At 65.7% G+C, this 55437-nt stretch carries 54 protein-coding genes, 2 tRNA genes and 1 riboswitch (1 of these 57 only partly in view); of the genes, 26 read left to right on the top strand and 30 right to left on the bottom strand.

Features of this window, described 5'->3' with window-relative positions:
• Nucleotides 1-144: the 5' end (the start) of a response regulator gene (locus BDOA9_RS06565; protein WP_025033145.1), read on the bottom strand. The gene continues 240 nt to the left of window position 1, outside the view; only the first 144 of its 384 coding nucleotides appear in the window; it begins with the start codon at nt 142-144; its stop codon lies off the left edge, out of view.
• 178 nt (nt 145-322) lie between these two features.
• On the opposite strand from BDOA9_RS06565, the gene BDOA9_RS06560 reads away from it, so the two are divergent.
• The 7 genes from BDOA9_RS06560 to BDOA9_RS06535 all read left to right on the top strand — a co-directional run bounded on the left by BDOA9_RS06560 (nt 323) and on the right by BDOA9_RS06535 (nt 7230).
• Nucleotides 323-1087, top strand: coding sequence for a Crp/Fnr family transcriptional regulator (locus tag BDOA9_RS06560; protein WP_025033144.1), 765 nt, complete (start codon nt 323-325; stop codon nt 1085-1087).
• Between the two features lie 75 nt (nt 1088-1162).
• Nucleotides 1163-1879, top strand: coding sequence for a prolipoprotein diacylglyceryl transferase (locus BDOA9_RS06555; protein ID WP_025033143.1), 717 nt, complete (start codon nt 1163-1165; stop codon nt 1877-1879).
• Complete coding sequence (locus BDOA9_RS06550; protein WP_025033142.1) at nt 1876-3321, top strand: radical SAM protein; 1446 nt, start codon at nt 1876-1878, stop codon at nt 3319-3321. Before BDOA9_RS06555 ends, BDOA9_RS06550 begins: the two co-directional genes overlap by 4 nt.
• A gap of 65 nt (nt 3322-3386) precedes the next feature.
• Nucleotides 3387-3539: a hypothetical protein gene (locus tag BDOA9_RS36500; protein ID WP_244521454.1), complete on the top strand. Its 153-nt coding sequence runs from the start codon at nt 3387-3389 to the stop codon at nt 3537-3539.
• Entirely contained in the window at nt 3536-3820 is a 285-nt protein-coding gene (locus BDOA9_RS06545) for a hypothetical protein (protein ID WP_025033141.1), read from the top strand. The genes BDOA9_RS36500 and BDOA9_RS06545 overlap by 4 nt, the downstream gene beginning before the upstream one ends.
• 237 nt (nt 3821-4057) lie before the next feature.
• Nucleotides 4058-5884: a translational GTPase TypA gene (gene typA, locus BDOA9_RS06540; protein ID WP_025033140.1), complete on the top strand. Its 1827-nt coding sequence runs from the start codon at nt 4058-4060 to the stop codon at nt 5882-5884.
• Between the two features lie 101 nt (nt 5885-5985).
• Entirely contained in the window at nt 5986-7230 is a 1245-nt protein-coding gene (locus BDOA9_RS06535) for a flavin monoamine oxidase family protein (RefSeq protein ID WP_025033139.1), read from the top strand.
• A 91-nt stretch (nt 7231-7321) separates the two neighbouring features.
• On the opposite strand, the gene BDOA9_RS06530 is transcribed toward BDOA9_RS06535, so the two are convergent.
• Genes BDOA9_RS06530 through BDOA9_RS06515 form a run of 4 tightly spaced genes read right to left on the bottom strand, consistent with a single transcriptional unit; the run spans nt 7322 to nt 10481 of the window.
• Nucleotides 7322-7729, bottom strand: coding sequence for a thiol-disulfide oxidoreductase DCC family protein (locus tag BDOA9_RS06530; protein ID WP_025033138.1), 408 nt, complete (start codon nt 7727-7729; stop codon nt 7322-7324).
• A 60-nt stretch (nt 7730-7789) separates the two neighbouring features.
• A complete protein-coding gene (locus BDOA9_RS06525; protein WP_025033137.1) occupies nt 7790-9109 on the bottom strand; it encodes an SDR family oxidoreductase in 1320 nt (439 codons plus the stop codon).
• Between the two features lie 8 nt (nt 9110-9117).
• Nucleotides 9118-9585, bottom strand: coding sequence for a DUF2269 family protein (locus BDOA9_RS06520; RefSeq protein ID WP_025033136.1), 468 nt, complete (start codon nt 9583-9585; stop codon nt 9118-9120).
• On the bottom strand, nt 9582-10481 hold the full coding sequence (locus BDOA9_RS06515; protein WP_025033135.1) for an alpha/beta hydrolase family protein: 900 nt from the start codon (nt 10479-10481) through the stop codon (nt 9582-9584). Before BDOA9_RS06515 ends, BDOA9_RS06520 begins: the two co-directional genes overlap by 4 nt.
• Before the next feature lie 267 nt (nt 10482-10748).
• Here BDOA9_RS06515 and BDOA9_RS06510 point away from each other — a divergent pair, with 267 nt between their 5' ends.
• Complete coding sequence (locus BDOA9_RS06510; protein ID WP_024338772.1) at nt 10749-11258, top strand: GNAT family N-acetyltransferase; 510 nt, start codon at nt 10749-10751, stop codon at nt 11256-11258.
• A gap of 179 nt (nt 11259-11437) precedes the next feature.
• Nucleotides 11438-11974, top strand: coding sequence for an inorganic diphosphatase (ppa, locus tag BDOA9_RS06505; protein ID WP_025033134.1), 537 nt, complete (start codon nt 11438-11440; stop codon nt 11972-11974).
• A 161-nt stretch (nt 11975-12135) separates the two neighbouring features.
• Here the strand turns inward: ppa and folD are convergent, their stop codons facing one another.
• The 3 genes from folD to BDOA9_RS06490 are packed head-to-tail and all read right to left on the bottom strand — an operon-like array spanning nt 12136 to nt 13672.
• Entirely contained in the window at nt 12136-13020 is an 885-nt protein-coding gene (gene folD, locus BDOA9_RS06500) for a bifunctional methylenetetrahydrofolate dehydrogenase/methenyltetrahydrofolate cyclohydrolase FolD (protein ID WP_025033133.1), read from the bottom strand.
• Between the two features lies 1 nt (nt 13021).
• Nucleotides 13022-13366 (bottom strand): DUF167 domain-containing protein, encoded by a 345-nt coding sequence (locus BDOA9_RS06495; RefSeq protein WP_025033132.1) that lies wholly within the window; start codon nt 13364-13366, stop codon nt 13022-13024.
• 15 nt (nt 13367-13381) lie between these two features.
• Nucleotides 13382-13672, bottom strand: coding sequence for a YggT family protein (locus BDOA9_RS06490; RefSeq protein WP_018645113.1), 291 nt, complete (start codon nt 13670-13672; stop codon nt 13382-13384).
• Between the two features lie 202 nt (nt 13673-13874).
• Here BDOA9_RS06490 and BDOA9_RS06485 point away from each other — a divergent pair.
• Nucleotides 13875-13950, top strand: a tRNA-Ala gene (locus tag BDOA9_RS06485).
• 121 nt (nt 13951-14071) lie between these two features.
• Here the strand turns inward: BDOA9_RS06485 and BDOA9_RS06480 are convergent.
• From BDOA9_RS06480 to BDOA9_RS06450, 7 genes are all read right to left on the bottom strand, one after another.
• The gene (locus BDOA9_RS06480) at nt 14072-14884 is read right to left on the bottom strand and encodes an enoyl-CoA hydratase (RefSeq protein ID WP_025033131.1); all 813 of its coding nucleotides are present in this window, start codon (nt 14882-14884) and stop codon (nt 14072-14074) included.
• A 99-nt stretch (nt 14885-14983) separates the two neighbouring features.
• On the bottom strand, nt 14984-15778 hold the full coding sequence (locus tag BDOA9_RS06475; RefSeq protein WP_025033130.1) for a glutamine amidotransferase: 795 nt from the start codon (nt 15776-15778) through the stop codon (nt 14984-14986).
• A 126-nt stretch (nt 15779-15904) separates the two neighbouring features.
• On the bottom strand, nt 15905-16684 hold the full coding sequence (locus BDOA9_RS06470; RefSeq protein ID WP_025033129.1) for an SDR family NAD(P)-dependent oxidoreductase: 780 nt from the start codon (nt 16682-16684) through the stop codon (nt 15905-15907).
• A gap of 189 nt (nt 16685-16873) precedes the next feature.
• Nucleotides 16874-17398: a tellurite resistance TerB family protein gene (locus tag BDOA9_RS06465; RefSeq protein WP_025033128.1), complete on the bottom strand. Its 525-nt coding sequence runs from the start codon at nt 17396-17398 to the stop codon at nt 16874-16876.
• Between the two features lie 148 nt (nt 17399-17546).
• Nucleotides 17547-18956: an adenylate/guanylate cyclase domain-containing protein gene (locus BDOA9_RS06460; protein ID WP_025033127.1), complete on the bottom strand. Its 1410-nt coding sequence runs from the start codon at nt 18954-18956 to the stop codon at nt 17547-17549.
• A gap of 50 nt (nt 18957-19006) precedes the next feature.
• Complete coding sequence (locus BDOA9_RS06455; protein WP_025033126.1) at nt 19007-20377, bottom strand: cytochrome P450; 1371 nt, start codon at nt 20375-20377, stop codon at nt 19007-19009.
• Nucleotides 20378-20412: 35 nt separating this feature from the next.
• Nucleotides 20413-21786 carry a hydrolase gene (locus BDOA9_RS06450; RefSeq protein WP_025033125.1) on the bottom strand — a complete coding sequence of 458 codons (1374 nt, stop codon included), beginning with the start codon at nt 21784-21786 and terminating at the stop codon, nt 20413-20415.
• A 137-nt stretch (nt 21787-21923) separates the two neighbouring features.
• Here BDOA9_RS06450 and BDOA9_RS06445 point away from each other — a divergent pair, with 137 nt between their 5' ends.
• Complete coding sequence (locus BDOA9_RS06445) at nt 21924-23612, top strand: MFS transporter (RefSeq protein ID WP_025033124.1); 1689 nt, start codon at nt 21924-21926, stop codon at nt 23610-23612.
• Between the two features lie 46 nt (nt 23613-23658).
• Here BDOA9_RS06445 and BDOA9_RS06440 read toward each other — a convergent pair whose 3' ends face one another.
• Together BDOA9_RS06440 and BDOA9_RS06435 are read right to left on the bottom strand one after the other, a co-directional pair.
• Nucleotides 23659-23871: a cysteine rich repeat-containing protein gene (locus tag BDOA9_RS06440; protein ID WP_025033123.1), complete on the bottom strand. Its 213-nt coding sequence runs from the start codon at nt 23869-23871 to the stop codon at nt 23659-23661.
• 162 nt (nt 23872-24033) lie between these two features.
• The gene (locus BDOA9_RS06435; RefSeq protein WP_025033122.1) at nt 24034-24327 is read right to left on the bottom strand and encodes a hypothetical protein; all 294 of its coding nucleotides are present in this window, start codon (nt 24325-24327) and stop codon (nt 24034-24036) included.
• Between the two features lie 251 nt (nt 24328-24578).
• On the opposite strand from BDOA9_RS06435, the gene BDOA9_RS06430 reads away from it, so the two are divergent.
• Complete coding sequence (locus tag BDOA9_RS06430) at nt 24579-25634, top strand: polysaccharide deacetylase family protein (RefSeq protein ID WP_025033121.1); 1056 nt, start codon at nt 24579-24581, stop codon at nt 25632-25634.
• Between the two features lie 71 nt (nt 25635-25705).
• Here BDOA9_RS06430 and BDOA9_RS06425 read toward each other — a convergent pair whose 3' ends face one another.
• The 5 genes from BDOA9_RS06425 to BDOA9_RS06405 all read right to left on the bottom strand — a co-directional run bounded on the left by BDOA9_RS06425 (nt 25706) and on the right by BDOA9_RS06405 (nt 30306).
• Nucleotides 25706-26095, bottom strand: a complete 390-nt coding sequence (locus BDOA9_RS06425) for a hypothetical protein (RefSeq protein ID WP_025033120.1) — start codon at nt 26093-26095, stop codon at nt 25706-25708.
• 122 nt (nt 26096-26217) lie between these two features.
• Nucleotides 26218-26293 (bottom strand) — tRNA-Thr (locus tag BDOA9_RS06420).
• A gap of 99 nt (nt 26294-26392) precedes the next feature.
• Complete coding sequence (locus tag BDOA9_RS06415; RefSeq protein WP_025033119.1) at nt 26393-28228, bottom strand: heme biosynthesis protein HemY; 1836 nt, start codon at nt 28226-28228, stop codon at nt 26393-26395.
• Nucleotides 28229-28263: 35 nt separating this feature from the next.
• Complete coding sequence (locus tag BDOA9_RS06410) at nt 28264-29496, bottom strand: COG4223 family protein (RefSeq protein ID WP_025033118.1); 1233 nt, start codon at nt 29494-29496, stop codon at nt 28264-28266.
• Nucleotides 29497-29559: 63 nt separating this feature from the next.
• The gene (locus tag BDOA9_RS06405; protein WP_025033117.1) at nt 29560-30306 is read right to left on the bottom strand and encodes a uroporphyrinogen-III synthase; all 747 of its coding nucleotides are present in this window, start codon (nt 30304-30306) and stop codon (nt 29560-29562) included.
• A 157-nt stretch (nt 30307-30463) separates the two neighbouring features.
• Here BDOA9_RS06405 and tsaD point away from each other — a divergent pair, with 157 nt between their 5' ends.
• Genes tsaD through BDOA9_RS06390 form a run of 3 tightly spaced genes read left to right on the top strand, consistent with a single transcriptional unit; the run spans nt 30464 to nt 32930 of the window.
• Entirely contained in the window at nt 30464-31531 is a 1068-nt protein-coding gene (tsaD, locus tag BDOA9_RS06400; RefSeq protein ID WP_192859647.1) for a tRNA (adenosine(37)-N6)-threonylcarbamoyltransferase complex transferase subunit TsaD, read from the top strand.
• 2 nt (nt 31532-31533) lie between these two features.
• Nucleotides 31534-32514 carry an NAD(P)H-dependent glycerol-3-phosphate dehydrogenase gene (locus BDOA9_RS06395; RefSeq protein WP_025033115.1) on the top strand — a complete coding sequence of 327 codons (981 nt, stop codon included), beginning with the start codon at nt 31534-31536 and terminating at the stop codon, nt 32512-32514.
• A 2-nt stretch (nt 32515-32516) separates the two neighbouring features.
• A complete protein-coding gene (locus BDOA9_RS06390; protein WP_025033114.1) occupies nt 32517-32930 on the top strand; it encodes an EVE domain-containing protein in 414 nt (137 codons plus the stop codon).
• Between the two features lie 78 nt (nt 32931-33008).
• Here the strand turns inward: BDOA9_RS06390 and BDOA9_RS06385 are convergent, their stop codons facing one another.
• Entirely contained in the window at nt 33009-34103 is a 1095-nt protein-coding gene (locus BDOA9_RS06385) for an adenylate/guanylate cyclase domain-containing protein (RefSeq protein WP_025033113.1), read from the bottom strand.
• 101 nt (nt 34104-34204) lie between these two features.
• Here BDOA9_RS06385 and BDOA9_RS06380 point away from each other — a divergent pair, with 101 nt between their 5' ends.
• The gene (locus tag BDOA9_RS06380) at nt 34205-34660 is read left to right on the top strand and encodes an SRPBCC family protein (protein ID WP_025033112.1); all 456 of its coding nucleotides are present in this window, start codon (nt 34205-34207) and stop codon (nt 34658-34660) included.
• A gap of 12 nt (nt 34661-34672) precedes the next feature.
• Here the strand turns inward: BDOA9_RS06380 and BDOA9_RS06375 are convergent, their stop codons facing one another.
• Nucleotides 34673-35842, bottom strand: coding sequence for a DNA topoisomerase IB (locus BDOA9_RS06375; protein ID WP_025033111.1), 1170 nt, complete (start codon nt 35840-35842; stop codon nt 34673-34675).
• A gap of 391 nt (nt 35843-36233) precedes the next feature.
• Between BDOA9_RS06375 and acs the strand changes: the two genes are divergently transcribed.
• Together acs and BDOA9_RS06365 are read left to right on the top strand one after the other, a co-directional pair.
• A complete protein-coding gene (gene acs / locus BDOA9_RS06370) occupies nt 36234-38180 on the top strand; it encodes an acetate--CoA ligase (protein ID WP_025033110.1) in 1947 nt (648 codons plus the stop codon).
• A gap of 420 nt (nt 38181-38600) precedes the next feature.
• Entirely contained in the window at nt 38601-39116 is a 516-nt protein-coding gene (locus tag BDOA9_RS06365; RefSeq protein WP_025033109.1) for a L,D-transpeptidase, read from the top strand.
• A gap of 52 nt (nt 39117-39168) precedes the next feature.
• Here BDOA9_RS06365 and BDOA9_RS06360 read toward each other — a convergent pair whose 3' ends face one another.
• Nucleotides 39169-39759: a thermonuclease family protein gene (locus tag BDOA9_RS06360; protein ID WP_025033108.1), complete on the bottom strand. Its 591-nt coding sequence runs from the start codon at nt 39757-39759 to the stop codon at nt 39169-39171.
• A gap of 70 nt (nt 39760-39829) precedes the next feature.
• The gene (locus BDOA9_RS06355) at nt 39830-40030 is read right to left on the bottom strand and encodes a DUF1674 domain-containing protein (protein WP_025033107.1); all 201 of its coding nucleotides are present in this window, start codon (nt 40028-40030) and stop codon (nt 39830-39832) included.
• A gap of 190 nt (nt 40031-40220) precedes the next feature.
• On the opposite strand from BDOA9_RS06355, the gene BDOA9_RS06350 reads away from it, so the two are divergent.
• The 3 genes from BDOA9_RS06350 to purH all read left to right on the top strand — a co-directional run bounded on the left by BDOA9_RS06350 (nt 40221) and on the right by purH (nt 45201).
• On the top strand, nt 40221-41567 hold the full coding sequence (locus BDOA9_RS06350; protein WP_025033106.1) for an RsmB/NOP family class I SAM-dependent RNA methyltransferase: 1347 nt from the start codon (nt 40221-40223) through the stop codon (nt 41565-41567).
• A 157-nt stretch (nt 41568-41724) separates the two neighbouring features.
• Entirely contained in the window at nt 41725-43443 is a 1719-nt protein-coding gene (locus BDOA9_RS06345) for a heparinase II/III family protein (RefSeq protein ID WP_025033105.1), read from the top strand.
• A 59-nt stretch (nt 43444-43502) separates the two neighbouring features.
• A riboswitch (ZMP/ZTP riboswitch) is annotated at nt 43503-43584 on the top strand.
• Between the two features lie 24 nt (nt 43585-43608).
• The gene (gene purH, locus BDOA9_RS06340; protein WP_025033104.1) at nt 43609-45201 is read left to right on the top strand and encodes a bifunctional phosphoribosylaminoimidazolecarboxamide formyltransferase/IMP cyclohydrolase; all 1593 of its coding nucleotides are present in this window, start codon (nt 43609-43611) and stop codon (nt 45199-45201) included.
• Between the two features lie 115 nt (nt 45202-45316).
• On the opposite strand, the gene BDOA9_RS06335 is transcribed toward purH, so the two are convergent.
• Complete coding sequence (locus tag BDOA9_RS06335) at nt 45317-46702, bottom strand: MFS transporter (protein WP_025033103.1); 1386 nt, start codon at nt 46700-46702, stop codon at nt 45317-45319.
• Nucleotides 46703-46802: 100 nt separating this feature from the next.
• On the opposite strand from BDOA9_RS06335, the gene ggt reads away from it, so the two are divergent.
• Complete coding sequence (ggt, locus tag BDOA9_RS06330; RefSeq protein WP_082847795.1) at nt 46803-48554, top strand: gamma-glutamyltransferase; 1752 nt, start codon at nt 46803-46805, stop codon at nt 48552-48554.
• Between the two features lie 30 nt (nt 48555-48584).
• On the opposite strand, the gene BDOA9_RS06325 is transcribed toward ggt, so the two are convergent.
• Nucleotides 48585-49250 carry a glutathione S-transferase family protein gene (locus tag BDOA9_RS06325; protein WP_025033101.1) on the bottom strand — a complete coding sequence of 222 codons (666 nt, stop codon included), beginning with the start codon at nt 49248-49250 and terminating at the stop codon, nt 48585-48587.
• A gap of 165 nt (nt 49251-49415) precedes the next feature.
• Between BDOA9_RS06325 and BDOA9_RS06320 the strand changes: the two genes are divergently transcribed.
• From BDOA9_RS06320 to panE, 4 genes are all read left to right on the top strand, one after another.
• The gene (locus BDOA9_RS06320; RefSeq protein WP_042335552.1) at nt 49416-49994 is read left to right on the top strand and encodes a DUF2239 family protein; all 579 of its coding nucleotides are present in this window, start codon (nt 49416-49418) and stop codon (nt 49992-49994) included.
• An 89-nt stretch (nt 49995-50083) separates the two neighbouring features.
• Entirely contained in the window at nt 50084-51433 is a 1350-nt protein-coding gene (locus BDOA9_RS06315; RefSeq protein WP_025033099.1) for an MATE family efflux transporter, read from the top strand.
• A gap of 102 nt (nt 51434-51535) precedes the next feature.
• Entirely contained in the window at nt 51536-52144 is a 609-nt protein-coding gene (locus BDOA9_RS06310; protein WP_025033098.1) for a 2-hydroxychromene-2-carboxylate isomerase, read from the top strand.
• Nucleotides 52145-52243: 99 nt separating this feature from the next.
• Complete coding sequence (gene panE / locus BDOA9_RS06305) at nt 52244-53167, top strand: 2-dehydropantoate 2-reductase (RefSeq protein ID WP_025033097.1); 924 nt, start codon at nt 52244-52246, stop codon at nt 53165-53167.
• Nucleotides 53168-53236: 69 nt separating this feature from the next.
• On the opposite strand, the gene BDOA9_RS06300 is transcribed toward panE, so the two are convergent.
• Complete coding sequence (locus tag BDOA9_RS06300; RefSeq protein WP_025033096.1) at nt 53237-53818, bottom strand: c-type cytochrome; 582 nt, start codon at nt 53816-53818, stop codon at nt 53237-53239.
• A 170-nt stretch (nt 53819-53988) separates the two neighbouring features.
• Complete coding sequence (locus BDOA9_RS06295; RefSeq protein WP_025033095.1) at nt 53989-55263, bottom strand: PQQ-dependent sugar dehydrogenase; 1275 nt, start codon at nt 55261-55263, stop codon at nt 53989-53991.
• Nucleotides 55264-55437 lie beyond the last annotated feature (174 nt).

Here is a 55437-nt window from a genome sequence, read left to right as displayed (position 1 = left end):
CTGCGTCACCGAGCTCACCGTCCGCACGGCGGACACACCAAATCCGAGCAGGCGATCCTCGAAATCGATCGCGATAATCGGATCATCCTCGACGATCAGAACATCGGCCGGCCAGCCTGTGCCATTGGAGGGTGCGGGTGCCATGATCGCATCTTGGTTTGGGGGTTTTGGGATCAGGACTGCCGCGACACGATGCCTGCGCGCAGCGCATCGGAGGGTTCCCGGAACGAAACTCACCACATCGTCGTTCTCTGGTCTGTCCACTTGTGCACACAGCAAACGGATGGAACTCGTTAAGGTGGGACGAAGGTGGGAGTTCAGGATGGATGCGCGTATCGGCAAGGTCACCGAGGTCGAGAGCCGGCCGGCCAACAATCTGCTGCGGCGCTTGAGTCAGGTCGATTATGGCCTCCTGGCACCGCACGTGACCATCGAGGACTCGACAGCAGGCCACTTGCTCTACAATCCCGGCGATGACGTGCAGGTCGTCCACTTCCCCTGCGGCCCGTCGCTCGCGACCTTCCTCGTCCCCAACGAGGACGGCCGCGACGTCGAAACCATTCTGGTCGGCCGCGAAGGCGCGGTCGGCGGCATCGTCAGCGAGGGGTTTCTGCCGGCTTATACCCGGATCTGCGTGAAATTCGGCGGGCCGTTTGCACGCATTCACGTCGCCAAGCTGGAAGCGGCCAAGCTGCGCTCGGCATCATTGCGCAACGTCTTTGCCCGCTATGCCGATTGCATGCTGGCCCAGATCTTCCAGTCGACCGCCTGCAACGCGATTCATTCGATCGAGCAGCGGACGGCCAAATGGATTTTGGCGGCGATGGAGCGGACCGGCGACGAGACCAGCGTGCCGCTGACCCACGAACAGCTCGCGACGCTGCTCGGGGTGGGGCGCTCCTATGCCAGCCGCGTGCTTCAGTCGTTCAAGGCCGAACGCGTGCTCGACACGCGGCGCGGCTCGATCCTGGTCCGCAACCGCGAGGGCCTAAGGCTGCGCGCATGCCTGTGCAACGATGCCGTGAAGATGCATTTCGAGGAGGTGCTGCGCGGGGTCTATCCGACCGAGGAGCGGGAGGCGGGATAGCTTCCTCCTTCTCCCCTGGCGGCGCCATAATCGCGGCGCGCCGTTCTAGCGGCGGTCGTGCTATACTGGCTTCGCATGAGCGGGGCTTTGCTTCACACTCTCTTCGACATCCTGGCCTGGCTGGCGGCGGCCGCCGCCGTCTATTGGCTGTCACGGCGGGGCTTGCAATTTCCTTCGCAGTCCTTCGCGCTGCCCTATATCGCCGCGCTGGTGTTTGGCGCGGGCCTTGGCGCCTATCTGTTCGGCTCCGCCAATCTGTGGCTGTCGGGGCAAAGCGGCATTGCGCGCTCGGTCGAGGGCGCGCTGGCCGGCGGCATCGTGGCGATCGAGCTCTACAAATGGTCCGCTGGCGTCACGGTGCGAACCGGCGCGCGCTTCGCGCTGCCGCTGGCGCTCGGCATCGCGATCGGCCGGATCGGCTGTTATTTCGCGGGCCTCGACGATTTCACCTATGGCACGCCCACCGCGCTCCCCTTCGGCCATGATTTCGGCGACGGCGTTCGTCGCCATCCCGTGCAGCTCTACGAGAGCGCGGCCATGGCCCTGTTCGCGCTCGTCTATGTGCTGGCGGTCTTGAACCGGAACGCGTTCACGATCACCAATGGTTTTTACCTGGTGCTCGCCTATTACGGGGCGCAGCGCTTCCTATGGGAATTCCTCAAGCCCTATGGCACGCTGGTCGGGCCCCTGACGCTGTTTCACCTGCTGTCGCTGTCCGTCCTGCTCTACGCCGCCTTCATGCTGGCGACGGCACCCAAAGCGAGACGCTTACAAGAAGAGTCACTTGCATGAACGCGCCGTTGCGTAAGTCGCGTCCCTACATCTTCTGGGGCCAGACCCAATCTCTTTGTGAGACCTGCCTGAAGCTGGTGCCGACCAAGATCCAGATTCTCGGCAACGAGGTCTGGTACGAAAAGCGCTGCAGGGACCACGGGGTGCAATCGACGCTGGTGTCGACGGATGCTGCCTATTGGCGGCTGTGCAAGGATTTCATCAAGCCGGGCGACCGGCCCCTGCACTTCCAGGAGCGAACCCAATTCGGCTGCCCCTATGATTGCGGCCTCTGTCCCGACCACGAGCAGCATTCCTGCCTGGCGCTGATCGAGATCACCGAGCATTGCAACCTCACCTGCCCGGTTTGCTTCGCCGAATCTTCACCTGCACGAACGAAATTCACGCCGATCGCGACGGTGGAGAAGATGCTCGACGCCCTGGTCGCGAGCGAAGGCGAGCCCGATCTCGTGCAGATTTCGGGCGGCGAGCCGACGCTGCATCCGGACTTCTTCGAGATCCTGGATGCCGTGCGCGCCCGGCCGATCCGCCACGTCATGATCAACACCAACGGCCTGCGCATCGCCCGCGAAAAGGATTTTGTGGCGCGGCTCGCCGAGAACAGGCGCGGGCTGGAGGTCTATCTCCAATTCGATTCGCTGCAGCGCGACGCGCTGATCAATCTGCGTGGCGCGGACTTGCGAAAAATCCGCCAGCAGGCACTGGAAAATCTCGAGCATTACGGCATCTCGACCACGCTGGTCGCGACCATCAAGCGCGGCGTCAACGATTCCGAGATCGGCGACATCGTGCGCCACGCGCTGACCTGGACATGCGTGCGCGGGGTGACGTTGCAGCCGGTGCAGGACGCCGGCCGCAATGATGATTTCGACGCGAAGACCGACCGCATCATGCTGTCGGAGATCCGCAAGCGCGTCACCGAGACCGGCGTGTTCGGCGACAAGGACATGATCCCGCTGCCCTGCAACCCCGAAAGCATCTCGATCGGCTATGGCCTGCGCAATGGCGAGAAAGTGCTGCCGCTGACCTCGCTGATCCCGCAGGAGCAGCTGGTTGCGGTGATGCCCAACACCATCAGCCCGGAAAAATATCCGATGCTGCGGGAAAAGTTTGTCGACCTGTTCTCGCTGTCGTCGGGGCCCCTCAACACGTCCGAGCGCGTCTGCGAATTGCTGTGCTGCCTGCCGAGCTTTCAGGTGCCGGACGGGCTCACCTACGAGAACGTCTTCCGCGTCACCATCGTGCAATTTCTCGACCGCTTCAATTTCTGCGTGGGCAACGTCAAGCGCAGCTGCATCCATTTCGTGACGGAGCAGGGCGCGATCATCCCGTTCGACACCTACAATCTGTTCTACCGCAACGGCAAGATCGACGGCATTCGGGCCGAACTGGCCGGGGAAACTTATCGAGAAACCAGGCCGCGCGAGGAGATGCCTCGTTGAGCGAGATGCCTTCACCTCCACCGCCGCGAAGTGGATGCGTCACGGCGCTCATGGTGATGTTCGGGGTGATCCTGCTGCTGCCCGGCATCTGCGCCTTGATCTTCGTCGTCGACTCGCCGTCCGACCTCGATAGCCGTTTCATCCCCATCCTCGCCCTCACAGCGCTGGTGACATTTGCCGGCGTGATGCTGATCAGGGCCGCGAGAAAGAGACCATGAGCGATTCCAGCGTCCCGCCACCGGCAGTGCCTCCGCAGAACCAGCAACAGCGCAGTGGCTGCCTGACCGCCCTGATGGCGATTGCCGGGATCTTCATGCTGCTGCCGGGCCTCTGCGCGCTCCTGTTCGGCGGAATGTTTGCGCTTGAGGGTGGCAAGATCGCCTCGGACATCGTGCCGCTGATCTTTCTGGGACTGGTCGTGGGGATCGGCGGGGTCGCCCTGATCTGGGCGGCCATCAAGGGCCGAAAGGCTCCCGACCAACCCGGGACCGGGCCTTAAGCCCCGGAGATTCCCGGACAAAATTCAGTCAACCAACGGCCAAAGAACACATTGTTTTTTCGCCGTTTTTGCATATATTGCGCCGCAACGCGCAGGGCGCCCGGTCTGATGGCCGGGCTTCCTTTTTGGGCGCAAAGCGCCCCGTTTCCAGTCTTCCAGCGTTGTTTCGAGAAGAGGTCCCGGTCCGACCGGCGAGATCGCGCTTAACCCATTGTTCGACCGCAAAGAAGCTCACTCATGAATCTTCGTAACGTCGCCATCATCGCCCACGTCGACCACGGCAAGACGACCCTGGTCGACAAACTCCTGCAGCAGTCCGGCACGTTCCGCGAGAACCAGAAGGTGACCGATCGCGCCATGGACTCCAACGATCTGGAGCGCGAGCGCGGCATCACCATCCTGGCCAAGGCGGCCTCGGTGCAGTGGAAGGACACCCGGATCAACATCGTCGACACCCCCGGCCACGCCGATTTCGGCGGCGAAGTCGAGCGCATCCTGAACATGGTGGACGGCGCCCTGGTGCTGGTCGACGCCGCCGAAGGCCCGCTGCCGCAGACCAAGTTCGTGGTCTCCAAGGCGCTCAAGGTCGGCCTCAAGCCGATCGTCGTCATCAACAAGGTCGACCGCCCCGACGCGCGTCCGACCGAAGTCATCAACGAGGTGTTCGACCTGTTCGCAGCGCTCGATGCCAGCGAGGAGCAGCTCGACTTCCCGATCCTGTACGGGTCGGCCAAGCAGGGCTGGATGGCGGATAGCCCCGAAGGTCCGCAGGACAAGGGCATGGAGCCGCTGTTCGACCTGATCCTGCGCCACGTCGCCCCGCCGAAGGTCGAGGAAGGTCCGTTCCGCATGATCGGCACCATCCTCGAGGCCAACCCCTATCTCGGCCGCATCATCACCGGCCGCATCTCCTCCGGCACGCTGAAGCCGAACCAGCAGGTCAAGGTGCTGAACGCCGACGGCAAGCTGGTCGAGTCCGGGCGCATCACCAAGATCCTGGCGTTCCGCGGCCTCGAGCGCACGCCGCTCGAGGAAGCCGATGCCGGCGACATCGTCGCCATCGCAGGCCTGACCAAGGGCACCGTCGCCGACACCTTCTGCGACCCGAGCGTCGAGGTGCCGCTGCCGGCGCAGCCGATCGATCCGCCGACCGTGTCGATGTCGTTCATCGTCAACAACTCCCCGCTCGCCGGCACCGAAGGCGACAAGGTGACGAGCCGCATGATCCGCGACCGTCTGCTCCGCGAGGCCGAAGGCAATGTCGCGCTGCGCGTGGTCGAATCCGCGGACAAGGACGCGATGGAAGTGTCGGGCCGTGGCGAACTCCAGCTCGCCATTTTGATCGAGACCATGCGCCGCGAGGGCTTCGAGCTCTCGGTGTCGCGTCCGCGCGTCGTCTACCAGAAGGACGAAGCGACCGGCGCCACCATGGAGCCGATCGAGGAGGTCGTGATCGACGTCGACGAGGAGCATTCCGGCGTCGTCGTGCAGAAGATGAGCGAGCGCAAGTCCGAGCTGATCGAGATGAAGCCCTCCGGCGGCAACCGCCAGCGCCTGGTGTTTTACGCGCCGACCCGCGGCCTGATCGGCTACCAGGGCGAACTGCTCACCGACACCCGCGGCACCGCGATCATGAACCGCCTGTTCCACGGCTACGCGCCGTACAAGGGCGAGATCCAGGGTCGCCGCAACGGCGTCTTGATCTCCAACGACCAGGGCGAAGCGGTGGCCTACGCCATGTTCAAGCTGGAGGACCGCGGCCCGATGATGATCGAGCCGGGCTGGAAGGTCTATCGCGGCATGATCGTCGGCGAGCACACCCGCGACAACGATCTCGAGATCAACGTGCTCAAGGGTAAGCAGCTCACCAACATCCGCACGACCTCGAAGGACGAAGCCGTGCGCCTGACTCCGCCGATCCGCATGACCCTGGAGAAGGCGCTCGCTTATATCGAGGACGACGAGCTGGTCGAGGTCACCCCGAAGTCGATCCGCCTGCGCAAGAAGCACCTCGACCCGAACGAGCGCAAGCGCGCGGAAAAGGCCAAGGAAGCGGTGGCGTAACAGGGCGAATGGGGAATGGCGAGTAGCGAATAGGGCCGTTTGGCCACAGGCCGCAGTTCCGATACTCTATTCGCCATTCGCCACTCACTATTCGCTTTTTCATGCCCCTCCCCTCCTCCATCGACGTTGCGATCATCGGCGCTGGTGCCGCCGGCCTCGGCGCCGCCCATGCGCTGCAGGGCTCCGGCCGCTCCGTGATCGTGCTGGAGGCGCGTGACCGGCTCGGCGGCCGGGCTTGGACGGTGCAGGCCTCGCCCGAGGTGACCTTCGACGTCGGCTGCGGCTGGCTGCATTCGGCCGACAAGAACTCCTTCGTGCCGATCGCGCGACAGCTCGGCTTCGAGCTGAACAAGGACCTGCCGCCCTGGCGCGAGCGCGCCTATGGCAACGCCTTTCCGGAAAACGAGCGCGACGATTTCATGCGCGCGATGGACGCCTTTTACCAGCGCGTGTCGGAGGCCGCCCAAACGGGCAAGGACGAGCCCGCGAGCTCGCATTTGGAGCCCCGCAATCGCTGGAATCCGATGATCGACGCGATCTCGACCTATATCAACGGCTGCGAGCTGAAGGATATGTCGACGCTGGACTGGGACGCCTATGAGGACACCAACTTCAACTGGCGCGTCCGCCGCGGCTATGGCGCGCTGATTGCGACCTATGGTGCGCCCTTCCCGGTGGCGCTGAACTGCAACGTCGCGCTGATCGATCATTCGGACAAACGCGTCCGCATCGAGACCTCGCGGGGCACGCTGACCGCGGACAAGGTGATCGTCACCGTGCCGACCAATCTCATCGCGGAGGAAGCCATTCGCTTCTCGCCGCCGCTCCCCGCAAAGGTGAACGCAGCGGCGGGCCTGCCGCTCGGCGTCGACGACAAGGTGACGCTGGCGCTCGATGACGCCGAGACCTTTCCGAAGGAGGGCAACTTACGCGGCGCCACCATGCGCACCGACATGGGCACCTACCACATCCGCCCGTTTGGCCAGCCCTGTATCGAGGGCTTCTTCGGCGGTAGCTTTGCCCGCGAGCTTGAGAATGCCGGCGAAGGCGCCATCGCTGCGCAAGCCATCAACGAGATCGCGGGTTTTCTCGGCAACGATATCAGGCGCAAGCTGAAGCCGCTGTATGAATCGCGCTGGGCGCACGATCCGTTCGCGCGGGGGTCGTATTCGCACGCGCTGCCCGGCCACGCCGGGGATCGCGCAGTGCTGGCCGCGCCGGTGGACGGACGGTTGTTTTTTGCAGGGGAAGCGACGTCGCCGACCTTCTTCACGACCGCGCACGGCGCGCGGGATAGTGGGGAGCGGGCGGCGACGGAAGTGCTGGCTGCTCTGGGTAGACCGTAGCCCCAAACTCGTCATTGCGAGCGCAGCGAAGCAATCCAGACTGCCACCGCAGAAAGACTCTGGATTGCTTCGCTGCGCTCGCAATGACGAACTACTCGATCACCCGCGCCCGCAAGTCCGCATCGGGCACGAAGCAGGCGTCATACTTTCCAAAGATACGATAGCGGTTGCGCGCAACGAGGCTGTAGCCCGCGTCCCGCAGCGGCTTCGGCACGGCGAACAGCACGCGCACCCAGCCCCAGCCGGGGAGCTGTGACAGCACCGTCAGTGCAGCATCCGACTTCATGAAGACTTCGCCGCCGTGCACCACGGCGTTGGTATCGGGATCATCGGGGTCGATGCCGAAGGTGCGTGCCAGCTTTGCGCCATAGTCCGACTGGATCGGCGTGAAGCGAAAGCGCTTCGCCTCATCGCGCCTGGCGACGAAGCGGACCCAGCGCGAGCAGAAGATGCAGACGCCGTCGAACAGAATGACATCGTCGTCGGGCCATTTGGGCATTAGACTCTCTCTTTAACGCATTTTCTTCACGAGACCCGGAATCCACTTCGCTCGAAAACGCTATCGGTTATCCAGCATCAGGAGCGCAACGAGCATCAGCACGATCGCCGGCCCGGTCTTCACCAGCGCGCCAAGCGGCTCGATCCAGAGGTCGGGCGTGAGCATCGCTGCGCCAACCATATAGCCGAGCGAAGCGAAAATACCCGCGATCAAGCCGATCGCAGCCGTCCGGCGAAAGGCGATCAAGACGCCGATGCTCATGTCCATCAGGCTGGTGCCGATGGTGATGGGATCGACCAACGCGGGCGGAAAATTGTGCGCGGTCAAAATGCCGGCGGCGGCACGGTACGACACGAACAAGGCGATGAAGCCCGAGACGAGCCAGAATGCGACCAGGCTCGCGAAGATCAGCGCCTTGACCAGGAACAGGCGTGCGAACCATTTGTCCTGGATACTGGCAGGATGGCGGCCGATCGTCTCAACCAACGTCTTTGGCGCGATGCTAGTAGCGGCGATCCACGCGGAGGGATCACCGATCACGCCGCGACGCAGCTCGGCGATCGCCGTTGAGCGCATCGGCGGCATCCAGCCGAGATAGCTGGCGATATCGCCGAGTTTCGCGCCGAGATCGAGCATGAGGCGCGGCATCGCCACGCGCGGCCAGCCGGCCGTGCCGAATGCACGGCGAAACGGCTTGATGACGCCAGCCATGGTGATCGGTTCGGTCTGCATCAGGTCCCAGCTGACCGTCTTCACGGAGACGTCGTCGATGTCGCGTGCGGCGAGCCAGGCAATTGTCGCCGAAATATCCTCGATCGCCACGGGGTGGAATGGTGTTGCCATTTCCTTCGCCGGCAAATCGAGCGGAAAGGTCGCAAGCGCGCGCAGCATGGCGCTGCCGCCATAGGCTGACGGTGCGACCACGAAGCCGGGTCGCAGGATGGCATGGGGAATGCCGCTGGCCCCGATCAGGCGCTCGGCCTCGCGCTTGGTCGTGGCGAAGGCGGTGCGGTCCGCCTCCGCGGCACCGGGGATCGAGAGATGCACCAGCCGAATTGCGCGACGGCTGTCACCGATCGCCTGAAGCAGGCGCGCGACGAAATCGCGATGCACCGCGCTCGTGTTGCTGTCGGGGCCATCCTGGAGCACGCCGAGGCAGTTCACGACGACATCCACCGCGTGCTCGCTGAGGAGTCGCGTCAGCGCGGCCGCATCGAGGCTGAGGATCGGCAGCTCGATATCCAGCACGCTCATCCTCTGTGCCGGCGACAGGCTCCGCGCCACGCCGACGACGCGAAAGCCCCGGGCACGCAGATCGTCGGTGACGAAGCGGCCGATCAGGCCGGAGGCGCCGAGCACCAGAACGGTTCGCTTGCTCATCCCTTCTCTCAGAACGGTTTTGCGATCATCAGCCACAGGATCAGCACGGTCGCCCCGAAACCGGGAAAGCCGAACGCGAACCAGCGGCGGAACAGTACGAAATAGCGCGGTGGCAGCGCACTGCGCTGCGCAACAGCCTTGCGCGCGAGGTCGCGCATCTCGATCTGCATGAACACCACGGGAATCCAGAACAAGCCGGCAAATGCGTAGAGCGCGAGCGAGGCCAGCAGCCAGCGCTCGGTGATCGAGCTCGCCGAGAGCAGCATCAGCACGCCGCCGCTGACCGGCTGGAGGATCACGGCCGACAACGTGAAGATTGCGTCCGCTATGACCACGATCGAAGCGGTGCGGGCGATGAACTCCGGGTCCTGCGTGCGATGCGCCATCAGCATGAAGAAGGCAATGCCGGTCCCGGTGCCGAGAATGACGATGGCGCCGAGGACGTGAACAAACTTGACCAGGAAATACAGCGTCATGGCTTCTTGATCGCCATTGTGCTGCTCGGTGTCAGCGCGCGCGCGAGCTCGCCGCTGGCGGCTTTGACGCCGGCTTCGGTTTCGATCATCCAATGCCCTTCGCTGCCGACGGCCGGCAGCAGGCGAAACGCGACCTTGCCGCCAGCACCGCGGAACGCATCGACGAGTTTCTGCGAGAATGCGGGCCCGAAATAGCTGTCATTGCGCGCAACGAGCCAGGTGACGGGAATGCGCGCGGTCTTGCCGAACTCCGCTGCCGCAGCGAGCAGCGTGTGCGGCGCACAGATTCTGTTCGGCTCGTCATTGGCATGGCCGCCGCGTCCCGGTGCAAACACCGTGATGGCCGCGATCACCTGTGGATCGGCATTGGCGAGCGCCAGCGCACCCCATCCGCCGGCGGAATGGCCGATCACGATCGCGCCATCCTTGCGGATGAAGTCCTGCTTTTGCAGATGGGCCAGCGCCAGCGCGATTGCGTCGGCCGTTGCGCGGGCCGAGCGTGCGTAGTCGGCCTCGTCACAGCCGCCCTGATCCTCGAGGTAGCGGCCGCCAGTCGCACCATGGCCGGGCCGCTCCGGCACCAGCACGGCAAAGCCGCGCGCGACGAGATAGGCGGCGAGCGGCCGGTATTCCGGCTGCGGCATTTGCGCCCGGCGCAACGTATTCTGCGTCGAGGCGTGTGCAATCACCGCGAGCCGGAACGGACCTGCGCCGGAGGGGCGAAACAGCACGGCACGCGCGGCAAGGCCGGTATCCGGCGTGGGCACGCGCCATTCCTGCCGACGAAACGGCTCACTCTCCTCTCCCGATGGACCAAACCTGACCTGCGCGTGCAGAGGCGGCGCGGTCAGCACAGCCAGCAGAGGGAGGAGCGCGATGGTATTGAGGAGCCGCATGGATTGCCGAGAGCGAGCGCGAACAGCGACAGCCAGATTAGTAGGAACGAATCATTAGCAGCCGACTTTCTGCGGTGCCATCGCCGTCCCCTCGTTGCCGCAACGTAGTTTTTGCACCGACGCCTGGCCCGCGGCGGCCGTAGGATGCGGCGACTTGTTCTCTTTCGGCACAACATTGCCGAAATACTGATGCAGAAAGTCCACAGGTTAACCGATAATTAAGGATAGGTCTTGCCGCCGGCGCGGCGACTTGGTTTGATCGCGTCCATGAGCACAACCCTGATCGAGGTCCGGCCGGCCAAAGCTGCAGATGCAACTGCGGTGGCGTCGACCCATGACGAAGCCTGGCGTTCGGCCTATCAGGGCATCATTCCCGGCGCCGAGCTGGAGAAGCTGATCAACCGCCGCGGTCCGCAATGGTGGGACAGCGCGATCCGCAAGGGCAGCCGCGTCAGCGTGCTGGTGTTCGGTGACAAGATCGCCGGCTATGCCAATTACGGTCGCAACCGCGCCCGCAGCCTGCATTTCGACGGCGAGATCTATGAGCTTTACCTGCGGCCGGAATTCCAGGGACTCGGCTTCGGCCGTCGCCTGTTCGCCGCCGCACGCCGCGACCTGATGCAGAGCGGGCTGAAGAGCATGGTGGTGTGGGCGCTCTCGGACAACGACCCCGCCACCGAGTTCTACCGCGCCCTGGGCGGCCGCATGGTGGCGCGCTCGTCGGAGCGGTTCGGGCCGAAGGCGCTCGACAAGGTTGCCTTCGCTTGGACCAATTGAGCTGCTGAAACCCTAACCGGGCAGCGTTCCCATCCGTCGATACCGCCGGCCGTTCGTATCGGTGATCGCTGGATTCATTATTTCACAAAAACGCGATGGATCAGCGGGCCAAGCCCGCGTATGACAGCGCCAAAATAGCTGCCGGGCGCGATTTATCCTCGGCAACAACGGAGCCTTGAATGCGTATCGATGCGGTCTCGATCGGAAAAAACGTCCCCCAGGATGTCAACGTCATCATCGAGGTCCCCGTGGGCGGTGAACCGATCAAGTACGAGATGGACAAGGAGGCCGGCACGCTGGTGGTCGACCGCTTCCTCTACACGCCGATGCGTTACCCCGGTAATTACGGCTTCATCCCGCACACGCTGTCGGACGACGGCGACCCCTGCGACGTGCTGATCATCAACACCCGCGCCATCATCCCTGGCGCCGTCATGAGCGTGCGCCCGGTCGGCGTGCTGTTCATGGAGGACGAAGCCGGCGGCGACGAGAAGATCCTCGCGGTGCCGTCGTCCAAGCTGACGCAGCGCTACGACAAGGTGAAGTCCTACTCCGATCTGCCTGACATCACGCTGCAGCAGATCCAGCACTTCTTCGAGCACTACAAGGATCTCGAGAAGGGCAAATGGGTGAAGATCCTGCGCTGGGGCGGCCCGGAGGATGCGCACAAGCTGATCCTCGAAGGCATCGAGCGCGAGAAGAAGAAGAAGGGCTGAGCTTCCATGTCCCGGACGCGGCGCGGCGTGAAATGACGCGACGCTGAGCCGGGACCCATGCCGCCGCTGGGCCCCGGCTCAGCAGCGCACCACCGAAGAGGCGCTGCCATAGCGCGTCGAAGACGCGCGTGGACGCGCTGATGGCGTCCGGGGCACGAGACCTATACCGCCGGCTTCGGCAGCCCGGCGATCGCGCAGGCCGCGCGCAGCGTGTTCACCAACAGGCATGCCACCGTCATCTGGCCGACACCGCCCGGCACCGGCGTGACCGCGCCGGCCACTTCAAGCGCTTCCTGATAGGCGACGTCGCCGACCAGGCGCGTCTTGCCGTCCTGCTTCGGGATGCGGTTGATGCCGACATCGATCACGGTCGCACCCGGCTTCAGCCAGTCGCCGCGCACCATCTCGGGCTTTCCGACCGCGGCATAGACGAGATCGGCCTTCTTCACGAGGCCGGGCAGGTCGCGCGAGCGGGAATGTGCGATCGTCACCGTGGCGTTCTCGTTCAGCAGCAATTGCACGAGCGGACGCCCGACCAGGTTCGAGCGGCCGATGACGATCGCGTTCATACCCTCCAGCGAGGCGTGGATGCTCTTGGTCAGGATGATGCAGCCGAGCGGCGTGCAGGGCGAGAGCGCCTCGAAGCCGCCGGCGAGCCGGCCGGCATTGTTCGGATGCAGCCCGTCGACGTCCTTGGCGGGATCGATGGCATTGATGACGGCCTCGGTGTTCAACCCCTTCGGCAGCGGCAATTGCACGAGAATGCCGTGCACGGCGGGATCGTGGTTGAGCTTTGCGACCAGCGCCAAGAGATCTGCCTGCGAGACGTCGGCCGGCAGCTTGTGCTCGAACGAGGCCATGCCCGCGGCCTGGGTCTGAGTGTGCTTTGAGCGGACATAGACCTCGCTGGCGGGGTCGTTGCCGACCAGGACCACCGCAAGGCCCGGCACCAGATCGTGCTCGCGCTTGACGCGGGCGACCTCCTCGGCGACGCGGGCACGGAGTTCCGCCGCGATGACTTTCCCATCGATAATCCTGGCGGTCATGTCAGTTCCCTCCGTCCTTCGATTTGGTCGATACCAGCTGGCGCAGGGCTTCGCCGAGCCGCGCCGGATCGCCCTCGACCGCGATTTGCTTCAGCCGTGACGTGGCTCCCGATAGCAATTTCACGCTGGCCTTGGGCACGCCGAGCGATTTCGCCAGCAGCAGCAGAACGGCCTTGTTGGCCTCGCCGCCATCGGCGATGGCGCGCACCCGCACCTTGAGCACGCTGCGGCCATCCGAAAGTTGCTCGATCCCGTCGATGTCGTCGCGGCCGCCGCGCGGCGTCACCCGCAGCGCGATGCTGATCCCTGCGGCCGAGTAGCGCCAAGGCTCGTTGCTGGCGACCAAGGCGCTCCCGCCCGCTTAGATCACGTTGGGGTAGATGTAGTACAGGATCACCCGCTCGATGAACATGATGATCAGGATCAGGATGATCGGCGAGATGTCGAGGCCGCCGAGGCTGGGCAGGAAATTGCGAATCGGCGCCAGCAGGGGCTCGGTGATCCGGTACAGGAACTCCGCCACGGCCGAGACGAACTGGTTGCGGGTGTTCACCACGTTGAAGGCGATCAGCCAGGACAGGATCGCGGAGGCGATCAGCAGCCAGACGTAGAGGTCGAGCACGATGATGACGATGTCGAGAACGGCACGCATGATTTTGACGACTCTGGCTTTTGAAGACTCTGGCTCCGGTCGGGATTGACGCCTGTTGCTAGATATCGGTTCCGTCAGGCCCAAACAAGGGAAGTCGGTGCCCAGATGGCTAAAACCGGGTTACACGCGTCCTTGACTTGACCTTGGCGGGGACTTAAATGGCGCCCGGTTGTCGGCCGCGTTCACCAGAGCGGCCAGCAAAGGGGCCATAGCTCAGCTGGGAGAGCGCGTCGTTCGCAATGACGAGGTCGGCGGTTCGATCCCGCCTGGCTCCACCAGCCTTCGCTCGCTTCGCGAGCTACGGCTCGGCAAGCCAGCCGTGCTCTTTCGTAGCGAAGTGAGCGAAGGCTGTCCCGCCATAGCCCGAAGGGCGACGGCGGACCCTCTCCGCAGGCCCCCCTACCTCCCCGTAAACCGCGGCGGCCGCTTCTCCATGAAGCTCGCCACGCCCTCCTGGAAATCACTCCCGCTCAGCGCCACCATCATCTCGCGGTTGGCCTCGATCGTGGCCTCGGCCAGCGTCTGGAACGGCACCTCGTAGAGTTGGCGCTTGATCACCGCCATCGCGCTCGGCGAGACGAAATCGGCGAGATCGCGCGCGTAAGCGTAGGTGTCCTCGCGCAGCTTCTCCGGCGGAGAGAGCCGGTTGACCAGCCCGATCCGCAGCGCCTCATCGCTCGAGACGCGCCGCGCCGAGAGCAACAGATCCAGCGCATTGGCGTGGCCGACGATGCGCGGCAGCGTCCAGCTGATGCCGTGCTCGGCGATCAGGCCGCGCCGTGCGAAAGCGGTCGTGAAGACGGTGTTGTCGGCGGCAAAGCGCAGGTCGCAATAGAGTGAGTGGACGAGGCCGATGCCCGCGGTCGCACCGTTGAGCATCGCGATGATCGGCTTCTTGATCGATGGATAATAGCCGTACCGCGTCTGCCAGTCCGGCCGACGGTTCATGTCGAACGGCGGCAGGTTCGAGGCACGGCTGACGTCATTGGGATCAAGGCCCTTCAGCGCATCCATGTCGGCGCCGGCGCAGAAGGCGCGGCCCGCGCCGGTGAGCACGATGACGCGAACATTGTCGTCGGCGTTCGACGCCTCCATCGCGTCGCGCACGTCGCGCTCCATGATCGGCGTCCATGCATTCATGCGATCGGGGCGGTTGAGCGTGATGGTCGCGATCTTGTCGCTCACCTCATAGAGAATGTGCTCGTAAGCCATGACGCTCTCCCTGGTTTGCCGGCGCGCTTTTCGCGCGCGCTCGTTGGCAGCGAGCCTAGCATACCCAGGGAAGAGGCGAGGACTTGCGTGAAGGCGCGATCACTCGGCGGCTTGCGCCAGCACCGGCCGGCGCTCGAGCCAGCCATCGATGAAATGATCGAGCCAGGCGCGCTCGGCCATGTCGTAGACGGCACGATCCGCGAAGTGATGATGCCGCTGCCGCGCACCGGGTGCGCTGAAGCCGTCGTAGCCGCGCGTGGTCCAGCGGCACATCATCGCGTAGGTCACGTCGGGGTGGAACTGCACGCCGAAAGCATTGCCGGCGCGGAACGCCTGCACCGGGAAATCATCGCCTTCGGCGAGCAAGTCGGCGCCTTCAGGCAGCTCAAAGCCCTCGCGATGCCAATGATAGACCTGCGCCGGCCAATGCGGGCAGAGCGTGCGGCCCGCGGCGGTCGGCCGGATCGGGTAGTACCCGATCTGCGTCAGCGCCTGCGCATGCGGCGCGACACGGGCCCCGAGCTGCATCGCCAGCATCTGCGCACCGAGGCAGATGCCGAGCAACGGCCGCTGCTCGCGGAGCGGAATTTCGATCCAGTCGATCTCGCGGCGGATGTAATCGTCGGGATCATTGGCGCTCATCGGGCCGCCGAAGATCACGGCGCCGGCATGCTGATCGAGCGTCTCGGGCAGGAGATCGCCGAAGCGGGGACGGCGGATGTCGAGACGATGGCCGAGCGCGCGGAGCGCATTGCCGACGCGGCCGGGTGTCGAGCATTCCTGATGCAGGACGATCAGAACCGGCAGCCGGGTTTCCGCGGCGGCGGCGCTCGTCGCCCTCTGTGGGAAGGCAACCACCTCTGCGCCACCAAACCTGTCCGTCCGGAACGACATGGCCTCTGCGAGTGCTATCGGTTCAGACCGCCAGCATAGCTAAGCGGTGGTTAACATCGTGTGAGTTTGCGCACACATGCCTCGTGCCTGAAGCAAGCTCCGGACCACTACGGATGCCGATGTTGCTCAGCGCCTCTGCCGCTGGAACCGGCTGGTGGCGGCCAGGATGAAGCCGCGTGGGAAGAAGCGCAGCGCGAACGGCACAATCTTGATGCCAAGACCCGGCAGCACTGCCCGTTTGTTGGTCATCAGGCCGCGATATGCCTCGCGTGCAACTTGGTCGGCAGAGACGTTGAGCATGGCCGTATCATGTTGCGGTCCAACGCCGGCACGGCCCTGGAATTCCGTGGGCACCGGGCCCGGGCAGAGCACGGTGACGCGGACGCCGCGGGGCGCAAGCTCCGCCCGCAATGCTTCGGTGAAGGAGATCACATAGGCCTTGGACGCGTAGTAGACGGCCATCCCGGGGCCGGGCAGGAAGCCTGCAACCGATCCGACATTGAGGAGACCACCCTTGTTCCGGATGAGCTGATCGGCGAAGCGCAGCGACAGATCCGTCAGGGCCCGGACGTTGACGTCGACGATGCCGAGCTGCGCGTCGGGATCGCACTCGATGGCATCGCCGAACACGCCGAAGCCGGCATTGTTGACGAGATGATCGAGCTCGACGCCTTCGGCGGCAAGTGCTGCGGCGATCCTCTCGCCGGCATCCGCGTCCTCGAGATCACAGGCGATCACGATCGGCTTCTTGCCGCCCTTGGCGGCGAGCTCGTTCGCGAGCACTTCGAGCCGATCCGCCCGTCTCGCGGTCAATGCGAGGCGATGTCCATTGGCGGCAAACACACGCGCAAGCTCCATCCCGATGCCCGCCGAGGCACCGGTGATCAACGTTACCCGCTCAGTCACGATCGAAGTCTCTTGAATTTAAGTCTGTGGCCCCGGCAATGGATGAACGAGAGCACAAGCCGTGCGCGCCATGCAAGCGGCGCGGGCAGCATGGTTGCTTGAGGAGGCGACAGGGGGATCAGGAAAGACCGGAATTTGCAGCCGAATCCGCAAAAAGCGGAGTGCCGCCCGGCTTACATTAAAGTTTGGTCATGTGGCTCGCAGGTCAGGCAATCCGCCGGGGACAGGTCCGCCGACGGCACTATCCTTGACCTGGCCGCCGGCCCGCTCCGCAACGGCGTGCTTCAGCTCGATGCGGTCGCGCTGGGAGATGCCGAGCAGATCCGACGCGCGCCAGACCACATTGTCCTCGAACTCGCTGACTTCGCCGTCGGCATAGACCAGCTCCCACATCATCTGCACGATTCGCCTGCGGCCCGCTTCGTCGAGCGAGCGCATGATGACGCTGGTGAAGTGATAGAGATCGACCGCCTCGCCCTCGACCTGGGTGGCGTCCGCGATGAGACGGTCAGCAGTGCCGCGGTCGAGCCCGAAATGGCTTTCGATCAGGCTGTGCAGCTTGCGCTGCTCGGCCGCGCTCGGCTGGCCGTCCAGCGAAACCACGTGGACCAGCAGCGCGGTCGCGGCCAGCCGATAGTCGCTGTCGCCGAATGCGCGGTCCTGGGCTTGGGGACCGACAATGTCGGCGATGAATTGGCGCAAGCCGTCGAGCATGGGTCCTACCGAGATCGATGACGCCGCGGGGAGCGCGGCCGTTACCAGCATTAGTTACCATCATCATATGAGAATGAAACTCAACCGGCGCAACGTGCGTCAGTTCCGCGCGCGTATTACGTTTCGGCAATCTGTTCACGGCGATGCCTCACGGTATCTCGTACACCACCATCTTGTCGGCGATGCCGCGAAGCGCGGCCTGCTTCTGGATCGGCTTGATGGCGCGCTGCTCGAGCACTTCGGCGACTGCGGGCGCATCCAGCACCGGGCCGGTGATGTGAATCTCCTGCGCAGTCGACAGGCTCTGCACGCGGGCGGCGATGTTGACGGTCTGGCCGAAATAATCCTGTCGCTCGTTGAGCATCACCGCCAGACACGGGCCTTCATGGATGCCGATCTTGAGAATGAGATCGTTGGCGCCGCGCTGGTTGTTCAATTCGTCCATGGCTGCACGCATCCGCAGTCCCGCGATGATGGCGTGCTCGGGTCTGACGAAGGTTGCCATGACGGCATCGCCGATCGTCTTCACAACTGCACCCTTCTCGGCGGCGATGATCTCCAGCAGCGCACGAAAATGCGCCCGCACGAGATCGAAGGCGCTGAGATCGCCGACCCGCTCATACAGGGCCGTCGAACCCTTCAGGTCGGTGAACAGGAACGTCAGCGATGTGATCTTCAGTCGCTGGTCGACATTGAGGTTGTCGGCCTTGAAGACGTCGCGGAACGTCTGATTGGACAGAATCCGCTTGGCGGTCAAGATCGGCTTGCGCTTGCCGATCATCTCATGCAACGCGTCGGCGGCGACCCAGACCGAAGGCAACACGCGACCGCCCGATTGGTTCTCGAGCGTGAGGCGCAACGGCCCGGGGCGCATCACGGTGGTCCCGGTCGGCGCCTCCAGCTTGTTGAACATGATCGAAAGCTGCTGACGCTCGCTCGTCGGCTCGCCCTGAACATCCAGGAAATGGGCGGAATGGGTGACCGGCTCGAAAACGATGATGAACTGGCTGGGCAGGTTGAGCGAGAGGATCGCCTTTTCGCCCGCAGGCAATTCCAGCGCTTCGAGCGTCACCTCGTTGATCAGATGGGAAAAGGATTCCTCATTGATGTCGACCCCGGAGCTCCAGAACATCTGCCGCACATACTCCCAGATCGGCAACGTGTCGGGATCATGAGCCCCGATGCGGCGGACCCGTGGGCTGACGGTGAAGGCCACCTCGACCATCTCGTCGACGGACGCCTCGTAACCGGCTGCACAGAGCGCGCAATTGTAGTCTTCGTGCTTCAACGATTTCAAGGTTGCGTGCGCGCCCAACACCCCTCCACAACCGGGGCACAGCACGTTCCAGCTCATGTCGAACAAGCCCAGCCGCGAGGCATGCAGCAATCCGGAAATCACCTTCTCCTGGTCGAGCCCGCTACGATTGGCAAAATCCAGCGCGTTGATGCGGTTGAGGTCGCGATCATGACCATTGGCGATCAGCTGCGCTATCGCCTCCACGACAACGGGATCGGCGGTCTGCTTCAGAACGGATAATTGGGCCTGGATATCGCTCATCGCGGGACTCTATCTGGGATGAATCACGTCGCCAGCGGGCAGATCGCCTGTCACCGACGCGTGATGCGGAACATGGGTGAATGGTCCGGCTGGGTGGTGACGACGCCGAGCGGGATCACGGGGGTCACGGGGTCGGCGAGCTCGACACGGAATGCGCCGATCAGCCGCGCCAGCGCCAGCACAGATTCGGCCTGGGCAAACGGCGCGCCGATACAGACGCGGGGACCCGCGCCGAACGGCAGATAGGCGAAACGATCCGGCGCCTCCTTCGACATGAAGCGTTTCGGAATGAAGGCGTTCGGCTGATCCCACAGCTTCTCGTGCCGGTGCAACAGCCATGGCGCTATCATGATGATGTCGCCCTTGCCGATCTCGACACCCGCCGCATTATCCTTGTCGCGCGCGGCACGCGCGACCAGGAAGGCCGGCGGATAGAGCCGCATCGTCTCGTCGATCACCGCGCGGGTGAATTTCTGGCGATCGATGTCGGCCATGCTGTCGAGGTGCTCGCCACGGGTCTCGGACGCGACCTCCTCCTGCGTTTCCGGGTCGAGGGCGAGCAGATAGAGCGCCCAGAACAGCGCCGTTGCCGTGGTCTCGTGGCCGGCGAGGATCATGGTCGCGACCTCGTCGACGAGCTGCTCGTCCGAGAAGCCCTTGCCGGTTTCGGGATCGCGTGCCTCGTCCATGAGATCGAACAGGTCGCGCGGCGGCGCGCCGTCCTTCTTGCCGGCCTTGCGCCGCTCGGCGATCAGCATCGCCACGAACTCGGTCCAGCGCTTGCGGAAACGGGCGCGGGCAAAATCCATCGGGCTCGGCCAGGACACCGGCAGCACCATGTCGAGGAAATAGGGACGACCCAACCGCGCGGCATATTCCATGATGAAGTTGCGCAAGGTCGCGCCGTGCTGGTCCATGCCGAACGAGAACATCGTGCGCCCGGCGATCTCGAGCGTCATGCGCTGCATGATCTGACGCAGGTCGACCGGCTCACCGGTTTGCGCGTCCAGCCCGGCGATGGTCTCGTCGAGCACCGCCGTCATGTGCGGAACGAGGTTCGCGGTCGCGCGCGGCGTGAAGGCCGGCGCCAGCGTGCGGCGCTGAAACGTCCAGGAATGACCTTCCGCGATCAGGAGGCCGTCACCGAGCACCGGGCGCAGCATGCGGATGCCGGCCGGCGTGCGCGTGTAGTTCTCGTAATTGCTGAGCAGGACGTGCCGGATCGCGTCCGGCTGGTTCAGGATGAAGCTGTTGCGGAAAAAGAAGCGGCCCGGGATGACCTCTTCCTCGTAGGCGCGCTGCCCCCAGGTCGCGATCATGTTCTGCCTGACAACCGCGAGCCGGCCGAGGAACGACATGTCGTCGGGCGCACGCGGGGGAGCCGGGGGGATGATGGGCCGACGCACGCTGGCGATATTCATGGCTCTCTCCCGCAGGATGGGACGCAGGTAAATAGCTAGTAAGTCAGCTCGGCAATGGCAATCCGGTTCTCGGACGCAGGCCAGGCGCGTGCCACAATCCGTTCTTCGCCGAATTGGGCGACGATGTTACGCCCAACCTCGCTGGCGGGAAGCCGCAGGGTTGCTGCCGCATCCGTGGGCACGCCCGGCTTGACGTCGGCCGGCTGCTTGCCGTCGAGCAGCACCACGTCGCGCGGCAGGCCAAAATAGCCGCGCGGACGCGACATGATCACGACGGCGCCGGCGTCCTTGTCGGCCGGGCCGAGCGGGCGCGCTGGCCGCAGATGCACGACCTCGGATGAGCGCGGAAAGGGCGAGCGGTAAATGTGCGTCGTCGGCGCATCCGGCGAGGTCAGCACGAATTCTAGCGACCAGGCGGGATCGACCTGCGCCGGCCCCCAGCGGCCATCGGAGCCCGTCTTCGAGCTATGCAGCGCACCCTCTTTGCGCTCCCCGGTATCGGGATCGACACGGAAGACATCGACGATTGCACCCGCGACCGGACGATTGGTCGGCACGCCGCCGGGCGTGCCCGTGACCAGGCCGCTCAACCTCACGCTGGGCTCCGGCACGATCGCGATGCGCGCAGGTTCGCGCCCGGCGATGAACTTGTAAATCTCCCGGAACGCGCGCGGGTGAAACGCCACCTCGCGATGGTCGAGCGCGCCGAGCACGAGATTGGTGGCGCCCTTCAGCTCCGGCCCTTCGACGGTGACATTGGTCGGGGTGCCGGGCTTGCCGATGAAGCGGCCATCGGGTTGCGCATATTTGTCCATGCCGTCGCTGCGCAGCGTGAGGAAGGCAACACCCGGCGTCACCTCGCTCTCGCCCTCGTTCAGGCCGCGCAGGAACGCGCCGCGGCCGTTGAACTCGTTGTTGGGCTGGTCGTCGGTCGCGAACACGCCGTGGTTGGGCGTGCCGCACAGCACGGCATGGCTGACATCGCCGGCGCCGCCGGTTCTGATGACGTTGCGGATCGCGTAGCCGCCGCGCGAGCTGCCGACCAGCGCCACGCGAGGCGCGCCGGTGCGGCGCTTCAGTTCAGCGATGGCGGCAGCGAGCTCGCGGCGCTGGTCCTCGGTCGAGGAGCGGCCCGCCTGCTCGACCTTGTCATCACTGCGCGCCAGGGGATCGGTGAAATTGATCGCCATCATGCGATCGCGTGCAACGCCGTTGGACTCCATGCGCCACAAGGTGGTCATCCAGAGCGCGTCGTAATCGCCGTTACCGTGAACGAACAGGATCGGCGGCAGCTCCGTGCCCGGTGCGGCGGCGGGCGCGGTCTGGGCCAGCGCGCCCGTCCGCAAGCTCGCAATTGCGAAAGGCACGCTCGCAGCCCCCCGCAAGATCGTCCGTCGCGACAGCTTCATCTGTTCCTCCCCGGCGGGCCTGCCTCTTTGCACTGCTTATACCGACCTAAGCACTGGACAACGAAGGACTTTCGCAGGCATCACTGAATTGGCCGGAATCACCACGACCACTTCTGCCATCCGATATGGAAGGGGATATGACCGAGCAGCCGAACCGCCCGAAAATGGCCGCCGACGGCATCGCTGCGCCCCTGCGGTACACCGTGTTCCGGCGGATCTGGCTCGCCAGCCTGCTCTCCAATCTCGGTCTCCTGATCCAGGGCGTGGGCGCGGCCTGGGCGATGACGCAGATGGCGGCCTCGGCGGACAAGGTGGCGCTGGTGCAGACCGCCTTGATGCTGCCGATCATGCTGATCTCGATGCCGGCCGGCGCCATCGCCGACATGTATGACCGCCGCATCGTCAGCGTGATCTCGCTGTCGATCGCGCTGATCGGCGCGAGCGCGCTCACCGTGCTGGCCGGCTTCAACCTGATCACCCCCGAATTGCTGCTCGCCTTCTGCTTCATCGTCGGCAGCGGCAATGCGCTGTTCGGCCCGGCGTGGCAGTCCTCGGTCAGCGAACAGGTACCGCCCGAGGCATTGGCGTCCGCGGTGGCGCTGAACGGCATCAGCTACAACATCGCGCGCAGTTTCGGTCCGGCGGTCGGCGGCGTCATCGTCGCCGCGCTCGGTGCGGTGGCCGCGTTCGCCTGCAATGCGATCCTCTATCTGCCGCTGCTGGTGGTGCTGCTGCTCTGGCGCCGCAACACCGAGGCGTCTCGCCTGCCGCGGGAGAAGCTCAATCGCGCCATGGTCTCGGGCTTCCGCTACATCACGAATTCTCCGCCGATCAAGATCGTGCTGTTGCGCACGCTGGTGATGGGCCTGATCGGCGGCGCCGTGATGGCGCTGATGCCGCTGGTCGCGCGCGACCTCCTGCATGGCGGCGCGCAGATGTATGGCATCATGCTTGGCGCCTTCGGCATGGGCGCGGTGATCGGCGCGCTCAACATCCACGAATTGCGCAAGCGCATGAGCGGCGAGGCCGCGATCCGGGCCTGCACCATCACGATGGCCTTCGCCATGGCCGCCCTCGCGCTGAGCACGGAGCCGGTGCTGACGGCGGCCGCGCTGGTGCTGGGCGGCGCGGTCTGGATGGCTGCGATCGCGCTGTTCAATATCGGCGTGCAGCTCTCGGCGCCGCGCTGGGTCGCCGGTCGCTCGCTGGCGGCGTTCCAGGCCGCGATCGCCGGCGGCATCGCGATCGGCGCCTGGGGCTGGGGCCACCTCACCGACTATGCCGGCGTCGAGATGGCGCTGCTGACGGCGGCCGGCCTGATGCTGATCTCGCCGCTGCTCGGCATATGGCTCACGATGCCGCGCGTCGGTGCCCGCAACGAGGATGCGGACATGCTGGCCGATCCCGAAGTGAAGCTGTCGCTGACGGGCCGCAGTGGGCCGCTGGTGGTCGAGATCGAATATCGCGTCGCGCAGGAGAACGCGCGCGCGTTCCACAACGTGATGCAGGACGTACAGCTCTCGCGCCAGCGCAATGGCGCCTATGGCTGGTCGATCGCGCGCGACATCGCCGACCCCGAGCTGTGGACCGAGCGCTATCACTGCCCGACCTGGCTCGACTATTTGCGTCAGCGCAACCGTGCGACCCAGTCCGAACGCGCGCTGCATCAGCAGGCGATCGATTTCCATATCGGTCCCGAGCCGGTGCGGATCCGCCGCATGCTGGAGCGACCGTTCGGCTCGGTGCGCTGGAAGGACGACACGCCGGACCGCGCGAACAGCGAGGTGCTGCCGGTGGTCGCGACCGCGGCGGGAAGCAGTACGTAAGTGTCTCTTGGGCCGCGTTGGCGCTTCGCTCGCCTCGGAATGCCGGTTACTGCCCGTGATCGGTAAGCACCTTGTCGCAGGCCTTGCTGAGGCGGGTGCGGTGCTGCTTCAGGCACGCGAGCACGGCACCATCGCCATTGTTCATGACGGCGCGGCAGAAACGTGTGACGTCGCGCGCGCAAGCATCTTGGCCCGGCTGCTGCGCCGACGCGCCAGAAGCGCACATGATCAAGGAAACAATCAAGAGAAGTCTCGCCATCGCTGAAAGCCTCGCACCCGGAACAATATGCGGGCGAAGCTAGTGCGACGATCCCGGAGCTGCAACGGCTTTGTGGCCGAGCGGGAGGGGTCCACCGCGGGGCCCCGGCTTGACGCCGGAGCACATCGCGACGGGAGCGGACGACGCAGTGATTAGGTGCTCTTACTGCTTGTCCTGGGCGTCAGCGACCTTGCGCGAGGCGCCCTTGGCGAGGTCCTTGTCCATCACCGCGCGGCAGCCCGCGCTGAGGTCCGAGCGATGCTTGATCATGCACGCAGTGATCTTCGGGATGTTGGGTATCTCCGCCGAGCAGAGACGGAAGGCATCGCCCGTGCACATCTGCTGCGCCTCGGCCGTGAAGGCGAAGCTCGCACCCGTCGAGGCGATCGAGACGATGGCGGCAAAGCCCAGCGCCAGGCTGGTGCCGCGGATCTTGCTGGTAAACGACTTGGTCATTTGAAGCTCCCATTGGCACCGCCGCAGCGGGCCCGTTGTCGATGGGAGCTACGATGCTCCGGCAAATCCGTTTCCACTGTGATGACGGTCACGGGGGACCCATCCTCTGTGATGCCGGTCACGTTGCGCACCCCACTGAAATTCCTCCGCAAGCGCCGTCGTGTTGGTGTCACGTTAACCCTTGGTTCGCATTAATGGCTCGTCGCGCGGGAAATTCCGCCCGTTTGGTTGCGTAATTGGAAAGAGTAGCGATGCGTAATGCGTTGGGCCTGATGCTGGCCAGTGTAGTTGCGGCGGTCGTGATCGCCGCCGGCGGTTGGTTCTATTATTCCGCGCGCGCCGACCAGGGCGCTCCCAAGACAGTTGCCGCCCGTGCTGCCGACCCATTGCCGGCACAGGCGAAGCTCGCCGCCAGGGACGACGTCGAGACCACTGCGGCCGTCGCAGCCAAACCGGCCGCAGCAGCTCCGGCACCTGCGGCCATGCCGGTCATGCCGATACAGCCGAAACAGGCCTGCGCCAATCCGAACGCGCTGGGTGTGTCCCGCGTCGTCGAGATCGACACGACGGGCGGCCCCGGTTTCGGCTTCGAGCATTTCAAGCAGTTCGACTTCCTGACCGAGAAGGAGGTCGTGCTGACCTTCGACGACGGTCCGTGGCCGGTCAACACGCCTACGGTGCTGAAGGCGCTCGCGGACGAATGCACCAAGGGCCTGTTCTTCTCGGTCGGCAAGCACGCGACCTACCATCCCGAGATCCTGAAGCAGGTGCTGGCCCAGGGCCACACGGTCGGCACGCACACCTGGTCGCATGTCAATCTGAACAGCAAGAAGTTGACCGAGCAGCAGGTCAAGGACGAGGTCGAGAAGGGCTTCAGCGCGGTGAAATTCGCGCTCGGCACCAATCCGGCGCCGTTCTTCCGCTTCCCGCAGCTTCAGCACAATCCCGCGATGGTGAGCTATTTCGGCACCCGCAACGTCGCGATGTTCTCGACCGAAATCGATTCCTTCGACTTCCGGAAGGGCGCGACGCCCGAGAAGATCGTCGAGACCGTGATGACGCGGCTGGACAAGCTCGGCAAGGGCATCATCCTGATGCACGACTTCCAGAAGAACACCGGCATCGCCATGCCGACGCTGCTCGCGCGGCTCAAGGCCGGCGGCTACAAGGTCGTGCAGATGAAGGCCAAGGCGAGCCTCCAGACGCTGCCGGAATATGACGAGGCGCTGATGAAGGACATGAAGGTGCCGACCGCGGGCACGAACACCCGCCCGATCGCAAGCGTGGTGCAGACCGTGTCGCAGTAAGCGCCGCATCGCTTCAAACGAATCATGGCCGGGCTCTCGCCCGGCCATTTGCTTTTGAAGGGAGGAAGTACCTACCAGTAAATGCCGTGGCGATGCAGCTCGCTGATAATGCGGCGCTCGGTCCAGCTGCGCGTGTGCTTCGGCTTGTGCGCTTTTGCCATGGTCCTGGTGGTGGGCTTGGCCGTCGTGACCGGCGCGGAAGCCGCGGGTGTGGTCGCCGTCGGAGCGGTTACCGCAGCCGGCGCGGAGAGCGACACCGCCGGCGGACGATCGGAATATTTCGGAGCCTCGGCGGCCGGCGCGGCTTCGCTCACCTGCGCCGTCACGGTGCTCGCCGATGTCGCGGTTTGCGGAGTGGAGGTCTGTTCGTCTGCCGCGGCGAGCGACAGACCGCGGGAGCCGCCTGCCTGGGCGGAGGCAGAAGCCAGGAGCATGGCGGCAATCAGAATGATCTTGCGCATGTGAAGTCTCCCCGTGTTGGCGTGACGGACGTTAGGGGAGGCATGTCTGCGATTATGTGATCGCGATCACGCAGCCGAGCGAGCCCTGATGCAGCGCGTGGGGATCGGATGAATCGGAAAGCTGGTGCCGCAAGAGGGATTCGAACCCCCGACCCCGTCATTACGAATGACGTGCTCTACCGACTGAGCTATTGCGGCGAACCTGCCGGGACCTTGGCGATACCGGCCCCGATACGCGCGCTCCTGATATCGGGCATGGCCCGAATTGGCAAGGAGAAGCGGGGCCCGAAATGCGGCTCACGCGCCCCAGCGGGACCAGAAGCCGCGCCAGCCGCCCGCTTGGGCCTTTGCCTGGGCTTTGGGCGTGCCGATTTGTTCCGTAAATTCATCGCTCGGGCCGTCGTCGTCGATCCCGGGATCGTCGGGGGCCCGGACGATCGGGATGACGGTCTGGATCGGCGCCGAGGCGGGCTTACCGAGGTCGGCCCGGGTCCGGAAGACGGGCGTTGCCGCCGGCGGCGATGATTCGGCGGGCGGCGGAGCCGGATTCGCCGGCTCGGGCGACGTGACGGCCGCTTCATCGGCCTCGGCGGTTTCCTTCGCAGCTTGCTCTGCAGCTTCCTTGGCAGTTTCCTTGGCAGCTTCCTTGGCAACCTCTTTGATGGCGTCCTTGGCCGGAGGGGGTGAATTGTCCTGCGCCGCCGGTGCCGGCACCGGGGCCGCCTCCGGCGGTTCCACCGCGGCTTCGCTGGGAGCGGCGGTCACCCGCTTCGGCGGCGAGGCGGCCAGCATGGCTTCCTCGAAGGCCGAGGATTCGAGCGTGGGGCCCTTGTCCGAAGGCAGGCTCGCGACCGGCGTCTGCCATTGGAACGCATCGAGACGGCCGGTGACCGGAGAGACCGGACGCCAGCGGTCGCTGACATAGCCGTCCGCGGTCCAGGCGGGATCGAGACGGGCGCGCACCGCGCGCAAGGTCCAGGCGCGCGCACGGCCGCTATCGCCATGCTCGGCGCGCTCGAGCTCGGCCATCAGCAGCGCGACGCGCTGGGTCGGATCCTTGAGATAAGGCGTGAGCGCCTCGCGCGCGCGGGCGAACTCCGAGGCCTCGATCGCAGCGCGCGCGATCGCGAGCTGCCCTTCGACATAACCGGGCTTGTCGGCGGCGGTCTTCGCGGCGAGAGTCTCCACCCGCTGCAAGCGGTGCCATGCGGAATCGCCGAGCTTCACATGCGCATAGGCCTCCGCGAGATCCGGATGCGGATTGGCGAGCCAGGCGGCTTCCACCAGCTTCATGGCGCGGCGCACCTGATGCGCCTCGCTCTCGAATTTTGCCGCCAGCACGGCCGCCGGGACCAGGGTCGGGGCGAGCTTGACCGCCTCCATCGCGCTCTCGCGCGCGACGTCGCGGTCCATGGTTTCCAGCTCCAGCGCCCGCGCGGCGAGCAGCACGCCGCGCTGCCGGCGATAGGTCGGCTTGTCGATCAGGCCAGCGGACAGATTCGAATCGAGGATCGCGAGCGCGCCGCTCCAGTCGCCGCGCGCACAGCGGAAGCCGAGCACCGCGTGCGAGGCCCAGGTCGCGGACGGCGACAGCTTGATCGCTTCCTCCGCGATCATCACGGCGCCGACCGCATCGTCGGCGCGCTGCGCCTCGATGAACAGGCCGCGCAGGCCGAGCAGCCGCGTATCCTCGCGCTCGGCCATGGCGCGGAAGACGCGCTGCGCCTCGTCGCGGTTGCCTTCGAGCTGCGCAGACTGCGCGTGCAACAGCAGCGCGAGCGGATCGTTCGGTGCATGCCGCCGTGCTGCCTCGGCGTGCCGGCGCGCGAGCGCGGAATCGCCGTGGCCGATCGCGAGCAGGCCATGGGTGATGGCGTGACGGCCGCGGGCATGGCGCTTGTCGTGACGCCGGCGGCGCAAGCGCCCTGGCATGCGCCAGATCATCGTCAGGATGCTCCAGACCAGCACGACGGAAGCGGCGAAGAGACCGAGCAGGAACACGAATCTCGGCAGCGTCGTCGAGATGCGGAAGCTGCCCGCGGTCAGGACGAGATCGCCGGGCTGGTCGGCAACCCAGGCCGCACCGGCCGCCGCCAGTGCGATCAAGACGAGAAAGAGGACAATGCGAAGCATGGCGATCCCTATACGCGCCGAATGTTGCGCGAATCCTATTGAGTCGATTTGGCGAGATCCGCCATGGCATCGTCGGCGAATTTGCGGGACGCGGCGAGCGCGGCGTCACGGGCATCGGCCTTGTCGAGCCAGGCCTGCGCCGCGGCGCGATCGGCCACGGGCAGCGCCTTCAGCTCGCGCCGCGCCTCGGCGAAATCGCTGCGGAGCGCCGCCGCCGTCACGCGCGACACGATGGCGCCGCGATCGTTGCCGACGCCATCGGTTCGCTCGATCCGCACCAGCTTCGACGCGCCGGCCTGGAGACGCTCGACGATGCCGGCCTCGCTCGACGGCGCTTCGGCCGGAGGCGACAGCTTCGGCACGATATTGAGCAGCTCGCGGCTCAGCGCCGCTGCCGTCGGGATACCGGACGATGCGAACGGCTCGAGCGGCTTCAGCACGTCGGGCTTCGCCGTCAATGACCGCGCCGCGGCCAATTGCGACTGATAGGGATCGCCGTGGCGAACGGCCACGTCGAGCAGCGACGCCGCCACCACATAGCGGAGCGGCTTGTCGTCCATCGTCTTGGCCTCGGCCCTGGCCTCGGCGATCTTCTCGCCCTGCTGCGCAAGCTCGGCCCGCTCGGCCTTGCTGGCGCGCTCGAGCTGAGCGATGCGGTCGGTGAACGCGGCAAGATCGGGCGCGGCACTCGGGGCTACGGATTTCGCGTCGTTCAGCGCGCTCGCGGTCTTGTCGAACTGCGCGCGCAAATTGGCGATGTCGCCGCGCAGGGCACTCGCCGCCTTCTCCAGCGCATCGATCCGCGCGACTTGGGCGGGATCGGCCGCGGGCTTGGCGGCCTTGGCTTCGACCGCGGCAACGCGCCCGTTCAGCGCATCGACGCTCGCGCTGGTGACCTGCGGCGCAGCCGGCGGGGCCTGCACCGCGGGCCAGCCCAGCATCCAGCCGATTGCGATCACGACCGCAGCTGCGGCCGCGCCGGAGAACGGCGCAATGACCCAGGGGGAAATCGGCGCCGATGCGGGCGCCGCCGCGGACGTCTGCTGCTCCGCCGATTCGGGCTGAGGCTCGGCCTTGACCTCTTCCGATGCGGCCTCTTCCGCCCTGACCTGCTCCTGCGCGACCTGCTCGGACGCCTCCGGCTCGCCCGCGACCTGCTGCGGCTGGGTGGAGACGTCCGTCGCCTCGAGGTCGATGGTGGGCGGGGTGCGCTTGGCACGACCCGGATCGGGCGCCAATCCAGCGTCTTCAGGCTTGTCGTCGGCCATCGTGACGGTTCCTCACACTTCCATACCAGGTGGATTAGATTTGCGTCGGATTCGGCCCGACCTTTACGCCAAACGGGTGCGCAACGCACGCTCCAAGGTGTCGAATAAGGCAGTTTCGTCCGGCGTTGCGGCCACCAGAACCTGTGACGCGCCGGCATCGCGCAGCACGCCCGCAACGGTCTCGGACAGGCAGCAATGCGGGATCGCCAGCGCCGAAATTTCGACCCCTTCGTCCCGCGCCGCATCGAGGAACGCACGTGCGCTACGCCGGGAGTAGTGCAGCACCGCCTCGATCCCATGGGCGGCAAAGCCCTCGCAAACCTCGCGCGGCAGATGTTTCACGGGCGCCATGCGATAGGTCGTCTGCGTCACCACGCGAAAACCTTCCGCACCGAGCTCGCCGCCGAGGTCGCGCGACAGATCCGCGCCGGCGAGATACAACAGCGCGCTCTTTTTCTTCAGCACCTTGTCGCGCGCGCTCTGCATCACCTTGTCGCGCAGGGACGCGCCGTCTCCGCCAGCAACGATCACCTCGGTAAAACCGGCCTCGCGCGCCGCAGCCGCCGTATGCTCGCCGACCGCGAACAAAGGCCGCTGCAACAGACCGAGGTCCGGCAATTGCGGCCCCAAGGCGCGGATCGCGTTGGCCGAGGTGACGAGAACGGCATCATAAGACACGTCACTCTCGCCATGGAAGGCGACCGGCTCGAGCTTGAGCGCCGGCGCAAGCAGCACCGCATGCCCGCGCGCGCGCAGATTGTCCGCCGTCGCCTCGTTGTCGGGATGCGGCCGAGTGACGAGAATGGACATCGCTGGTGTTCCCGGACCATTTGGCAGTGTCGCATTGACCAGAACGGCTGCGCGTGACGATTGCGCAAGCCGACCCCGGGATGCTACCGGACGTACCAGAACTCTGCTTTTCGGATGAGCGCAAGGGCGCAAATTGGATAACAATTCGCCAATGCTGGTGCTGGGCATCGAAACCACCTGCGACGAGACCGCCGCGGCCGTGATCGAACGCGCGGCCGACGGCAGCGGCAAGATCCTGTCCAACATCGTGCGGTCGCAGATCGAGGAGCATGCCCGCTTCGGCGGCGTGGTGCCGGAGATCGCCGCGCGCGCGCATGTCGACGTGCTCGACGGGATCATCGACCGTGCCATGGCCGAGGCCGGCATCGATTATGCTGAGCTTGACGGCGTCGCGGCGGCCGCGGGGCCCGGGCTGATCGGCGGCGTCATCGTCGGGCTCACCACCGCAAAGGCGATCGCGATGGTGCACGACACGCCGCTGGTCGCGGTGAACCATCTCGAAGCGCATGCGCTGACGCCGCGCCTCACCGACGGCATCGAATTTCCCTATTGCCTGTTCCTCGCCTCGGGCGGCCATACCCAGATCGTCGCGGTCACCGGCGTCGGCCAATATGTGCGGCTCGGCACCACGGTCGACGACGCCATCGGCGAGGCCTTCGACAAGGTCGCGAAGATGCTGGGCCTGCCCTATCCCGGCGGCCCGCAGGTCGAGCGCGCGGGGGCAGGCGGCGACGCCACGCGCTTTGCGCTGCCGCGGCCGATGCAGGGGCGCCCCGATGCCAATTTCTCGCTGTCGGGATTGAAGACGGCGGTGCGCACCGAAGCGAGCCGGCTGGCCGAGCTCACGCCGCAGGACATCAGCGATCTCTGCGCAAGCTTCCAGGCCGCCGTGCTGGATTCGACGGCCGACCGGCTGGGCGTCGGCCTCAGGCTGTTCCGCGAGCAGTTCGGCGCGCCGCGCGCGCTGGTCGCCGCCGGCGGCGTCGCCGCCAATCAGGCGATCCGCGCCGCGCTCGATGACGTCGCGAAGCAGGCCGGGACGCAGCTGATCATGCCACCGCCCGCGCTATGCACCGACAACGGCGCCATGATCGCCTGGGCCGGCGCCGAGCGCCTCGCGCTCGGCCTGATCGACACGATGGACGCGCAGCCGCGCGCACGCTGGCTGCTCGATGCCAACGCAACGGCGCCCGCGGGCTACGGCAAGACGCGGGCGGGCTATTAGCGATGACCGCGCTGCAATCCGTTGCGGTGATCGGCGCGGGCGCCTGGGGTACGGCGCTGGCGACCGTGGCGGCGCGAGCCGGGCGAAACGTGACGCTATGGGCACGCAATGCCGAGCATGCCGCGCGGATCGCATCGACGCGCGACAATCCGCGGCTGCCCGGCGTGCGGATCGCACCCGAGATCGTCGTGACGAGCGATCTTGCGCTTGCCGCGCGTGCGGACATGCTGCTGATCGCAACACCGGCGCAACATTTGCGCGGCGCGGTCAACATGCTGGCCTCGCACATCGCGACGCCGGTACCGATCGTCGCCTGCGCCAAGGGCATCGAGCACGGCACCCACAAGTTCATGACCGACGTGATCGCCGAGGCCGCGCCGCAGGCGCAGCCGGCGATCCTGTCGGGGCCGAGCTTTGCCGACGACGTCGCGCGTGGCCTGCCGACGGCGGTGACCCTGGCGGCAGGCGATGAGGCGCTCGCCAGCAGCCTAGTGCAGGCGCTGGGCTCGCCGACATTCCGCCCCTATCACTCCACCGACATCCGCGGCGTCGAGATCGGCGGCGCCGCCAAGAACGTGCTGGCGATCGCGGTCGGCATCGCGGTCGGACGCAAGCTCGGCGCCTCCGCGCAGGCGGCGCTCACGACCCGCGGCTTTGCCGAACTCACGCGGCTCGGCCGCGCGCTCGGCGCGCGCGGGGAGACGCTCGCCGGGCTGTCGGGTCTCGGCGATCTCATTCTCACCTGCTCGAGCCCGCAGTCGCGCAACTTCGCGCTCGGCCTCGCGCTCGGGCGCGGCGCGCAGCCTCCCGCCGGCAAGCTCGCCGAGGGCGAGTTCACCGCCCCCGTGCTGATCGAGCTCGCGGCTTCGCGAGACATCGAGCTGCCGGTGTCGGAAGCTGTCGCATCGATCCTGAGCGGCCGGAGCACGATCGAAGCCGCGATCTCGGCGCTGATGACGCGTCCCTTCAAGTCAGAGGAATAAATATGGCGTACTGGCTGGTGAAATCCGAACCCTCGGTGTGGTCCTGGGACCAGCAGGTCGCGAAGGGCGCCAAGGGCGAGGCCTGGACCGGCGTGCGCAATTTCACCGCGCGCCAGAATCTCGTCGCCATGAAGAAGGGCGACAAGGCGTTCTTCTATCATTCCAACGAGGGCAAGGAGATCGTCGGCATCGCCGAGATCATCAAGGAGGTCTATCCCGATCCGACCGACAAGACCGGCAAGTTCGTCTGCGTCGACATCAAGGCCGACAAGCCCCTGAAGACGCCGGTGACGATGGCGGCGGTCAAGGCCGAGAAGAAGCTCGCCGACATGGCGCTGGTGAAATATTCGCGCCTCTCGGTGCAGCCGGTGACGGCGGAGGAGTGGAAGCTCGTCTGCAAGATGGGTGGGATTTAAGAAGAGGCTGCCGTCGTCCGGATGAGCGCAGCGACATCTGGGATGGTCTGGTCCCGCATGTCGCTCCGCTCATGCGGGCTACGATATCGGAGATTGCGTCTCCGGTAACGCAAACACCTCGCACGGCGCGGCAATGCCGCGCAGCACATGCGTTCCGAGCGCAACGAGCGGCATCTCCGTATCGGCGGCGAGGGCGCCGGACACCAGCACTGTCCGGCCCAGCGGCTTGCACAATCCCTCCAGCCGGCTAGCGAGGTTGACCGCGGGGCCGATCGCTGTGAAGTCGAGCCGGTTGGCGGCGCCGATATTGCCCCAGAGCATCTCGCCGAGATGGAGCGCGGCGCCAAACGAGAGCGGTGGCAATCCTTGCGCGCGGCGCTCCTTGTTGAGGTAGGCCATGCCGGCTTCCGCTGCGCTTGCCGCGCGCAGAGCGGCATCGCAGGCGCGGCGCGGGGATTGCTCGACCACCGGAAAGATCGCGAGCACGCCGTCGCCGATGAATTTCAGCACCTCGCCGCCGAAGGCGTGAACCGCGCCAGCGATGCGGTCGAACCAGGCGTCGAGCGCCGCGATGACAGCGGCCGGCGGTGTGGTCTCCGACAGGCTGGTGAAATTGCGCAGGTCCGCATAGAGCAGTGCAGCCTGGATGGTCTCGCCGAGATCGCGGCTTAGAGGCGCCGCGAGCACCCGCTCTGCACTGCGCGTGCCGAGGTAAGCATCGAGCGTTGCCCGCAAGGTGGCGCGCGCGCCGAGCAGGGCCAGCGGCGTTGCGGCGAAACGCGCGGCCTGACGCAATTGCTCAATCTCATCCGCCGTGAACGGACGCGGCCCGATCCAGCCGAGCAGCGGGCCATCGAACCGTCCCGCGACATCTTCATGCACCTCTCCGCGGGCGACGTCGCGCAGCCAGCGGCGGCCGGCGTCGTCGGGTGGATCTGGCGCGAGGCCGCCCGGTGCGAAGCCGAGCGCTTCGATCACCTGGTCGCTATCGGCACGCCACAGCCAGGTCCGCTTCGCGATCAGCGGATGCGGCACCTGCAGCGTGAGGGCGCCTGCCGCGAGCGGCACGCCGTCGGCGACCAGATGCGCGCCGAGCTCCGCAAGCAGGCGGTCGGCCCCGCGACAATCCGAGGCCGCATCGAGGAGCCAGGCGAGGGTCGGCGAGAGCTGCATGAGGCGATCATGGCGAAACAGGGCCGTCTTTGCCACGGGCAATCCTTGACGGAGCGCAGAGCCGCCGCCATGTCCCATCGTCAGACCAGGGATGATCGCCGATGCCAGAGCCATTCATAGTGCGACGAGAGACCCAGATCGCGGCCCCGCGCGCCACCGTGTTCGCTTATCTCACCGACCCCGAGAAGATCCTGAGCTGGATGGGCTCGGATGCGACCACCGAGCCCTATCCCGGCGGGCTCTATTTGCTCAAGGGCGTCAGCCCGCGCGGCGGCGTCGCCCGCGGCGCCTTCCGCGAGGTCGTGCCGGTGCATCGTCTGGCCTACACGTTCGGCTGGGAGGGCGGTCAGGAAGTGCCGCCCGGCTCGAGCCTGATCGAGATCGACCTGATCGAGCAGGACGGTGGCACGCTGCTGCGCATGACCCATAGCGGCCTGCCGAGCGAAGCGCAGGCGGCCGCGCATGCAACGGGATGGGCGCACTATCTGGGGCGGCTCACGATCGCAGCCGCGGGAGGCGATCCCGGTCCGGACCAGGGCGTTTCCGGCAAAACATAGCGCGGCAAAAGGTCAGACCGCCGCGGTCGCCACCACCTGCGCCAGCAGCTGCTCGCGCCGCGCCTGCGAGCGCTGGCCCTTCATGGTCGCGGCGAAGCGCTCGAGGATGCCCTCCTCGAAAGCGGTGACGATGGTGTCGTGGACGTAGCTCTTGCGGCAGATCGCCGGCGTGTTGGAGAGCTGGTCGGCGGCGGCGCGGATCGCGTCCAGCACCTGCTTCTTGCGGCCGCGCTGGCTGGTCGCCGGCGTGATCCGCGACAAGGATTCCACGACGACCGCCGAGGCCATCAGCGTGCGAAAATCCTTCAGCGAGATCTTGATGCCGGCGATCTCGCGCAAGAACGCGTTCACCTGCGTGGTGCTGACGGCGCGCACGATGCCGTAGGCGTCGCGATACTGGAACATGCGCTTGCCGGGCACGCCTTGCAAAATCCCGATGGCGCGCACCAGCTTGGCGGCGTCGCACTCCTTGCGCACCGCCTTGCCGCCCTTGGCCTTGAAGGTCAGCACGAAGCAATCGTCTTCCAGCGTGACGTTGGACTTCAGCAGCGTGGTCGCGCCGCGCGTGCCGTTGAGGCGGGCGTAGGATTCATTGCCGGGGCGGATCGCGGTGCGCGCGATCAGCTCGATGACGGCCGAGAGCGCGAACTCGCGCGTCGGCTCGTCACCGGACAGGAACGCCGAGACCTTGCGCCGGATTTTCGGCAGCGCGCCGACCAGCTTCTCCAGCCGATGCGCCTTGCGCTGCTCGCGGACCTTCTCCCAATCGGCATGATAGCGATATTGCAGCCGCCCCGCGGCATCGCGACCCACCGCCTGGAGGTGCGAGTTCGGATCGGCGGAGTAGCGCACCTCGCGATAGGCCGGCGGCACCGCCATGGCGTGCAGCCGGCGGATGGTGCGGGCGTCGCGGATATGCGCGCCGTTGGGACGGACGAAGGAATAGCCCTTGCCGCGCCTGATGCGGCGGATGGTCAGCTCGTTCTGGTCGCCGAGCCGCAGGCCCAGCTCCTTGGCGAGGGCCTCGACCGTCGCCGCAGGCGCCGTGTCGTAGGTCTTTTTTGGGCTTGGGCGCCTGAAACCGCTCGGTTTCGGCCATTGTCCGAGGGCCTTGGCCAGGGCAATGGCTGCAGGATCGGCGGAAGCGGGCCGCATCGTCCCGAGATTCTGCTGATCCATCATGGTCTTACGCCTTTAGCCCTGTCTATTACCGTTCAATGCCGCTGTTCTGATTTTTGTTCCGAAGGGCCTCTTTGGACCCGGGTTGGCCATTTAGGGTGTTCCGAACGCTATTGCGAGTCCCGAATCGGTGAAATGAGGTTTCTAAATACCTCCGACCAGCGGATGGGGCTCTGCGGCGTCCCTTCTGGCGGTTTGGGTCGAGAGCCGAAAGACACCCTGTCGGCCTGTTTCAGATTTGCGACAACGAGCCTTCCGGACCTTGATCCTCCGCATGGCCGGGTGCTCGCCGAAGGTCCAGCTTGTGCTCCTTGTCGGGTCCGGTTAGCCCGACGCATAATCCATCAAATGATGATGTCGGCATTGCCTGAGCTTGCCGCATGTGGAGGGAAGCATGTCCGAGAAGATCTACGACGTCCCCGCGGAATGGGCGAAGCGCGCCTGGGTCGACCAGGCCAAGTACAAGGAGATGTACGCCCGCTCGATCTCGGACCCGAACGGCTTCTGGGCGGAGCAGGCCAAGCGCATCGACTGGATGCACGCGCCGACGAAAATCGAGAACGTCTCGTTCGCGCCCGGCAATATCTCAATCAAATGGTTCGAGGACGGCATCCTCAACGTCGCCTATAATTGCATCGATCGGCATCTCGCCAAGCGCGCCAACCAGACCGCGATCATCTGGGAAGGCGACGATCCTTCGCAGTCCAAGCACATCACGTACAAGGAACTCCACGACGAAGTGTGCCGGATGGCCAACATCCTGCGCACCCGCAACGTCAAGAAGGGCGACCGCGTTACCATCTACCTGCCGATGATCCCGGAAGCGGCTTACGCGATGCTGGCCTGCGCGCGGATCGGCGCGATCCACTCTGTGGTGTTCGCGGGCTTCTCGCCGGACAGCCTCGCCCAGCGCATCAACGACTGCCAGTCCAAGGTGATCATCACGGCGGACGAAGGCCTGCGCGGCGGCAGGAAGGTGCCACTGAAGGCCAATGTCGATGCGGCGCTCAGCAAAGCCGACGGCGTCGACTGGGTCGTCGTGGTCAAGCGCACCGGCGCCAAGGTCGACATGAACCCGACGCGCGACCTCTGGTACCACGAAGCCGCTGCGATGATGACAACCGAATGCCCGGTCGAGCACATGCACGCCGAGGACCCGCTGTTCATCCTCTACACGTCGGGCTCGACCGGCCAGCCCAAGGGCGTGCTGCACACCTCCGGCGGCTATCTCGTGTTCGCCTCGATGACGCATCAATACGTCTTCGACTATCACGACGGCGACATCTACTGGTGCACCGCCGACGTCGGCTGGGTCACCGGCCACAGCTACATCCTGTACGGGCCGCTCGCCAACGGCGCGACCACGCTGATGTTCGAAGGCGTGCCGAATTACCCGGACAATTCGCGGTTCTGGAACGTCATCGACAAGCACAAGGTCAACATCTTCTACACCGCGCCGACCGCGATCCGCGCGCTGATGCAAGGCGGCGACGATCCCGTGAAGAAGACCTCGCGTGCTTCGCTCCGCCTGCTCGGCTCGGTCGGCGAGCCCATCAATCCGGAAGCCTGGGAGTGGTATCACCGCGTCGTCGGCGACGACCGCTGCCCGATCGTCGACACCTGGTGGCAGACCGAGACCGGCGGCATCCTGATCACGCCGCTGCCGGGCGCGACCAAGCTGAAGCCCGGCTCGGCGACGCAGCCCTTCTTCGGCGTGGTGCCCGAGATCGTCGATGCCGACGGCAAGGTGCTTGAAGGCGAGACGACCGGCAATCTCTGCCTGACGCGCTCCTGGCCGGGCCAGATGCGCACAGTCTACGGTGACCATGCCCGCTTCGAGCAAACTTACTTCTCGACCTACAAGGGCAAATACTTCACCGGCGATGGCTGCCGCCGCGACGCCGACGGCTATTACTGGATCACCGGCCGCGTCGACGACGTCATCAACGTCTCGGGCCACCGCATGGGCACCGCCGAAGTCGAGAGCGCGCTGGTCGCGCATGAGAAGGTGTCGGAAGCCGCCGTGGTCGGCTTCCCGCACGACATCAAGGGTCAGGGCATCTACGCCTATGTCACGCTGATGGCCGGCGTGCAGCCGACCGACGAGCTGCGCAAGGAGCTCGTGACCTGGGTGCGCAAGGAGATCGGTCCGATCGCCTCGCCCGACCAGATCCAGTTCGCCCCGGGCCTGCCCAAGACCCGCTCCGGCAAGATCATGCGCCGCATCCTGCGCAAGATCGCCGAGGACGAGCCAGGCAGCTTAGGGGACACCTCGACGCTCGCCGATCCCGCCGTGGTCGACGATCTCGTCAAGAACCGGCAGAACAAGAAGTCGGCGTAAGGCAACCTCGTGCCCCGGACGCAGCGCAGCCCGCGCGGGATGCGCTGCGTCCGGGGCCAAGTGATCGACTGACGAAAGAACTGGGTCCCGGATCCGCGCTCCGCTTCGCTGCGCTTGTCCGGGACACGAGGCGCGTGTTGCGCCCCCTCTCAACCAATCGCCATTCACACCCTCACGCTCTTGTCAGCCGGCGCGGTGGTGCGCCGGCATCTTTCCCGCCGAGTGTTGTTTTCAGGTCATTTACTTTATTTCGAACATTTCCTTTGTTCCCCCTGCTGGCCGGCCCTCGGCAGCCGCGCTTGGAAACCATTGGGTTAACGGGCGCGGTCAAGAATGAGCATCGACGAGGGCTGGGTGCGGCGGCGATTGCCGGGTTCTGCGTCATTTTGGACGATCCGTTTGGAGTAAGGGGAAGCATCGATGTCGATGAGGATTGCGGCGGCGCTGGCCGCCACCATCGCGGCCGGGATGTTGACGGCGACGGCGGCGCAGGCGCGGCCGGAAATGGTGGGGGCACACCTGGCCGACTATTCGCCGGGCACCATCGTGGTCAAGACCAGCGAGCGGCGGCTCTATCTCATCCTCGGTAACGGCCACGCCGTGCGCTACCCGGTCGGCGTCGGCAGGGCCGGCAAGCAGTGGGCCGGCACGACGAGGATCGACGGCAAATATCTCAATCCGGCCTGGGCGCCGCCCGCCGAGGTGAAGCGCGACAAGCCGAATATGCCCGACGTCATTCCGGGCGGCTCGCCGCGCAACCCGATGGGCGTTGCGGCGATGACGCTCGCCGGCGGCGAATATGCGATCCACGGCACCAACGTGCCGGGCTCGATCGGCGGCTTCGTGTCCTATGGCTGCATCCGCATGCTCAACGACGACATCACCGATCTCTACGGCCGCGTCTCTGTCGGCACGACGGTGGTCGTGACGCGCTGATCGCCTGAACCAGTCGAGATAAAATGGCTGCGTCTTTCGACGCGGCCTTTTGCTACCAGAAGCGCCAACCGCGCGCGCACCAGCCGTTGCGATGGCCGCCATTGTAGCTGCGCACGTAACCGCTCGCGAGCAGCGTCGCCGCGACGTTGGCGGTGCGCCTGGTGGCAGCATCGGCGAGAACACGGCCGTATTTGTCCTGACCAAGATTGTAGATCACCACGCCGCCCTGGCCGAGCAGGTTGCGTAGCGCATCGCTGGCGGCTTCGGCCTTGTCCAGCTCGTCCCGGCAGGATGCCTTCATCTCGGGCGCATCGATGCCGCGCAGTCTGACGCGCGCGACGAGATCGCGGCCGTCGCGCTGATGCACGCGGGCAAGGAACGTATCACCGTCGATGGTGCGGACGACCTCGACCGGTTGCCTCGCATCGGAATTGCCGGACTGCTGCAGGATGATTTCGGCATCTCGCGATTGTTCGTCATCCACACGCGGAATGGGCCAGATCGTTCCGTGGCGGAAGCCGAGCACGATGGCCGTCACGACGCCGACCACGAACATCCACGGCAACAGTCCGGAGAAGCGACGGCCGAACGGCGAGCCGCTGTATGAAGGCCGGTATGGTCGACTGGGATCGAAGCGCGACATCCGCACACGCTAGGGCTGAGTCGGCTGAACCGGCAAGGTGGCTTATGGGGAGCGCGGGTAAAGCGGTGTCTCAAAAGTCCGAAGCGATGCCCTTGCGCTCCCAATCGCCGTAACGGGTTGGCTCCGGCCCGTTTGGGCCCTGCAACTCCTTCGGCGCAGCTTCAGCATGCGCGGCTGCCGCAGCCTGCCGGCGCGCCTCGGCTTCGGCCAACGCCCGCTGGGCGGCCGGCGGCAGCGGCTTGCGATTGGGAACGGAGGGCTGGTCGCTCATGTCGGCGGGTTCCTAACGCAGGATCACGGGAAGTGCGAGGTCCAATAACGCATTGCTGAAATGGTCATTGTCCGCTGCAATCGCGAGAGGTCATTCTTACATTTGGCATATTCGCGTGTCAGAGATCGACCTCTCAAGGCATGCGCCCATTTGCGGCGGAACTGCCGCTCGTTCAGAACCTTGCTTCCGCATGCCATCTCAACGTTTCGTTCCTCCGTCCGAAGTGCCCGGCCTTGCGGCGCGACGGATTGCCGCCGACATCGTCGACGGCGTGCTGCACAAGCACCGTACGCTCGACGACCAGCTCGACGGCAGCGGTGCCCATCCCGGGCTGAAGACGCTGGCCGACCGCGACCGCGCGTTGATGCGGCGCCTGGTCGCCACCGTGCTGCGCCGGCTCGGCACGCTCGGCCATGTGCTGTCCCGCCTGCTGGACAAGGGCGTTCCCTCCGATGCGCCGCGGGCGCAGAGCGCACTCTTGATCGGAGCCGCGCAGATCCTCTGGATGGACGTGCCGGATCACGCCGCGGTCGATCTCTCGGTTCGCCTCGTGCAATCCGACCGCCGCGCCGCGCGCTATGCCGGCCTCGTCAACGCCGTGCTGCGCCGCTGCGCGCGCGAGGGCAAGGCGCTGGTCGAGGAGGTCGCGACGCAATCGCTGGATCTGCCGCCATGGCTGCTCGCGCGCTGGAGCGCGCATTATGGCGAGGCGACCGCACGAGACATGGCATCGGCGCTCGGCCACGAACCTTCGCTCGATCTCACGGTGAAATCGGATCCCGCCCAATGGGCGAGCCGCCTGCATGGCGAGATGCTGCCGACCGGAACGGTGCGGATGCTGCTGCACGGTTCGGTGACCATGCTGCCCGGCTTCGCCGAGGGGCAATGGTGGGTGCAGGACGCCGCCGCCGCATTGCCCGCCCGGCTGTTCGGCGACGTCAAGGGCAAGTCCGTTGCCGATCTCTGTGCCGCCCCCGGCGGCAAGACCGCGCAGCTGGCGCTGGCAGGCGCGCATGTCACGGCGATCGACCGCTCGCCCGCACGAGTGGCGCGTTTGCGCGAAAACCTGGCGCGGCTGTCGCTGCAGGCCGAGACCGTCGTCGCTGACGCCGTGGAATGGGCCGGCCCGGCCGAGGGCTTCGACGGTATTCTGATCGATGCGCCCTGCACCTCCACCGGTACGATTCGCCGGCATCCCGATGTCGCATGGCTGCGGCAGGACTCCGACATCGCGCCTCTGGCCGCGCTCCAGCAGCGGCTGCTGCGAAAATCGGTGTCGCTGCTCAAGCCAGGCGGCACGCTGGTCTATTGCACCTGTTCGCTGGAACCCGAGGAAGGCGAGCAGGCCGTGGCGGCAGTGCTCGCCGCCGAGCCCGCGCTTCGCCGCGTCCCGATCGTGGCCTCGGAGGTTGCGGGCCTCGACGAAATCCTCACCCGGGACGGCGATCTGCGCACCCTGCCCTGCCATCTGCCGAACGCCGACCCCAGGCTCGGCGGGCTCGACGGATTTTTCGCGGCCCGGCTCGTTAAATCCTGATTTTACACTGGATTTTGCGGCCACGGCGCTGATTCGCGCCGTTCAAGGTGGTGTAAGGCGTTCGATTTTGGGATTAATAAGGATTCGTCACTGATCCTCTCCCCCATCAAGGCAAGGCGTGTCGGTCGCTCAACGCAGACGTATCTCGACGCTGGTCATGAACCGCTTCGCGCGGAACATGCTCGCGCGCGCGAGCGGCGGTTCCGTTGTGCTGTCGCGGGTCTGGCCCGGCCGCACCGACCGGCTGATCATCGCCCCGCACGATTTGCGGACCGCGGACGCGACCCGCGCCGCCGAGATCTATGCCGGCCGCTTCGTCTTCGCCGGCAAGATCGTCAATTGCCACGGCCGCTCGATCTTCGATCTCGAGCCGCCGTCTGAGGATTGGGAGGTTGCGCTGCTCGGCTTCGGCTGGCTGCGTCATCTGCGCGCCGCCGACACGGCGCTGACGCGGGCGAATGCGCGCGCGCTCATCGAGGACTGGATCGCCAACCCCGCCAACAAGCGCCGGCCCGTCGCCCGCCGCGCCGACGTGCTGGCGCGGCGCGTGATCTCGCTGCTGTCGCAGGCGCCGCTGGTGCTGAACGAGACTGACAACAAGTTCTACCGCCGTTACTTGCGTGCCCTCGCGCGCGAGCTCCGCTTCCTGCGCTACACCATGCTCGACATTCCGGACGGGGTGCCGAAGCTGCAGGTGCTGATCGCGCTGTGCTATGCGTCGCTGTGCCTCGCCAACCAGACACGCCACATCCGCACCGCTTCGAAGAAGCTGTCCGACGAATTGCAGCGGCAGATCCTTCCCGATGGCGGCCACATCTCGCGCAATCCGGGCTCGCTGATCGAGCTATTGATCGACCTCCTGCCGCTGCGGCAGACGTTTGCCGCGCGCAACATTGCCCCGCCGCCCGCCCTGCTCAATGCGATCGACCGCATGATGCCGATGCTGCGCTTCTTCCGGCACGGCGACGGCAATTTCGCCTTGTTCAACGGCATGAGCGCGACGTCTTCGGACCTGCTCGCCACGCTGCTCGCCTATGACGACACCCACGGCGCGCCGATGGCCAACATGCCGCATACCGGCTTTCAGCGCCTCGATGCCGGCCAGACCACCGTGATCATCGACACCGGCCCGCCGCCGCCCGCCAGCGTCAGCCACGACGCCCACGCCGGCTGCCTGTCGTTCGAACTGTCGTCCGGCACCAGCCGCATCGTCACCAATTGCGGCATGCCGACCACGGGCCGCGACAATTGGCGGCCGTTCGCGCGCAGCACGGCGGCGCATTCGACGCTGACCTATCACGAGACATCGTCCTGTCAGTTCGTCGAGATGTCGGCGATGAAGCGGCTCCTGCACGGCGCGCCTGTCACCAGCGGCCCGGTCGAGGTCGAGAGCTACCGCGAGATCGTGCAGAACGGCACGCTGCTCACGACCTCGCATGACGGCTATCTCGCCAAGTTCGGCGCGATCCACCGCCGCGTGCTGATGATCGCCAATGACGGCGGGCGCATCGACGGCGAGGACACGCTGTCGCCGCCGCAGGGCGGGCGCTTCAAGGGTGCCGATGCCGATTTCGCGCTGCGCTTCCATCTGCATCCGGCGGTGAAGGCGAGCCGGCTGTCGGATGCGCGCGGCGTCATGCTGGTGCTGCCGAACCGCGACGTCTGGACCTTCGAGGCCCTGGACGACAAGGTCGATCTCGAGGACAGCGTATTCCTGGCCGGCAATGACGGCCCGCGCCGTACCGCCCAGATCGTGATCCGTCAGAACGCCCGCCAGGCGCCCTCGATCCGCTGGAGCTTTGTCCGCTCCACCGCCTCGCCCGCGGTGACCAATGCCCGCCGCAACGCCCGGCGCGAGCCGGAACTTCCGTTGTAAACAGGCGCGATCCGGCCCTATCTCGTCGTTGTGAAAAGCGGCGAAAGCTGCTATCGAGCGCTCGCTCGCGCGACTGGCGACCTTGGATGGAGCACCATCGGGAAGCGCGGGACATATGAGCCGCGCGCCTGGGCATAGACACTCCCTGAACAGAGGATCTTGCTCATGACTGACCATCCCCGCCGCGTCACCCGCGCTCTCCTTTCCGTCTCCGACAAGACCGGCCTGATCGAGTTCGCCAAGGCGCTCGCCGCGCGTGATGTCGAGCTGGTCTCGACCGGCGGCACCGCCAAGGCCATCGCCGCGGCCGGCCTCAAGGTGAAGGACGTGTCCGAGCTGACCGGCTTCCCCGAGATGATGGACGGTCGCGTCAAGACGCTGCATCCGAAGGTGCATGGCGGCCTGCTCGCGATCCGCGACAACAAGGAGCATGCGGATGCGATGAAGGCGCACGGCATTGCTCCGATCGACCTGCTCGTCGTCAATCTCTATCCGTTCGAGGCGACCGTCGACAAAGGCGCCGGCTTCGAGGATTGCATCGAGAATATCGACATCGGCGGCCCCGCAATGATCCGCGCCGCTGCGAAGAACCATGACGATGTCGCTGTCGTGGTCGAGGCGCAGGATTATCAGGCCGTGCTCGACGAGCTCGCCGCCAACCACGGCGCGACCACGCTGGGCTTGCGCCGTCGACTTGCCGCAAAGGCCTATGCGCGCACCGCGGCTTATGACGCCGCGATCTCGAACTGGTTCAACCGCCAGCTCGAGATCGACGCGCCCGATTTCCGCGCTTTCGGCGGCCGCCTGATCCAGTCGCTGCGCTATGGCGAGAACCCGCACCAGACCGCCGCGTTCTATGCGACGCCGGACAAGCGTCCTGGCGTCTCCACCGCGCAGCAGCTGCAGGGCAAGGAGCTCTCCTACAACAACATCAACGACACCGATGCGGCCTATGAATGCATCGGCGAGTTCGACGCCAAGCGCACCGCGGCCTGCGTCATCGTCAAGCACGCCAATCCCTGTGGCGTCGCCGAGGGGCCGAACCTCGTCGAGGCCTATCGCAGGGCGCTGGCTTGCGATTCGACGTCCGCGTTCGGCGGCATCATCGCGATGAACCGTCCGCTCGATGCCGATACCGCGCGCGAGATCACCAAGATCTTCACCGAGGTCATCATCGCGCCCGACGCCAGCGAAGAGGCGATCGCCATCATCGGCGGCAAGAAGAACCTCCGCCTGCTGCTCGCTGGCAGCCTGCCCGATCCGCGTGCGCCGGGCCTCACCGCCAAGACGGTGGCGGGCGGTCTGCTGGTGCAGAGCCGCGACAACGCGGTGGTCGACGACATGACCTTCAAGGTCGTGACCAGGCGCGCGCCGACGGATGCGGAAATGCGCGACCTGAAATTCGCGTTCCGGGTGGCAAAGCACGTCAAGTCCAACACCATCATCTATGCCAGGGATCTCGCCACCGTCGGGATCGGCGCGGGCCAGATGAGCCGGGTGGATTCGGCGCGGATCGCCGCGCGCAAGGCGCAGGATGCGGCGGCCGAACTGAAGCTCGCCGAGCCGCTCACCAAGGGTTCGGTGGTGGCCTCGGATGCGTTCTTCCCGTTCGCCGACGGCATGCTCGCCTGCATCGAAGCCGGCGCCACTGCCGTGGTCCAGCCCGGCGGCTCGATGCGCGACGACGAGGTGATCAAGGCCGCCGACGAGCACGGCATCGCCATGGTGTTCACGGGAACGCGGCACTTCAGGCATTGAGTCCATCGACTCGTCATTGCGAGCGAAGCGAAGCAATCTGTCTCCGCAAGGAAGGTCTGGATTGCTTCGTCGCAAGTGCTCCTCGCAATGACGAGGATAGAGTTGCGTGGTGCAGCTACTCCCGCACCCGCATCAACAGCCCGAGCCCCGCGACGAAGAACACGACCAGCACGGCCATGCCGGCCTTCTGGCTGGCGGTCAGCGCGGTGACCATGCCGATCAGCAGCGGGCCGATGAAGGACGTCACCTTTCCCGTCAGCGCGAACAGGCCGAAATATTGCGCGATGCGATCCTTCGGTGCGAGGTGGATCAACAGCGTGCGGGAAGCAGCCTGGAGCGGGCCGCCGGCGGCACCGATCAGGCAGCCCAGCACGAGATAGGCGCGCTCGGCCGCACTCGAGAACAGGGGAGCGCCGGCTTGCGGCAGCGCGGTCTTGACGAACAGGACACTGTCCTTGTCGACCAGAAGAATCGCGGCCACCGACAGCAACAGGACCAGCAGGCTGCCGGCGATGACGCGCTTCGGACCGAGACGATCATCCAGCTTGCCGCCGATCCAGGCGCCGAGCGCTCCGGCAATCGCCAGCATGATGCCGAACGTCCCGATCTGGATCGTGTGCCAGCCGAAGGTGCCGGCGGCATAGATGCCGCCGAAGGCGAACAGAGACACCAGGCCATCGGTGTAGATCATGTTGGCGAGCAGGAACGCCGCGAGCGATTTTCGCCTCGGCAGATTCTCGATCGACTGCTTCAGCTCCGACAGGCCCGCGCGCAGCGCCACCCGCAACGGCCGCTTCGCCGGGTAATCCGGCGTGAACAGGAACATCGGCGTCACGAAGATGATGAACCACAGCCCGGTCAGCGGCCCCGCGGCACGATCGCCCTGACGCGTGAGGGGATCGAGGCCAAAGAGCGGCGTGACGCCGAGCAGCGTGCGGCCGGTCTCCGGATTGGCGGCGAGCAGGCCGAGCACGATGATCAGGCTGACGATGCCGCCAATGTAGCCCGTGGCCCAGCCGGTGCCGGAAAGCCGGCCGATTCGCTCCGGCGGCACCAGGGTCGGCATCATCGCGTTGTTGAAGAGCGTGGCGAATTCCGCGCCGACGCTGGCGAGCGCAACTGCGGTGAGCACCAGCGGAATGATGGCATGATCGCCGGGCTTGCCGATCCAGAGTGTGCAGGACGCCAGCACCAGCACCATACCGAAACCCGCGATCCACGGTTTCCTGCGGCCCGAAGCGTCGGCGATGGCGCCGAGCACCGGCGACAACAGCGCGATCGCAAGGCCCGCGGCCGCCATTGCAAAGCCCCACAAGGATTGACCGGTGGCGGGACTTGGCGCGATGGCCGTCGCGAAATAAGGCGCGAACACGAAGGTCGTGATCAGCGTGAAATATGGCTGCGCAGCCCAATCGAAGAAGATCCAGCTCACGACGGCGGCGCGCCGCGGATAGGTCCGCGCCACGCCGGCCATGGTCGCATCCGGGGCGATTGTCGTCATCACGCAGGACCCATCACGAACAGTTTTGCCTCTCTCGGAGCAAACGGTATAGCATTACGGTGACGGGTGTGAACCGGTTCAGCGCCACGGCGGAAATTTGATGATGTCGTCATATTCGACACGGCGGACATTTTTGGCCGCCATTGCCGTCCTGGTGTTCGATCTCGCCCCCGCGACCGCTCAAGACGCGCGGCCGGGCTATGTCCCGCCCGCGCGCGACTCGGTGCGGGCCGTTGCCGCCGAGCACGGCATGGTGGTGGCGCAGGAGAAGATCTCCGCGCAAGTGGGCGCCGACATTCTGCGACGCGGCGGCAATGCCGTCGACGCCGCAGTCGCGACCGGCTTCGCGATGGCAGTGACCTATCCGCGCGCCGGCAATATCGGCGGCGGCGGCTTCATGGTGATCCATTCCGCCGATCGCAATGAAGACATCACGATCGACTATCGCGAAACCGCGCCGGCAGCGACCACGCCGCAGGTTTTCCTTGGACCCGACGGCAAGCCTGACGTGGCGAAGTCGCGGGATTCCGCGCTCGGCATCGGCGTGCCCGGCACCGTCGCTGGTCTCGCGCTCGCATTGGAGAAGTACGGCTCGGGTCAGTTCACGCTGGCGCAACTGCTGGCGCCCGCGATCGGGCTCGCACGCGATGGCTTCATCGTCAGCGACGACATGGCCGATACGCTGCCGAGCTGGCACCGGCGGCTGGCACGCTGGCCGTCCTCGGCCAGGATCTTCTCGCGTCCGGATGGCACGCCGCTGGGCGAAGGCGATCGGCTGGTGCAGGGCGATCTCGCCGAAACGCTGGCGGCCGTCGCTGAACTGGGACCGCGGGGATTCTACGAGGGGCCGGTCGCCGAGAAGCTCGCCAAGGCGGTGACCGATGCCGGCGGCATCATGACGCCGGCCGACCTCAAGGCGTATCAGCCGGTCATCCGCACGCCGGTGCGCGGCAGCTACCGCGGCTATGACATCGTGTCGATGCCGCTGCCCTCGTCCGGCGGCGTCGTGCTGATGGAGACGCTCAACATCCTCGAGGGCTTTCCTCTTGCCGATCTGAAGCAGGGATCGGCGGCATCGCTGCATCTGTTGATCGAGGCCATGAAGCGCGCTTATGCCGATCGCGCCCGCTATCTCGGTGATCCCGCCTTCGTCAACGCGCCGATCGAGACCCTCATCGCGAAGGACTATGCCACCAGGCTGCGCGCGCACATTTCCCCCGAGCGCGCCACGCCTTCAACAGAGCTCGCGTCTGCTTCTGCCACGCCGCGTGAGGGCAGCAACACCACGCATTTTTCGGTCGTCGATGCCCGCGGCAATGCGGTCAGCAACACCTACACACTGAACTTCAGCTACGGCGTCGGCCTCGTCGCCGAGGGCACGGGCGTGCTGCTCAACAACGAGCTCGACGATTTCACCGCGGCGGTCGGTGCCTCCAACGCCTATGGTCTCGTTGGCTTCGAGGCGAATCTGCCCGGACCCGGCAAACGGCCGCTGTCGTCGATGTCGCCGACCATCGTGCTGAGGGACGGCAAGCCGGTGCTGGTGACGGGCTCGCCCGGCGGCAGCCGCATCATCTCGACCGTGCTGCAGGTGATCGTGAACGTGCTCGACTACAAGATGGATGTTGCGGCGGCCGTCGCAACGCCGCGACTGCACCATCAATGGCTGCCGGATGAAGTGCGCGTCGAGCGCGGCTTTCCCGAGGACGTGCTGCGCGAGCTGAAGGCGATGGGGCACCTCGTCGTCGAGCCGATGGGGCAGACATCGGCCAACTCGATTCTGGTGACGCCGAACGGACCGCTGGGCGCAGCCGACCCGCGCACGCGCGGCGCGGAGGCGGCGGGGCAGTAGCCTGCTCCCGAAGTGACCGGGTAAGGGACTCTATCGCCCAACCTGATATGGTCCGCCCTTCTCGAGCGCGCGGTTGTACGCTGGCCGGGCGTGGATGCGCTCCAGGAACGCCATCGCCTTGGGATGGCCCTGCTCAAGCCCGCCGCGGGCTTGGGCGGCTTCGAGCGGAAAGCTCATCTGGATATCGGCCGCGGTGAACTCGCTGCCGGCGAACCACTCGCTCTTGCCGAGCTCGCCTTCCCAATAATCCATGTGCTGCTTGAGCTGCGGATTGACCAGCGCGGTCAGCGCCTGGTTGCAGACCTTGCGCACCAGCGGGCGCAGCAGCGCCGGCGCGCGCTTCGGCATCAGCGTGAACAGCAGCTTGAGCAGCAGCGGCTGCATCGCGGATCCTTCCGCATAGTGCAGCCAATAGGTGTAGCGCAGCCGCTCCGGCGTGTTCGGCGGGGGGATCAGCCGTCCGTTGCCGTAGGTGCCGATGAGATATTCGATGATCGCCCCCGACTCGGCGATGGTGTTGCCGTTGTCGGTGATGACGGGCGACTTGCCGAGCGGGTGGATGGCGCGCAGCTCCTTCGGCGCGCGCATGTCCGGCTGGCGCTGATAGCGCACGATCTCGTAAGGAACGCCCAGCTCCTCGAGCAGCCACAGCACGCGCTGCGAGCGGGAATTGTTGAGGTGGTGAACGGTTAGCATCGCGGGGTCCTCAAGGCTTGGCACGGTCGATCGGCTGCGCCGTTGGTGCCAGCCCGGGAACACATTGTCGAGCCGTCACCGTGGATATTTTCACCCGGGTATATTGACGTGACGAATTTACCCGGGTATTAAGCCGGGAACGCGATCAATACGGTAATGATTCCAATGCAAGGGACCTACACGGCTTTCGCCGGCCAGCGCCGGCTGACCTCCGGCACGGCGGGCGATGTCGCGCTCGCGGTGAAGCGTGCCACGCAACCGCTGGACCAGCCGATCATCATCTTCGATGACGGCACGGGCCGGTCGATCGATTTCGACCTGCGCGGTGACGACCGCGAGGTGCTGGCCCGGCTGGCAACGCTCATGCCGCAAGCCGAGACGGCCACAGCCCCCGCCGAGCCGCGCGGACGCGGCCGGCCGAAGCTCGGCGTGGTCGCGCGCGAGGTGACCTTGCTGCCGCGGCACTGGGAGTGGCTCAACGCACAGGCCGGCGGCGCTTCGGTCGCGCTGCGCAAGCTCGTCGACGAGGCCAGGCGCGCCAGCGGCGACAAGGACCGCGAGCGGCAGGCGCGCGATGCGGCCTACCACTTCATGTCGACCATGGCCGGCGATCTGCCGCAGTTCGAGGAAGCTTCGCGCGCGCTGTTCGCAGAGGACCGGCGGCGCTTCACCGGACTGATTGCGGACTGGCCGACCGACATCCGCGACCACATCGTCAAGCTCGCCTACAGCGACCGCGCCTAAACCGCGCACCGCTCTTCACGACCCTATCGACGGCCGAGCCGCGCATTGCGCGGCAACGGCTTCGCACGCCCTGATGAAAGGCCAATTCCATGTCTGCCGCAAGACCGCTCTGGACCACGTTCCTCCGCTTCCTCGCACCCCTGATGCTGAGCAACGCGCTGCAATCGCTGTTCGGCACCGTCAGCAACGTCTATGTCGGCCAGATGATCGGCGTCGACGCGCTCGCCGCGGTCTCGGCGTTCTTCCCGGTGATGTTCTTCCTGTTCGCCTTCGTCATGGGGCTGAGCACCGGTGCCACCGTGCTGATCGGCCAGGCTTTTGGCGCCGGAGAGCATGGCCGCATCAAGATCATCGTCGGCACGACACTCGCCGTCGGCTTGCTGCTCTCGATTTCGATTGCACTCGTTGGCGGGATCTTCAGCCGACCCTTGATGGTCATGCTTGCCACGCCCGCGGACATTCTCGATGAAGCCAGCGCCTATGCGCGCATCATGCTGCTGACGATGCCGCTCGGCTTCGTCTTCCTGCTGATGACGGCGATGATCCGCGGCGTCGGCGATGGACTGACACCGCTGCTGGCGCTGGCCATGTCGACGGCGATCGGCCTGATCCTGACGCCGATGCTGATCCGCGGTACGTTCGGATTGCCGGCGGTCGGCATCACCAGTCCTGCCTGGGGCGCTGCGATCTCGAACATGCTGACGCTGATCGTGCTGGCCGTCTATCTGCTGCGGAGAAGGCACGCGCTCGCGCCGGATGCGACGCTGCTGCGTCACCTCAGGCTGAACGGCGCCGTGCTCGGCAAAGTCCTCGGCATCGGCCTGCCGAGCGCGATCGGCATGGTGGTGATGGCGATCGCCGAGCTCGTGCTGCTCGGCCTCGTCAACGGCTTCGGCTCAAATGCCACCGCCGCCTATGGCGCCGTCAACCAGGTGATGGGCTACACCCAGTTCACGGCGATGTCGATCTCGATCGCGGTCTCGATCCTCGGCGCCCAGGCCATCGGCGGCGGCGACCGGGACCGGCTCGACGGCATCGTGCGGATGGGCCTTGCGTTCAACATCGCCCTGACCGGCGGGCTGGTGGCGCTGATCTACCTCGCGCCGCGCGCGGTGCTCGGCATCTTCATCACCGACGACGCCGTGCTGGATCTGGCGAAGGGATTGCTCGACATCGCCTTGTGGAGCTCGGTGCCGTTCGGGCTCGCGACCGTGTTCTCGGGCGCGATGCGCGGCGCCGGCGTCGCGTTGACGCCGATGCTGCTGTCGATCTTCGCGATCGCCGCGATCGAGCTGCCGGCCGCAATCATCCTCAGCCGCACCGTCGGCCTGGCCGGCGTGTGGGCTGCCTATCCCATCGTGTTCTGCGCCATGTTGATTCTGCAGATGGGCTATTACCACCTGGTGTGGCGCAAGCGGGCAATCCGGCGCCTGATCTGACCGCCAGAGTATTACGATCGTCATTAAACGATGGACCTGTGGCGCGCCCTGCGCCACAATGAGGAAAAGCCAACTGAGAAAGCCAGGCCAGGGAGAATGATCTTGACCCGCACCGCCCCGCAATTCCTGTTCGATTTCGGTAGCCCCAACGCCTATCTCAGCCATCTGGCTATACCGGCGATCGAACAGCGGATCGGCGTCAAGTTCGAATATGTACCGATCCTGCTCGGCGGCATCTTCAAGTCGACCAACAACAAGTCGCCGGCCGAGACGCTCGCCGGCGTCAGGAACAAGCGGGAGTTCCAGCAGATCGAGACCGAGCGCTTCATCAAGCGCTTCCATGTCCAGCCCTATGTCTGGAATCCGCACTTTCCCGTCAACACGCTGAACCTGATGCGCGCGGCGATCGCGGCGCAGATCGAGGGCGTGTTCGAGACATATGTCGAGGCCGCCTTCCACCACATGTGGCGCGAGCCGAAGAAGATGGACGATCCCGAGATCGCGGCGAAGGCGCTGGCCTCGTCCGGCCTCGATGCGCAAAAGCTGTTTGCCCGCAGCCAGGAACCCGAGGTCAAGGCCAAGCTGATCAAAAACACCGAGGAGGCGGTCGCCCGCGGCGCGTTCGGTTCGCCGACTTTCTTCGTCGGCAACGAGATGTTCTTCGGCAAGGAGCAGCTGCGCGAGGTCGAGGAGATGGTGTCGGGAAAGTGAAGCGCGCGAATGGCGGGTAGCGAATAGCGAGTGGAAATCGCGTCCGCTATTCGCTACTCCCTATTCGCCATTCGCCAATAGTAAAAGCGGAGTTCTCTCATGCGCATCCTCGTGGTCGGCGCCGGCGCCATCGGCGGCTATTTCGGCGGCAGGCTGTTGCAGGCCGGCCGCGACGTCACCTTCCTGGTCAGGCCGCGCCGCGCCGGCGAGCTCGCAAGCGCCGGTCTCGTCATCAAGAGCCCGAACGGCGATGTGACCCTGAAGAATCCGCCGACGGTTCAGGCCGACGCACTCAAGGACAAGTTCGACGTCGTGCTGCTCAGCTGCAAGGCGTTCGACCTCGACGATGCCATCAAATCGTTCGCCCCGGCGGTCGGGCCCAACACCGCGATCATCCCGATGCTCAACGGCATGAAGCATCTCGACACGCTGGATGCGAGGTTCGGCAAGGAGCGCGTGCTCGGCGGCCTCTGCGCCATCGCCGCGACGCTGAACGAGAAGCGCGAGGTGGTGCAGCTGCAGCCGATGCAGTCGATCACCTACGGCGAGCGCGACGGCGGGACGTCGGACCGGGTGAAGGCGATCGACGAGGCCTTCAAGAGCGGCATCAACGGCGCCAGCGCCAGCCAGAACATCATGCAGGACATGTGGGAGAAGTGGGTGTTCCTGTCCTCGCTCGCGGCAAGCACCAGCCTGATGCGGACGTCCGTCGGCAACATCCTCGCCGCGCCCGGCGGCCGGGATTTCCTGCTCGGCATGCTCGATGAGACCAGCGCGGTCGCAGCTGCATCGGGCTACCCACCGGGCGGGCCGTTCTTCGAGCGCGTCAAAGGTAATCTCACCACCGAGGGCTCGCCGTTGACAGCGTCGATGTTCCGCGACATCAAGGCGGGCCTGCCTGTCGAAGCCGACCACGTCGTCGGCGATCTCATCGCGCGCGCCGACGCCGCTAAGGTGCCGGTGCCGAAGCTGCGCATCGCGTATACGCATCTGAAGGCGTATGAGCGGCAGCGGGCGGGGTAGGGCGTCATATACCGCTGTCGTCCCGGCCTCGCGCTACGCGCGCCGCGGGCTTGCCGAAACAGCTCCGCGCTATTTCAGATGCGCGAGATAGTGCGAGACGGCGGTGATCTCCTCGTCGCTCATGTGATAGGCGACATCCGCCATCGCCGCGACGCCGCCGCCGACACGCTGGCCGGCCTTGTAGTCGTGCAGCGCCTTGACGAGATATTCCTCGCGCTGGCCCGCGAGCCGCGCCACCGCCTTGGTGCCGGCATAGCTGTCGGTGTGACATGAGGCGCAGCGGCGGCCGGCAGCGACCTGTGCGCCCTTTTTCGACAGGTCCGGATCCCCGTCCTCTGGTCCCTTCGGCGGTGTCAGCGAGGCGAAGTAAGCGCCGAAATTGCGGATGTCCTCGTTGGTGATCCCTTCGACGATGGGTTGCATCTGATCGTTCTTGCGCGAGCCGGCGCGGAAGAACACGAGCTGCCATTGCAGGAATTGATCGGGCTGACCGGCGAGCGAGGGGACGTTCTCGGTCTGCGAGATGCCGTTCTCGCCGTGACAGCCGGCGCAGGCGGCGGCTTTCTCCTTGATCGCGGCATTGTCGGCAGCCGTAGCAGCCGGCGCGAGCAGGAGCGCCGCCGACAGAATTCCAAACCCAACGACCCGCATGTCTCAATCTCTCCGACCGTCATTGCCGGGCTCGACCCGGCGATCCATCCATTTTGCAGAAAGTTTCTCGTTGATGGATCCCGGATCAAGTCCGGGCATGACGACCGTGTTCCATCGCAAGCCAAAGAGGCTGCCACCGTGAACTGGTCGCAGCCTCTCCGTCAGGTGCGCTACTTCTTGCTGTAGCTGATGCGGTAGATCGCGCCGGCCCAGTCGTCGGCAACGAGGATCGATCCGTCCTTGGCAAGGATGATGTCGTTGGGACGGCCGAGATAGCCCTGGTCGCCCTCGAGCCAGCCGGAGGCGAAGATCTCCTGCTTCGGGTTCTTGCCGTCGGGCCCGACGATCACGCGCACGATGCGCGCGCCCTGGTACTTGTGGCGATTCCAGGAGCCGTGCTCGGCGATCAGGATGTTGTTCTTGTAGTCGGCGGGGAATTGGTCGCCGGTGTAGAACTTCATGCCGAGCGGCGCGACATGGGCGCCGAGATTCAGCACCGGCGGCGTGAACTCCGAGCACTTGTGGCCCATCGCGAACTTGTCATCGGGCAGATTGCCCTGATGGCAATAAGGATAGCCGAAATGCTCGCCGATCCGGTTGATCATGTTCAGCTTGTCCGAGGGCAGATCATCGCTGATCCAGTCGCGAGCATTCTCGGTGAACCAGAGCTTGCCGGTGCGCGGATCGACGTCGCCGCCGACCGAGTTGCGGACGCCGAGCGCCCAGATTTCGGCGTTGCCGGTCTTGGGATCGACGCGCCGGATCTGCGACACGCTGGTCGGCGGAATGCCGATGTTGAAGGGCGGTCCGAACGGCAGGAAGAACCAGCCTTCCTTGTCGACCGCGATGTATTTCCAGCCATGCGCGGCATAGGACGGCATGTCGTCATAGACGACCTTGCCCTGACCGAGATTGTCGAGATTGGCTTCGGCGTTGTCGTAGCGGATCAGCTTGTCGACGGCGATGACATAGAGCGCGCCGTCCCTGAAGGCGAGACCGGTGGGCATGTTGAGGCCCTTGAGGACGGTCTTGACCTCCTTCTTTCCGTTGTTGTCCTTGATCGCATAGACATTGCCGAGACCGAACGAGCCGACGAACAGCGTGCCCTTGTCACCCCAGGCCATCTGCCGCGCGGCCAGCACGCCGGAGGCGTAGACCTCGATCTTGAAGCCCGGCGGCAGCTTGATCTTCTTGACGATGTTGGCGAGCTCGGCATCGGAGGCGCCGGTCGGCGGGCCCGACGGCGGCGCGAGGCCCTTCTGCGCCTCGGTCTCGTCGCCGAGGAACCAATCGTCCGGCGGGTGGGTCCAGAACTCCTTGGTGCCGGATTCGTATTTCTTCAGCGGCTTGTTCTTGTCCTGCTGCTGCGCATTGCCGGCACTAGTCCCCGCGAGAAGGGCCACGGCCGCAAGCGCCAACATTGATCGATGGAACATCGATGTCATCGCATCACTCCCCTAAGGCAGCCGTCGGGGCTGCGCGTTATTTTGTTTTGCTAGTCGAGAGGCGAAGTTTTGAGCCCGTCGGGACGACAGGCGCAAAAAGGTTAGCACATCTGCCCATCATGAGAAGCGCGCCGGATGCAGCGCGGCTGCGCGCGGCAAAAATTGAGACGGAAT

It is taken from the genome of Bradyrhizobium sp. DOA9 (assembly GCF_000617845.2).
Lineage (GTDB): Bacteria > Pseudomonadota > Alphaproteobacteria > Rhizobiales > Xanthobacteraceae > Bradyrhizobium.
This window is presented reverse-complemented; position numbering and strand designations above follow the sequence as displayed.

Excerpts from the sequence above, each read along its gene's own strand:
- BDOA9_RS06560 (WP_025033144.1), top strand. The coding sequence starts at position 323 with ATGGATGCGCGTATCGGCAAGGTCACCGAGGTCGAGAGCCGGCCGGCC.
- BDOA9_RS06555 (WP_025033143.1), top strand. The coding sequence starts at position 1,163 with ATGAGCGGGGCTTTGCTTCACACTCTCTTCGACATCCTGGCCTGGCTG.
- BDOA9_RS06550 (WP_025033142.1), top strand. The coding sequence starts at position 1,876 with ATGAACGCGCCGTTGCGTAAGTCGCGTCCCTACATCTTCTGGGGCCAG.
- BDOA9_RS06545 (WP_025033141.1), top strand. The coding sequence starts at position 3,536 with ATGAGCGATTCCAGCGTCCCGCCACCGGCAGTGCCTCCGCAGAACCAG.
- typA (WP_025033140.1), top strand. The coding sequence starts at position 4,058 with ATGAATCTTCGTAACGTCGCCATCATCGCCCACGTCGACCACGGCAAG.
- BDOA9_RS06535 (WP_025033139.1), top strand. The coding sequence starts at position 5,986 with ATGCCCCTCCCCTCCTCCATCGACGTTGCGATCATCGGCGCTGGTGCC.
- BDOA9_RS06530 (WP_025033138.1), bottom strand. The coding sequence starts at position 7,729 with ATGCCCAAATGGCCCGACGACGATGTCATTCTGTTCGACGGCGTCTGC.
- BDOA9_RS06525 (WP_025033137.1), bottom strand. The coding sequence starts at position 9,109 with ATGAGCAAGCGAACCGTTCTGGTGCTCGGCGCCTCCGGCCTGATCGGC.
- BDOA9_RS06520 (WP_025033136.1), bottom strand. The coding sequence starts at position 9,585 with ATGACGCTGTATTTCCTGGTCAAGTTTGTTCACGTCCTCGGCGCCATC.
- BDOA9_RS06515 (WP_025033135.1), bottom strand. The coding sequence starts at position 10,481 with ATGCGGCTCCTCAATACCATCGCGCTCCTCCCTCTGCTGGCTGTGCTG.
- BDOA9_RS06510 (WP_024338772.1), top strand. The coding sequence starts at position 10,749 with ATGAGCACAACCCTGATCGAGGTCCGGCCGGCCAAAGCTGCAGATGCA.
- ppa (WP_025033134.1), top strand. The coding sequence starts at position 11,438 with ATGCGTATCGATGCGGTCTCGATCGGAAAAAACGTCCCCCAGGATGTC.
- folD (WP_025033133.1), bottom strand. The coding sequence starts at position 13,020 with ATGACCGCCAGGATTATCGATGGGAAAGTCATCGCGGCGGAACTCCGT.
- BDOA9_RS06490 (WP_018645113.1), bottom strand. The coding sequence starts at position 13,672 with ATGCGTGCCGTTCTCGACATCGTCATCATCGTGCTCGACCTCTACGTC.
- BDOA9_RS06480 (WP_025033131.1), bottom strand. The coding sequence starts at position 14,884 with ATGGCTTACGAGCACATTCTCTATGAGGTGAGCGACAAGATCGCGACC.
- BDOA9_RS06475 (WP_025033130.1), bottom strand. The coding sequence starts at position 15,778 with ATGTCGTTCCGGACGGACAGGTTTGGTGGCGCAGAGGTGGTTGCCTTC.
- BDOA9_RS06465 (WP_025033128.1), bottom strand. The coding sequence starts at position 17,398 with ATGCTCGACGGCTTGCGCCAATTCATCGCCGACATTGTCGGTCCCCAA.
- BDOA9_RS06460 (WP_025033127.1), bottom strand. The coding sequence starts at position 18,956 with ATGAGCGATATCCAGGCCCAATTATCCGTTCTGAAGCAGACCGCCGAT.
- BDOA9_RS06455 (WP_025033126.1), bottom strand. The coding sequence starts at position 20,377 with ATGAATATCGCCAGCGTGCGTCGGCCCATCATCCCCCCGGCTCCCCCG.
- BDOA9_RS06450 (WP_025033125.1), bottom strand. The coding sequence starts at position 21,786 with ATGAAGCTGTCGCGACGGACGATCTTGCGGGGGGCTGCGAGCGTGCCT.
- BDOA9_RS06445 (WP_025033124.1), top strand. The coding sequence starts at position 21,924 with ATGACCGAGCAGCCGAACCGCCCGAAAATGGCCGCCGACGGCATCGCT.
- BDOA9_RS06440 (WP_025033123.1), bottom strand. The coding sequence starts at position 23,871 with ATGGCGAGACTTCTCTTGATTGTTTCCTTGATCATGTGCGCTTCTGGC.
- BDOA9_RS06435 (WP_025033122.1), bottom strand. The coding sequence starts at position 24,327 with ATGACCAAGTCGTTTACCAGCAAGATCCGCGGCACCAGCCTGGCGCTG.
- BDOA9_RS06430 (WP_025033121.1), top strand. The coding sequence starts at position 24,579 with ATGCGTAATGCGTTGGGCCTGATGCTGGCCAGTGTAGTTGCGGCGGTC.
- BDOA9_RS06425 (WP_025033120.1), bottom strand. The coding sequence starts at position 26,095 with ATGCGCAAGATCATTCTGATTGCCGCCATGCTCCTGGCTTCTGCCTCC.
- BDOA9_RS06415 (WP_025033119.1), bottom strand. The coding sequence starts at position 28,228 with ATGCTTCGCATTGTCCTCTTTCTCGTCTTGATCGCACTGGCGGCGGCC.
- BDOA9_RS06410 (WP_025033118.1), bottom strand. The coding sequence starts at position 29,496 with ATGGCCGACGACAAGCCTGAAGACGCTGGATTGGCGCCCGATCCGGGT.
- BDOA9_RS06405 (WP_025033117.1), bottom strand. The coding sequence starts at position 30,306 with ATGTCCATTCTCGTCACTCGGCCGCATCCCGACAACGAGGCGACGGCG.
- BDOA9_RS06395 (WP_025033115.1), top strand. The coding sequence starts at position 31,534 with ATGACCGCGCTGCAATCCGTTGCGGTGATCGGCGCGGGCGCCTGGGGT.
- BDOA9_RS06390 (WP_025033114.1), top strand. The coding sequence starts at position 32,517 with ATGGCGTACTGGCTGGTGAAATCCGAACCCTCGGTGTGGTCCTGGGAC.
- BDOA9_RS06385 (WP_025033113.1), bottom strand. The coding sequence starts at position 34,103 with ATGCAGCTCTCGCCGACCCTCGCCTGGCTCCTCGATGCGGCCTCGGAT.
- BDOA9_RS06380 (WP_025033112.1), top strand. The coding sequence starts at position 34,205 with ATGCCAGAGCCATTCATAGTGCGACGAGAGACCCAGATCGCGGCCCCG.
- BDOA9_RS06375 (WP_025033111.1), bottom strand. The coding sequence starts at position 35,842 with ATGATGGATCAGCAGAATCTCGGGACGATGCGGCCCGCTTCCGCCGAT.
- acs (WP_025033110.1), top strand. The coding sequence starts at position 36,234 with ATGTCCGAGAAGATCTACGACGTCCCCGCGGAATGGGCGAAGCGCGCC.
- BDOA9_RS06365 (WP_025033109.1), top strand. The coding sequence starts at position 38,601 with ATGTCGATGAGGATTGCGGCGGCGCTGGCCGCCACCATCGCGGCCGGG.
- BDOA9_RS06360 (WP_025033108.1), bottom strand. The coding sequence starts at position 39,759 with ATGTCGCGCTTCGATCCCAGTCGACCATACCGGCCTTCATACAGCGGC.
- BDOA9_RS06355 (WP_025033107.1), bottom strand. The coding sequence starts at position 40,030 with ATGAGCGACCAGCCCTCCGTTCCCAATCGCAAGCCGCTGCCGCCGGCC.
- BDOA9_RS06350 (WP_025033106.1), top strand. The coding sequence starts at position 40,221 with ATGCCATCTCAACGTTTCGTTCCTCCGTCCGAAGTGCCCGGCCTTGCG.
- BDOA9_RS06345 (WP_025033105.1), top strand. The coding sequence starts at position 41,725 with ATGAACCGCTTCGCGCGGAACATGCTCGCGCGCGCGAGCGGCGGTTCC.
- purH (WP_025033104.1), top strand. The coding sequence starts at position 43,609 with ATGACTGACCATCCCCGCCGCGTCACCCGCGCTCTCCTTTCCGTCTCC.
- BDOA9_RS06335 (WP_025033103.1), bottom strand. The coding sequence starts at position 46,702 with ATGACGACAATCGCCCCGGATGCGACCATGGCCGGCGTGGCGCGGACC.
- ggt (WP_082847795.1), top strand. The coding sequence starts at position 46,803 with ATGATGTCGTCATATTCGACACGGCGGACATTTTTGGCCGCCATTGCC.
- BDOA9_RS06325 (WP_025033101.1), bottom strand. The coding sequence starts at position 49,250 with ATGCTAACCGTTCACCACCTCAACAATTCCCGCTCGCAGCGCGTGCTG.
- BDOA9_RS06320 (WP_042335552.1), top strand. The coding sequence starts at position 49,416 with ATGCAAGGGACCTACACGGCTTTCGCCGGCCAGCGCCGGCTGACCTCC.
- BDOA9_RS06315 (WP_025033099.1), top strand. The coding sequence starts at position 50,084 with ATGTCTGCCGCAAGACCGCTCTGGACCACGTTCCTCCGCTTCCTCGCA.
- panE (WP_025033097.1), top strand. The coding sequence starts at position 52,244 with ATGCGCATCCTCGTGGTCGGCGCCGGCGCCATCGGCGGCTATTTCGGC.
- BDOA9_RS06300 (WP_025033096.1), bottom strand. The coding sequence starts at position 53,818 with ATGCGGGTCGTTGGGTTTGGAATTCTGTCGGCGGCGCTCCTGCTCGCG.
- BDOA9_RS06295 (WP_025033095.1), bottom strand. The coding sequence starts at position 55,263 with ATGACATCGATGTTCCATCGATCAATGTTGGCGCTTGCGGCCGTGGCC.